48 protein-coding genes (1 of these 48 running past the window's edge) are annotated in these 57,671 nt (G+C 40.1%); 10 read left to right on the top strand and 38 right to left on the bottom strand.

Annotated elements, in window-relative coordinates:
* From narH to RYO55_RS03045, 3 genes are all read right to left on the bottom strand, one after another.
* Positions 1–265, bottom strand: partial view of a nitrate reductase subunit beta gene (gene narH / locus RYO55_RS03055; protein ID WP_119562401.1) — the 5' portion only. Its footprint begins 1,169 nt before the window's first position; the window shows 265 of its 1,434 coding nt (coding positions 1–265); it begins with the start codon at positions 263–265; the stop codon falls past the left edge of the window.
* Positions 255–3,932 carry a nitrate reductase subunit alpha gene (locus tag RYO55_RS03050; RefSeq protein ID WP_314984122.1) on the bottom strand — a complete coding sequence of 1,226 codons (3,678 nt, stop codon included), beginning with the start codon at positions 3,930–3,932 and terminating at the stop codon, positions 255–257. Before RYO55_RS03050 ends, narH begins: the two co-directional genes overlap by 11 nt.
* Positions 3,933–4,003: 71 nt before the next feature.
* Entirely contained in the window at positions 4,004–4,690 is a 687-nt protein-coding gene (locus RYO55_RS03045; RefSeq protein ID WP_118091059.1) for a Crp/Fnr family transcriptional regulator, read from the bottom strand.
* A gap of 369 nt (positions 4,691–5,059) precedes the next feature.
* Between RYO55_RS03045 and RYO55_RS03040 the strand changes: the two genes are divergently transcribed.
* Complete coding sequence (locus RYO55_RS03040; RefSeq protein ID WP_311574196.1) at positions 5,060–6,397, top strand: MFS transporter; 1,338 nt, start codon at positions 5,060–5,062, stop codon at positions 6,395–6,397.
* A gap of 773 nt (positions 6,398–7,170) precedes the next feature.
* On the opposite strand, the gene hemQ is transcribed toward RYO55_RS03040, so the two are convergent.
* From hemQ to RYO55_RS03010, 6 genes are all read right to left on the bottom strand, one after another.
* Positions 7,171–7,902, bottom strand: coding sequence for a hydrogen peroxide-dependent heme synthase (hemQ, locus tag RYO55_RS03035; protein WP_314984119.1), 732 nt, complete (start codon positions 7,900–7,902; stop codon positions 7,171–7,173).
* A gap of 229 nt (positions 7,903–8,131) precedes the next feature.
* The gene (gene hemG / locus RYO55_RS03030) at positions 8,132–9,748 is read right to left on the bottom strand and encodes a protoporphyrinogen oxidase (protein ID WP_314984118.1); all 1,617 of its coding nucleotides are present in this window, start codon (positions 9,746–9,748) and stop codon (positions 8,132–8,134) included.
* The gene (gene hemH / locus RYO55_RS03025; protein WP_314984116.1) at positions 9,745–10,644 is read right to left on the bottom strand and encodes a ferrochelatase; all 900 of its coding nucleotides are present in this window, start codon (positions 10,642–10,644) and stop codon (positions 9,745–9,747) included. The genes hemG and hemH overlap by 4 nt, the downstream gene beginning before the upstream one ends.
* Positions 10,645–10,648: 4 nt before the next feature.
* Positions 10,649–11,692 (bottom strand): uroporphyrinogen decarboxylase, encoded by a 1,044-nt coding sequence (gene hemE / locus RYO55_RS03020; protein ID WP_314984114.1) that lies wholly within the window; start codon positions 11,690–11,692, stop codon positions 10,649–10,651.
* A gap of 196 nt (positions 11,693–11,888) precedes the next feature.
* The gene (locus RYO55_RS03015) at positions 11,889–14,771 is read right to left on the bottom strand and encodes an AAA family ATPase (protein WP_314984113.1); all 2,883 of its coding nucleotides are present in this window, start codon (positions 14,769–14,771) and stop codon (positions 11,889–11,891) included.
* Entirely contained in the window at positions 14,761–16,032 is a 1,272-nt protein-coding gene (locus RYO55_RS03010) for a DNA repair exonuclease (protein ID WP_314984112.1), read from the bottom strand. Before RYO55_RS03010 ends, RYO55_RS03015 begins: the two co-directional genes overlap by 11 nt.
* Positions 16,033–16,358: 326 nt before the next feature.
* Here RYO55_RS03010 and bioB point away from each other — a divergent pair, with 326 nt between their 5' ends.
* Complete coding sequence (gene bioB / locus RYO55_RS03005) at positions 16,359–17,387, top strand: biotin synthase BioB (RefSeq protein ID WP_287549968.1); 1,029 nt, start codon at positions 16,359–16,361, stop codon at positions 17,385–17,387.
* A 120-nt stretch (positions 17,388–17,507) separates the two neighbouring features.
* On the opposite strand, the gene RYO55_RS03000 is transcribed toward bioB, so the two are convergent.
* Together RYO55_RS03000 and RYO55_RS02995 are read right to left on the bottom strand one after the other, a co-directional pair.
* Complete coding sequence (locus RYO55_RS03000) at positions 17,508–17,870, bottom strand: hypothetical protein (RefSeq protein WP_008603073.1); 363 nt, start codon at positions 17,868–17,870, stop codon at positions 17,508–17,510.
* A 442-nt stretch (positions 17,871–18,312) separates the two neighbouring features.
* Positions 18,313–18,912 carry a TetR/AcrR family transcriptional regulator gene (locus tag RYO55_RS02995; protein WP_314984110.1) on the bottom strand — a complete coding sequence of 200 codons (600 nt, stop codon included), beginning with the start codon at positions 18,910–18,912 and terminating at the stop codon, positions 18,313–18,315.
* Positions 18,913–19,073: 161 nt separating this feature from the next.
* Here RYO55_RS02995 and RYO55_RS02990 point away from each other — a divergent pair, with 161 nt between their 5' ends.
* Complete coding sequence (locus RYO55_RS02990; RefSeq protein WP_314984109.1) at positions 19,074–19,859, top strand: MBL fold metallo-hydrolase; 786 nt, start codon at positions 19,074–19,076, stop codon at positions 19,857–19,859.
* Positions 19,860–20,029: 170 nt separating this feature from the next.
* Here the strand turns inward: RYO55_RS02990 and cooS are convergent, their stop codons facing one another.
* From cooS to RYO55_RS02960, 6 genes are all read right to left on the bottom strand, one after another.
* A complete protein-coding gene (gene cooS / locus RYO55_RS02985) occupies positions 20,030–22,213 on the bottom strand; it encodes an anaerobic carbon-monoxide dehydrogenase catalytic subunit (RefSeq protein ID WP_314984107.1) in 2,184 nt (727 codons plus the stop codon).
* A gap of 401 nt (positions 22,214–22,614) precedes the next feature.
* Positions 22,615–23,520 carry a LysR family transcriptional regulator gene (locus RYO55_RS02980; protein ID WP_119562412.1) on the bottom strand — a complete coding sequence of 302 codons (906 nt, stop codon included), beginning with the start codon at positions 23,518–23,520 and terminating at the stop codon, positions 22,615–22,617.
* Positions 23,521–23,749: 229 nt separating this feature from the next.
* Positions 23,750–25,378 (bottom strand): phosphoenolpyruvate carboxykinase (ATP), encoded by a 1,629-nt coding sequence (locus RYO55_RS02975; RefSeq protein ID WP_314984105.1) that lies wholly within the window; start codon positions 25,376–25,378, stop codon positions 23,750–23,752.
* Between the two features lie 389 nt (positions 25,379–25,767).
* Entirely contained in the window at positions 25,768–27,384 is a 1,617-nt protein-coding gene (locus tag RYO55_RS02970; RefSeq protein ID WP_308521511.1) for a PAS domain-containing protein, read from the bottom strand.
* A gap of 229 nt (positions 27,385–27,613) precedes the next feature.
* Entirely contained in the window at positions 27,614–27,961 is a 348-nt protein-coding gene (locus RYO55_RS02965) for a TonB family protein (RefSeq protein WP_314984103.1), read from the bottom strand.
* A gap of 10 nt (positions 27,962–27,971) precedes the next feature.
* Positions 27,972–28,349 (bottom strand): energy transducer TonB, encoded by a 378-nt coding sequence (locus tag RYO55_RS02960; RefSeq protein WP_314984101.1) that lies wholly within the window; start codon positions 28,347–28,349, stop codon positions 27,972–27,974.
* A gap of 490 nt (positions 28,350–28,839) precedes the next feature.
* On the opposite strand from RYO55_RS02960, the gene RYO55_RS02955 reads away from it, so the two are divergent.
* From RYO55_RS02955 to RYO55_RS02940, 4 genes are all read left to right on the top strand, one after another.
* Positions 28,840–29,781, top strand: coding sequence for a metal ABC transporter solute-binding protein, Zn/Mn family (locus RYO55_RS02955; protein WP_227037639.1), 942 nt, complete (start codon positions 28,840–28,842; stop codon positions 29,779–29,781).
* A 146-nt stretch (positions 29,782–29,927) separates the two neighbouring features.
* Positions 29,928–30,659, top strand: a complete 732-nt coding sequence (locus RYO55_RS02950) for a metal ABC transporter ATP-binding protein (RefSeq protein WP_004697906.1) — start codon at positions 29,928–29,930, stop codon at positions 30,657–30,659.
* A complete protein-coding gene (locus tag RYO55_RS02945; RefSeq protein WP_314984098.1) occupies positions 30,656–31,621 on the top strand; it encodes a metal ABC transporter permease in 966 nt (321 codons plus the stop codon). The genes RYO55_RS02950 and RYO55_RS02945 overlap by 4 nt, the downstream gene beginning before the upstream one ends.
* Positions 31,618–32,718 (top strand): metal ABC transporter permease, encoded by a 1,101-nt coding sequence (locus tag RYO55_RS02940; protein ID WP_314984097.1) that lies wholly within the window; start codon positions 31,618–31,620, stop codon positions 32,716–32,718. The genes RYO55_RS02945 and RYO55_RS02940 overlap by 4 nt, the downstream gene beginning before the upstream one ends.
* Positions 32,719–32,801: 83 nt before the next feature.
* Here the strand turns inward: RYO55_RS02940 and RYO55_RS02935 are convergent, their stop codons facing one another.
* The 11 genes from RYO55_RS02935 to RYO55_RS02885 form a co-directional block, all read right to left on the bottom strand.
* Positions 32,802–32,996: an ABC transporter ATP-binding protein gene (locus tag RYO55_RS02935; RefSeq protein WP_314984095.1), complete on the bottom strand. Its 195-nt coding sequence runs from the start codon at positions 32,994–32,996 to the stop codon at positions 32,802–32,804.
* A 15-nt stretch (positions 32,997–33,011) separates the two neighbouring features.
* Positions 33,012–33,500, bottom strand: a complete 489-nt coding sequence (locus RYO55_RS02930) for a GNAT family N-acetyltransferase (protein ID WP_314984094.1) — start codon at positions 33,498–33,500, stop codon at positions 33,012–33,014.
* A gap of 95 nt (positions 33,501–33,595) precedes the next feature.
* Complete coding sequence (locus RYO55_RS02925; protein ID WP_314984093.1) at positions 33,596–34,015, bottom strand: GNAT family N-acetyltransferase; 420 nt, start codon at positions 34,013–34,015, stop codon at positions 33,596–33,598.
* 18 nt (positions 34,016–34,033) lie between these two features.
* Entirely contained in the window at positions 34,034–34,336 is a 303-nt protein-coding gene (locus tag RYO55_RS02920; protein WP_314984091.1) for a hypothetical protein, read from the bottom strand.
* A gap of 2 nt (positions 34,337–34,338) precedes the next feature.
* On the bottom strand, positions 34,339–34,662 hold the full coding sequence (locus RYO55_RS02915; protein ID WP_314984090.1) for a hypothetical protein: 324 nt from the start codon (positions 34,660–34,662) through the stop codon (positions 34,339–34,341).
* Between the two features lie 8 nt (positions 34,663–34,670).
* Positions 34,671–35,081: a hypothetical protein gene (locus tag RYO55_RS02910; RefSeq protein ID WP_314984089.1), complete on the bottom strand. Its 411-nt coding sequence runs from the start codon at positions 35,079–35,081 to the stop codon at positions 34,671–34,673.
* Between the two features lie 272 nt (positions 35,082–35,353).
* Positions 35,354–37,264 carry an AAA family ATPase gene (locus RYO55_RS02905; protein ID WP_314984087.1) on the bottom strand — a complete coding sequence of 637 codons (1,911 nt, stop codon included), beginning with the start codon at positions 37,262–37,264 and terminating at the stop codon, positions 35,354–35,356.
* A 167-nt stretch (positions 37,265–37,431) separates the two neighbouring features.
* Positions 37,432–38,967: a glutamine-hydrolyzing GMP synthase gene (gene guaA / locus RYO55_RS02900; RefSeq protein WP_314984086.1), complete on the bottom strand. Its 1,536-nt coding sequence runs from the start codon at positions 38,965–38,967 to the stop codon at positions 37,432–37,434.
* 261 nt (positions 38,968–39,228) lie between these two features.
* On the bottom strand, positions 39,229–39,426 hold the full coding sequence (locus RYO55_RS02895) for a DUF362 domain-containing protein (RefSeq protein WP_060919324.1): 198 nt from the start codon (positions 39,424–39,426) through the stop codon (positions 39,229–39,231).
* A gap of 102 nt (positions 39,427–39,528) precedes the next feature.
* Positions 39,529–40,680 (bottom strand): HAD hydrolase family protein, encoded by a 1,152-nt coding sequence (locus RYO55_RS02890; RefSeq protein ID WP_314984084.1) that lies wholly within the window; start codon positions 40,678–40,680, stop codon positions 39,529–39,531.
* A 151-nt stretch (positions 40,681–40,831) separates the two neighbouring features.
* Positions 40,832–42,019, bottom strand: coding sequence for an amidohydrolase (locus RYO55_RS02885; protein ID WP_314984083.1), 1,188 nt, complete (start codon positions 42,017–42,019; stop codon positions 40,832–40,834).
* Positions 42,020–42,290: 271 nt separating this feature from the next.
* Here RYO55_RS02885 and RYO55_RS02880 point away from each other — a divergent pair, with 271 nt between their 5' ends.
* The gene (locus RYO55_RS02880; protein WP_314984081.1) at positions 42,291–43,073 is read left to right on the top strand and encodes a basic amino acid ABC transporter substrate-binding protein; all 783 of its coding nucleotides are present in this window, start codon (positions 42,291–42,293) and stop codon (positions 43,071–43,073) included.
* A 332-nt stretch (positions 43,074–43,405) separates the two neighbouring features.
* On the top strand, positions 43,406–45,778 hold the full coding sequence (locus RYO55_RS02875; RefSeq protein ID WP_314984080.1) for a tetratricopeptide repeat protein: 2,373 nt from the start codon (positions 43,406–43,408) through the stop codon (positions 45,776–45,778).
* 200 nt (positions 45,779–45,978) lie between these two features.
* Here RYO55_RS02875 and ileS read toward each other — a convergent pair whose 3' ends face one another.
* From ileS to RYO55_RS02850, 5 genes are all read right to left on the bottom strand, one after another.
* Positions 45,979–48,813 carry an isoleucine--tRNA ligase gene (gene ileS, locus RYO55_RS02870; RefSeq protein ID WP_314984079.1) on the bottom strand — a complete coding sequence of 945 codons (2,835 nt, stop codon included), beginning with the start codon at positions 48,811–48,813 and terminating at the stop codon, positions 45,979–45,981.
* Positions 48,814–49,275: 462 nt separating this feature from the next.
* Entirely contained in the window at positions 49,276–49,482 is a 207-nt protein-coding gene (locus RYO55_RS02865) for a hypothetical protein (RefSeq protein WP_314984078.1), read from the bottom strand.
* Between the two features lie 3 nt (positions 49,483–49,485).
* Positions 49,486–50,121, bottom strand: a complete 636-nt coding sequence (locus RYO55_RS02860) for a DUF805 domain-containing protein (protein ID WP_012863765.1) — start codon at positions 50,119–50,121, stop codon at positions 49,486–49,488.
* 218 nt (positions 50,122–50,339) lie between these two features.
* The gene (locus tag RYO55_RS02855) at positions 50,340–50,909 is read right to left on the bottom strand and encodes a DUF805 domain-containing protein (RefSeq protein WP_314984077.1); all 570 of its coding nucleotides are present in this window, start codon (positions 50,907–50,909) and stop codon (positions 50,340–50,342) included.
* A gap of 3 nt (positions 50,910–50,912) precedes the next feature.
* Positions 50,913–51,800, bottom strand: a complete 888-nt coding sequence (locus tag RYO55_RS02850; protein ID WP_314984075.1) for a DUF805 domain-containing protein — start codon at positions 51,798–51,800, stop codon at positions 50,913–50,915.
* A gap of 173 nt (positions 51,801–51,973) precedes the next feature.
* Between RYO55_RS02850 and RYO55_RS02845 the strand changes: the two genes are divergently transcribed.
* The gene (locus RYO55_RS02845) at positions 51,974–52,270 is read left to right on the top strand and encodes a hypothetical protein (protein WP_308521897.1); all 297 of its coding nucleotides are present in this window, start codon (positions 51,974–51,976) and stop codon (positions 52,268–52,270) included.
* Positions 52,271–52,480: 210 nt separating this feature from the next.
* On the opposite strand, the gene trpA is transcribed toward RYO55_RS02845, so the two are convergent.
* The 5 genes from trpA to RYO55_RS02820 all read right to left on the bottom strand — a co-directional run.
* Entirely contained in the window at positions 52,481–53,272 is a 792-nt protein-coding gene (trpA, locus tag RYO55_RS02840) for a tryptophan synthase subunit alpha (RefSeq protein WP_314984074.1), read from the bottom strand.
* On the bottom strand, positions 53,265–54,458 hold the full coding sequence (gene trpB / locus RYO55_RS02835) for a tryptophan synthase subunit beta (RefSeq protein WP_314984073.1): 1,194 nt from the start codon (positions 54,456–54,458) through the stop codon (positions 53,265–53,267). The genes trpA and trpB overlap by 8 nt, the downstream gene beginning before the upstream one ends.
* 42 nt (positions 54,459–54,500) lie before the next feature.
* Positions 54,501–55,967 carry a bifunctional indole-3-glycerol-phosphate synthase TrpC/phosphoribosylanthranilate isomerase TrpF gene (trpCF, locus tag RYO55_RS02830; RefSeq protein ID WP_314984072.1) on the bottom strand — a complete coding sequence of 489 codons (1,467 nt, stop codon included), beginning with the start codon at positions 55,965–55,967 and terminating at the stop codon, positions 54,501–54,503.
* 3 nt (positions 55,968–55,970) lie between these two features.
* Positions 55,971–56,981, bottom strand: coding sequence for an anthranilate phosphoribosyltransferase (gene trpD / locus RYO55_RS02825; protein ID WP_314984071.1), 1,011 nt, complete (start codon positions 56,979–56,981; stop codon positions 55,971–55,973).
* A 526-nt stretch (positions 56,982–57,507) separates the two neighbouring features.
* Positions 57,508–57,671: glutamine amidotransferase-related protein (locus RYO55_RS02820; protein ID WP_314984153.1), on the bottom strand; the 164-nt coding region annotated here is incomplete at its 5' end.

Below are 57,671 nucleotides of genomic sequence, written 5' to 3'. Positions count from 1 at the left end.
ACAACTTCATCAATCGAGAGCCTTTAGAGCCTGTGGAAAGCGCCAAATTACCGCTTTTATCGAGAGTCCAGCCTCCCTTCCATTTCTCTTGGTTTTCCCAATTACGTGGGTAACCTACGCCAGGGCGGGTTTCCACGTTATTAAAGTACATATATTCCGCGCCTTCGCGGTTCGTCCATGTATTTTTACAAGTAATAGAGCATGTATGACAGCCTAAACACTTGTCCAAATTTAGGACCATGGATACTTGAGCTTTAATCTTCAAGCCAATCCACCTCCTTCAATTTACGAGCCACAATTGTCATATCACGTTGGTTACCAGTTGGGCCATAGTAGTTAAAGCCATAGCTCAATTGACCATAACCGCCGATCATGTGTGTCGGCTTCATGTGAATATGTGTTGGCGCATTGTGTGTACCACCGCGACGATCTTTCTTAACTTGCGTACCAGGAACGTTGATGTGACGGTCTTGGGAGTGATGCATATAAGAAATGCCACGAGGAATACGTGGAGATACAACTGCACGAGCTGCAACTACACCATTTTTATTGAAAGCTTCTACCCAGTCATTATCTTTAACACCAATTTCTGCTGCATCATCTTCGTTAAGCCAAATTGTTTGGCCTCCGCGGAATAATGTTAACATTTGTTGGCTATCAAAATACATACTATGTGTAGACCACTTATTATGTGGTGTTAAGTATTTCAATGTAATTTCTGGGATACCTTCTTGTTTATAATCACCTTGTACTGGTTTATATGATAATACAGGTTTATACAATGCCATAGCTTCGCCATAGTCGCGCATCATTTCATGATCACAATAGAACGATTGACGACCTGTTACAGTACGGAATGGTACCTTATCTTCTGTAGATGTTGTAAATGGAGAATAACGACGGTTTTTATCGTTCTTACCAGTACTTGTTACAGAGCTAATGATAAAGCGTGGTTGACGAACCATGTCATCGAAGGTAATTTTTTCTTGTTCACGACCTTTTGCATTCTTTTCAAGCCCAGAAAGACCTGTTTTATCTTCCATAGCTTTCCAAGAACGAACGGCTAATTTACCATTTGTACAAGAGGATAATGTTAATACAACATTACAAGCTTCCTTACATTCGTAGATGCTTGGACGACCATGAGAAATAAAGTCTGGATTATCAATCGTACCATTTTGAGCATACAATGTTTGATATTCATCAGATACATCCCAAGCCAAACCGTGCGCACCCATTTTATTTTCAATATTAGGTCCCAATGCAATGTATTTTTCAAAGATTTGACTATAATCCCGTTTTACATGAACAAGGTTCGGCATTGTTTTACCAGGAATTGGTTCACATTCGCCTTTACTCCAATCAAGAACTTTACCTTCTGGTTGCGCTACTTCGCCTGGACTATCATGGCCAAGTGGGGTAGCTACAATATCTTCATATTCTGTAAAGCCAGATTCTTTTGCTACGCGAGATACTGTTTCTGCAAGGGTGCGGAATGTATCCCAGTCGGATTTAGTTTCCCATGCGCAATCAACAGCTGCTTGGAATACATGTACATATGGATGCATGTCCGTAGAAGACAAGTCTTCTTTTTCATACCATGTAGCTGCGGGGAACACGATATCAGAATATAAACCTGTAGACGCCATACGGAAGTCGATATCAATTAAGAGATCAAGCTTACCCGCACCATCTGCTTCACGCCATTTAATTTCTTCTGGGCGTGTAGGAGCATCATCATCTTCCAATACGGCATTTTTTGTGCCTAATAAATGTTTCAAGAAGTATTCGTGGCCTTTAGAAGAAGAACCGATAAGGTTCGCACGCCATACAAACAAGTTACGTGGATGGTTTTCTTTAGCTGCTGGATCCTCTACACAGAATTGTAAATCTTTATTTTTCAAGGCTTGTGCCACATATTGGTTGATTTCCGCTTCTGTACTAGCACCGGCTGCACGAGCATCATTTATCAATTCTTGGCTACCTTTATTGAAAGTAGGATAGGATGGCAACCAACCTAAACGAGCTGCTAAGACGTTGTAATCCCCAGGATGACGATAGCGAGGTTTAGCCAATTTAGATACGCGGTCTGCCAAGTCGATGCAGTCAGAACGATATTGTTCTGTAGCAAAGTAGAACCAAGATGTACCATTTTGCAAACGAGGAGCCTTACTCCAGTCATTGGCAGTCATGATACCACCCCAACCTTCAACAGGACGAAGCTTTTCTTGACCTACGTAGTGGGCCCAACCACCGCCGTTAACGCCTTCTGTACCACAGAACATGATAAGGTTCAAAATAGTACGGTAAATAACATCGGCATGGTACCAGTGGTTGATACCACCGCCCATGATAATCATGGAACGACCTTTCGTTTTTTCCGCATTATCTGCAAATTCACGTGCTGTAGCAATAGCAATGTCCGCTTTTACGCCAGTGATTTTTTCTTGCCATGTAGGTGTATAAGGTGTGTCGTCAGTGTAAGCTGTCGCTACCTCACCACCGATACCGCGGTCAATACCGTAGTTAGCAAGAATGAGATCGTATACAGTAGTCACTTTCACAGGACCATCAACAGTTTGTACTGTAATAGTTGGAATAGCGCGTTCAATAATACCTTCGTGTTCTTCATCACCAAAGTACGGTAACTTAACAACAGTCACGTCTTCACGTTGATCAAATACGGACAAGCGAGGATCAATTTTAGCTCCTGTATCACGATTTTCAAGTCGTAAATTCCATTTTTGTGGGTTCGTGTGACGTTCACCCATTGTACCATTAGGTACAACGATTTCATTTGTTAATTCATCAATCAATACCATTTGGAAGTCAGCGCCTTCCTCTTGGCGACCTAAGTCCTTAGCATTCAAGAAACGGCCTGGTTGTACTGTGCCGTTGATATCTTCAACGCGTACAAGGAATGGCATATCTGTGAACTCTTTTGCATACTCTTTGAAGTATGGAGTTTCTTTGTCGATGTAATATTCTTTTAGGATAACGTGACCCATTGCCATTGCAAGAGCCGCATCGGTACCAGCTTTTACATTGAGCCATGCATCGGAAGAAGTTGTAGATTCCGCATAGTCAGGAGACACGGATACTACTTTAGTACCTTTATAACGAACCTCTGTCAAAAAGTGAGCATCTGGCGTACGGGTCAACGGTACGTTAGAACCCCACGTCATGATGTAACCAGCATTATACCAGTCACCAGATTCAGGTGTATCAGTTTGTTCACCCCAAACTTGAGGGCTGGAAGGTGGCAAATCGGCATACCAGTCATAGAAGGACAATGGTGTGCCACCCATCAAGTTAAGGAAACGAGCCCCTGCTGCATAGGACAACATGGACATCGCAGGAATTACAGAGAAGCCTGCGTTGCGGTCAGGGCCATATGTTTTTGCTGTATATAGTAAGGATGCTGCAGTAATTTCTGTTGCTTCATCCCATGTGGAGCGCACAAAGCCACCCATACCACGGGCTGACTTATATTTTTTCGCTTTTTCAGGATCTTCTACGATAGATTTCCAAGCTTCGATTGGATTCTTAGCATTCTTCTTCGCTTCTCTCCAAAGCTCAGCCAATTCGCCACGTACATAAGGATATTTTACGCGCAAAGGGCTATAAAGATACCAAGAGAATGTTGCACCACGAGGGCACCCACGTGGTTCATAATCTGGCATATCATCTGGTGTTTCAGGGTAGTCAATTGCTTGATTTTCCCAGGCTACAACACCGTTTTTAACATAAATATTCCAGCTACAAGAACCAGTACAGTTTACGCCATGCGTTGTGCGGACAACTTTATCGTAAGACCAACGGTCACGATAATAATTTTCCCATTCACGACCTCCATCTTCTATGATTTGATGGCCGTTTGGAGATACTTCCTTCTTGCGAAGAAACTTAAACTTTTGAGACAACAAGCTCATCTCGTGTCCTCCTTCAAAACTACAAAAAAATCCCTTGTGCTAGATGTGCTAACACAAGGGAGAAAATCCTGTTATTCGATATTACTAATATTAGGGTCAATACCATCAACCTCTAAATCAAGTAATCCGATTAAAGCGTCAAAATCACAGATTACTAGATGGTGTTTGTCATAGGCTACATAGCCTAACTTACGTAACTCACTTAACATGCGATTTAAACTTTCTCTTGATGTGGCAGCAAACTCAGCCAATTCTTGATTTGTTAGGGCAATATCAATAAAGATACCATCCTCGCGCTTTACACCATAACTATTGGCTAAGCGCAACAAGGTAGAATAGAATGCTCCCTTCTTGCCGTAAAGTAGCAAGTCCCGGTATTTTGCCTGTTGACGACGCATATGTAAAGTGTAGATTTTCATCATTGCAATAGCCAATGAATGGTCTTTTGCAATAGCCCCTTCCAACACATCATAGCGTATACAATAAACAGAGCAATCCTCCCGAGCAATGGCGTTGAACACATATGTTCTAGTGTTCTCCTCATACAACGGAACCTCACCAATTACATTATTCGGCCCTACTAAACGCAACGCAAAAATGTGTCCGCTAGCTTCGAACTTCTTAATGCTCATTCTACCTTTTACTACTACGTAAAAGTATTCTGCCTTGTCCCCCTCACGGAAGAGAAAATCACCTTTTTTAAGATGTAGTTCCTCACCCGGCAAAGCAAGCAATTGGTTAATTAAATTTTGATCCATACCATTATCACTCCACAGTACTTTTATAACAAAATCCATTAGTTATACTAATCTATTTATAGTAAAAGCACGTATACTATATACTTTTTCGTATATATATGATTATTATAACTTATTAATTTCAGAATATGTGTGTTTTACATCACATTCACAAAAAAAATTACACTATATAATATATCTGTGATGTAAGACATTGAAAAATATTAATGCTACAATAATTATAACGCAATTTTGTAAGTAAATCGAATGCTTTCTATGGAAATTCTTTAGATTTTACTATTAATATATACTATATATATATATAGTATATATAATCTTATATATTTTCTTGTCTACGTGTATAGTTGTTACAGTAAGGAGAAGTTCAAAATGAACGAACTAAAAATGCCTCAAGTAGGTGCAAGCCGCAGCGAAATCGTGGCTAATTGGCAACCGGAGAATCCGGAATTTTGGGAAAAGTTTGGCAAAAAAATTGCTAAACAAAACCTCGTTATATCCACTATTGCCTTAACACTTTCATTCTGTGTTTGGTACTTATGGGCAACCATTGCGGCTCAGCTAAATAGCGCTGGATTTAACTTTACTACTGATCAATTATTTACATTGGCTGCCTTACCAGGCCTAGTAGGTGCCACATTGCGATTTGTATACACATACATGCCAGCACTGTTAGGCGGTAAAAACTGGACATTTATTTCCACAATTATCTTATTAGTTCCTGTTGTGTGGCTCGGCTTTGCTGTACAAGATACAACAACTTCTTATGCGACATTTATGATTTTAACAGCCCTTATCGGTTTAGCAGGTGCCAACTTCTCATCCTCTATGGCATACATTGGTAACTTCTTCCCTAAATCTGAAAAAGGCACAGCTCTTGGTATCAACGGTGGCGTTGGTAATCTTGGTATTTCTGTAATCTACTTCCTAGCTCCATTTGCTATGGGATCTGCGGCTTTAGGTAGTGTATTTGGTGTAACGCCAACAATTATTAAGGGCAACGCAGTATATCTAGCTAATGCAGCTTTCATGTGGGTTGTACCTCTTGTTGTTATCCTTGCATTGATGACTCGCTTCATGGATAACCTACCTCTAGAAAAACCAAATCCTAAAAACCTCGTACAAATCTTTGGTAACAAGCACACATGGGCACTAACATTGCTCTATACATGTTCTTTCGGTGCATTCTCTGGTTACGCAGCAGCACTTGGTCTATTAGTAGGCAAAGAATTCCCTGAAATTCCATTTGCTTCTATCGCATTTGTAGGTCCACTCGTAGCAGGTGCCCTTCGTCCTGTGGGTGGTTGGTTAGCAGATAAAATCAATAGTGGTACAAAAGTTACCTTTATCAGTCTTATCGGCTTATGTGCATCCACCGCATTAATTGCAGTTGGTGTAGATATGCACAACTTCCCATTCTTCTTTGCAATGTCCGTATTAACATTTGTATGCTGTGGTTTTGCTACCGGTGCAACATTCCGTATGATTCCACACGTATTTGGCAATCCATTGCTCTCCTCTTTAATTACAGGTTTCGTAGCCGCTGTAGCTGCATATGGTGCCTTCATTACACCTAAAATCTTCGGCTTTGTATATTCCATGTTCGGCAATATTCACCCAGCCTTTGCTGTATTACTTGCGTTCAACCTTGTAACAGTAGCGGTGTGCTACTGGTTCTATGTGCGTAAAAGCGCAAACATGAACGTATAAGATGTAACAAAAACTATAATTTACAACCAAATAAGGTAATAAAAGACTCCCTCAACAATCCTCCATGCGAATTAGTTCTGCGGCCATAGGCCTTGAACACGCAAGTCGGATTTTATGAGGGAGTTCTTTTATTAAAAACTAGATGTGTATTAGCATTTTAGCAAAATGTAAATTATAGTTTCTATTATCTAAGTGGGAAGGAAGAACCTCGTAAGTCGGATCGATGCGGGGTTCTCTTTTATAAAAATATAGTCATGAATAAGATAATCAAATATAGTGAATTATATTTTACACAGTACAGTGCGTATACAAAATTTTCTGTTCAAAATTATACCCTTCATTTTAAGGGAAGAAAAATGGACTGCTAAGCAGTCCATTCATTTTAATTTGACGATATATATCTTTATCTCTATAATATAAATAGATAGTCAGACGAGTAGGAACGTCAGGCGCATCTCAAAAACAAAACATATAGGAAATGGCCTTTCTGTTTAGCTAATTACGCATGGTAACGGAGGGCTATTTGCTTTTTGTGAGGCAAATAAGCGCTATAAGTGCACCAAAGGAAACGACTAATGTCAATATTCCAATGATAACTGTAATAAGTTCAAAGTCACTCATTAGCTCACCCCCTTCTATAACGAAGAGAGACTCAACCTCGCTGACTACCTCAAGAACATTATAATCTGAACAAACATACGATACAATAAGCAGTTATTTATCTATATATATGAATTAAATAATAAAAGAGCCTGCTAAAGCAGGCTCTTTTATTATCCAAAGATTTCTTCTAGTAGTGCGTCGTCGATGATGGTACCAACGTAGAAGTCGCTGAAAATGCCGTATTTTGCACTGGCTTCTTCGAAGCGCATATCGTATACAATTTTTTTGAATTGGATGTCGTCGTTACTAAAGATAGTAATACCCCATTCCCAGTCGTCTAGGCCACAGCCACCAGTAGTGAATTCAGATAATACATCCAAGTATGTTTTACCAAGTTCACCGTGAGCTTTCATCAAAGCACCGCGCTCTTGCGGTGGTAGCATGAACCAGTTATCTGCACCTTCACGTTTTTTAGTCATGTTGTAGAAGCAGATGTATTTATCGCGAGGTACATGAGGGTAAAGTTTTTGGTTAACTTCTTCTGTATCAAGTTTAGCCTTAACATAGGTGCTTACTTCTGTTACAGAAGTATAAGAATAAGTTTGCACCAACACGCTCGCAATAGCTAGACGACGGAATTTACGTTCTACTTGAGCCAAGTATTCAAGGGATGGACCGAGAATCCATAGGATTAAATCCCCTTTTGCTCCATTACAATCATAGAATGCATAGCTACCTTCTTTAGCTTGATGTTTAGCTTCAAGGTCGACTAAGAATGCTTTTAATTCATTGCGCGCTGCTGCTTTTTCATCCTCTGTGAAGCAGTTCCATGCGCTGAAATCCATGGCAAATACCATGTGTTGGCTATGCCAACCTTCTACTGTAGGGATTGCTTTTCCCATTATGATCACTCCTATCTATGGTGATTATATCAAAATAATAATGTATATCTATAATTACGGAAATCAAAAGACTCCACTTACTATTATAGCATATAGAGTCTTTTCAATTTAGTTTCTATTGAGATTTTTTATTAGTATATTCTTTAGTTAAGACTAAATTACTGCTTTTAGGCTGAGATAATCCTATGTCGCTTAATACTATACTAGCTCTTTTAAGCAAGTCACTATTTTACTTGTCATTCACAAGTTTTTCTACGAGTTCTTTTGCTTGTTTTACACCGTCAGGGATCCCGATTCCATCAAAAGGTGTACCGATGAGATGTAGATTTGGATACTGCTCGGCTACATGTTCACGTACGACTTTAATACCTACACGATGGCCTACATTATATTGAGGCATACAGTGAATGAGGCGATTGATGCGCACCCACTCTGGCTTGGCAGAAAAATTCATAATATGCTGAATTTCTTTGACTGCCAATTCTGAAAGTTCCTCTTCACTGAGTCTTTCCACTACATCATTACCTGGCTTACCAATAAAGACGCGCAAAACCACCTTATCATCAGGGGTAGTTTGAGGCCATTTTTGATTAAGAATGGTACACGCTGTAAGAGGTGTATCCGTATTACGGGTAATAAGCAGACCCGATCCTTTTAAATCACCATCAAAGGTACTTTTATCAAAGGCCATAATAGCAATGGCGCAACTAGACTGCTCCATGGATCGCAAGAAATCAAAACCCGCATCATCCTTGAACCATTGAGTATATGTTGCCGGCGGTGTAGTGATAATCACATGGTCTGCCGTAGATTGACAGCCACAAGAATCATTACACGACTTCACTACATCAATTGCATATACACCATCAATATATCGAATATCAGAAACTAGTGCACCTGTATGCAAATGTACATTACTAGGCATAGCCTCAACGATAGCGGTAATCACGCTTTCAAGGCCGCCTGTCAATTGACGGAACATACCAGATTGAGCAGCAGTACCCTTTCGACTTTCCATATCCGCTTGCGCCTTAACAGACTGATGATTAGAACTAGTCTTTGTCACATGGCTAGAGCCGTTTACACTATTACTAGCAGCACTATCTTGACTAGTCTTAGCTTCGTGACTTTCAAATTGACGGTCCGTCATGGTTCCTTTACCAGCTCGAGGCACATCACCTTCAGTAACAGCCCCTTTGGCGGCCTTAGAGACACCTGCTTTGGAGTGACTCATCTTAGCAGCCATCATACCTTTTACCATGTTCCCATACTTTTGTTCTACTTGAATAAAATGAGGGAATGTCGACAATAGACTAATTTTATAAATATCGCCACCATAGATACCCGCTAATAGGGGCTCGATGAGTTTATCCATCATTTCTTGTCCTAAGTGGTATTTGAAAAAATGACCAATGGATACATCCCCATTTTTATCGAGTTGGTATGGTTTCTTAAAATAATCTAGGCCAGCACGCAATTTACCAGGCCATGAAATGAGTGTTGCTTTCACAAAGGGCATCATTTCCGTAGGAATGCCCATGATGGAACCGCCTGGAATTGGGTGGATAGAGCCCTTATCATATACAAAGGCTTGACCTGTTTCATTAGACACAAGGGTATCCCCTAGCCCAAGATCATACACGAGATCTGTCATTTCTGTTTTACGACCCAAATAGGAGTCAGGACCGAGTTCCACTACGAAGTCATCCACACGTTGCGTTTGTATTTTCCCACCAAATCGTGGTGCTTGTTCGTAAAGAGTAATGGTCCATTCCGGCTTTGCATGACCTAGATAATAAGCCGCTGTTAGCCCTGTCAAGCCACCGCCCACAATTGTTACGTTCACGAATGAATCCTTTCTATTATTGCACTCGCCATTGCTTGTAAAAATGTTTCATTACAATTTGGCATGGGTGTACGCATATATGTTGCGCCCTTTGCTTCAACGAGTTCTTTACACTCCACATCATTATCGTACAGTACCTCAACGTGATTGCTTACAAATCCAAATGGTACAAAAGCAATGCAAGTAGCACCAGTTTGTAAAGCTTCATTGATTGCATCCTCTACAATAGGGCCCAACCATTGGCCATGAGGAGCCGCACTTTGCCATGCCACAGTCCAGTTCGGTAATTTACAATGTTCAGCAATCTCTTTAGCACTTTCCTCTAAAGCTAACGCATACGAATCTCCGCCATGATTATTGATAAGAGGTATACTGTGCGCACTAAAAATAACGAATACATCTTTAGCATTATGCACACACTTTGAAAGTGCTTTTACCCAGTATTCATTGAAAGTTGGTTGGTCCCACCAGGAACGAATAAAGTCGAATGTCACATTATCATAATTTGAAATAGCTGCTTGTACTTGTTTTTCATAAGCCCCTGTACCGAGAGCGGTAAAGAATGGAGCTGTTACAATAGCGATAATATGCTCCACTCCATGCTGGACTAAAGAGTCAACCGCATTTGCAATGGATGGTTTCATATGTAAAAAACCAATAGCGGAAGGCATAATTGGCAACAGAGTAAGCAAGGTTTTATATTGGCACTCTGCCATAGTTTGGAGTTCAACATTTTCCCATTGACCGATTGTATCATAACGCTTAGTGAGATTTGTAAGCTCTGCTTCCGTTGGTACACGGCCACGACGAATACTCGTCATATAGGGTACTAAATCATCCTTACTTGAAGGGCTACCATAAGACAGGAATAATAATCCTTTTTTTTCTACGTTCACTAGTTTACCCCTCTTGAGCCCAAAGTTCACGACTACGTTCATGTACATAGTCAGTAAGCCAATGAAGTTTTTGAGGATCTGCCTCTGGGAATACGCCATGACCTAAATTGAAGATATGACGACCATAGCGAACTCCTTCGAGCAAGATGCGATCTACTTCGCGGGCCAATGTTTTTTCGTCTCCGAACAAATACGCCGGGTCTAAGTTACCTTGTACCGTTTGTGTTACGCCACGCTCGTTTGCCATAACAATGGAACTACGCCAATCAAGGGCAATGACATCTAAAGGCAAGTGAGACCAAATAGACACCAAATGATCCGTACCAACGCCATTCATGGCCATTGGCAAATGAGGGTATTTAGCTTTCACAGTCTTTATGATCCGCTCCATATGAGGGTAAATTCCTTGTTTATACTGGTCTACATTAACAGCACCTACCCAAGAGTCAAAGATTTGAAGTGCATTAGCACCCGCTTCGGCTTGCATAGACAAGTACGCAATGGACATGTCCGCCAGTTTAGTCATCAGTGCATTCCACACATGAGGAGCACCTATAAGCATGCCGCGAGTCTTATTGTAATTCTTCGTTGGGCCCCCTTCGATAAGGTAGGATGCAATCGTAAACGGTGCACCACAAAAACCAATGAGTGGTACGTCGAGCATGCCAGATGTTAAGAGTGTAATCGTTTTACCGATGTACTCTACCTTGGTAGAATCAAAGGATTCTAGAGCATCTACATCAGCCATAGAACGGATAGGTGTGCTAAACACAGGTCCTACACCGGCCTTGAGTTCTACATTCACATTCATGGCCACCATGGGGCTCATAATATCTTTGTAGAGAATCGCCGCATCGACGCCGTATTCCTTAACAGGTAATTCTGTAACACGAGCACATAGCTCAGGCTCTTTTGTAATTTCAAATAATGTATATTTTTCTTTGATTTTGCGATATTCCGCTTGGCTACGGCCAGCTTGACGCATATACCACACAGGCGTTACACCCGGGTTCTTCCCTTGGATCATGTCCAAATAAGCTGTGTTCAAGTACTCAACCCCTTTCATTCTAAATGTATACTAACACACTATGGTAACCAAAACAGTTACTTTAGTTACAATCACTTACATTATTTATTCTTTAATAATCCCTAATAATCCCTGTAAAAGCATATGCCTCCACAGGGATTATTATTTCATTACCACTTTAATTCGACTGAGTCTTTAATTCAAGTCTGAAATTCATTTAGCTACGACTCAATCTATGACAATCGATGCCCATAATAGATTGAGCCATATCATATACGGAGCGTTGACAAGTAAAGAGCCAAATCTGTTGATTTTTCCCAAGCTCAGCCAATAATTCTAAAGCACTACGCTGACGATTTTCATCAAAGCGCACAAGAATATCATCCAAGATAATCGGCAATGATTCTACTTGATAAGAGAATACCTTAGCTAGGGCGAGTCGTAATGACAAGTACACTTGATCAGCTAGACCACTGGACCAAAATTTAAGTTCTAGTCGTTCTCCATTATTGTTGATAAGTGCTACCCCTTTATTAATGCCTAGAATATCAAGCGTATACCTCTCACCAGTTAGTTTTTCAACATAAGAGGAGGCAAGCTCTAACATATGAGGTTGTTTTTCTTGTTCATACGATTGTTGAGCCTTATCCATACAATGGCTTATCAATACTTGTGTGGCCCAATCTTCGAGAGCAGACTCTAATTCACTTTGTAAAGCCTCTCGTTCTTGCAACATTTGGTGTTGCTCCTGGTCAGATCCAAGTGTACGCATTGCTTCAACGATTTGACCACGGCGCTCGTACAAGGTAGCCAATTTATCTTCAATAGAGGCTATTTCACGCTCAGAGTGAGCCAATTCATCTAACCAGTTATCTTTGTTTCCTTCTCGCAAACGACGATAGAACAGGTCTTTATTCTCCGCATCAGGAGCAAGTAAATCCAGCTGTACCTGACTTTGCTTGTAAATAGTTTGCCACTGTTTATATTGGTCCTCATCGATAAGATGTTGACGATACTCGTTGGAACTTTCCATACCAGCTTTATGGAGCAGTTCTTGTTGACGAAGAAGTAGCTCTTTTTCCTTACGATGCCAATTATCGTATTCATTGCGGAAGCTTTTACGTTGTGCTTCCTTTTGTTCCCATACAATTTTGTTTTGTTGAAAGTTCTTATATTGATTATAAATACGTTTTAATTCCGTAGGAGATACTGGTGACTCTATTCCAAGGTTATACCACAAAGCCATCGCTTGGTCTTCAATAATGCGTAGACCTTCTTTATGCTCCGCTAAACGTTTTTCATAACCTTCAATAGTACGTAACTGTTCATGATATTGATCATACTCTTGCTTAAGGCCGAAGAAATCATCTTCGTTGAGGCTCTTAGCCGCCCCTTGCGGTAACCAGTTTTGCCATGCTGCGAGGGCTTCATCATAAATACCTTGTAAGGTATGCCCTTCCTGAATCCAACGCTCAAGATGTGCCTCTCCTTCTAAGGATGGTACAGGGCTCACTGTAGGTGTAGCAGCCTTGATCAAAGCCTCTAGCTGATGTTCTACATCAGATTTACGGGAAGATAAAATTTGTAACTCATAGTTTAATTTAGACACATCAGAGTTACCATTATGAAGCCTCCAGGTAGCATACCAGAATAGCCCCATAGATAGAATCAAGAAAATAAAACCACCTATAGTATATAATGCAGATTCAAGAACCAACAGGCCTGCTAATACTACCAATACAGCTATAACAGCACCTATACCACTAATGCGTTGTAGCCATTTTGGCAGAATTGTGGGCTGTGCGTCTGAACCATAACTATTCCGTCTAGCCTCTACTTGATCTATATCCATTAAGATACGATCTAATTCACGTTCTAAATATTCTTTTTTAGCTAATTCTTCTTCACTAAAGTTAGGTAAAGTTGCACCATTAAGGTTCGCCGTCGGCACCTCATCGGTAGCCTCTGCAGGCTTGCGGTCTTGCCAATGTAAAAGTTGTTCTTTTGCGGTGCGCAAACGACTTGCCAAACGTTCTCCATCAAACCAATTAATGTCTTCTGCCATTGGCTCATCGTGACGCCACGCAGAATGTAAGGTGCGTGAAAACTCTAATTGTTCTCTAACCTTACGGATGTACGCATCGCCTTCTTCGCACTCACGGCGTAATTGCTCCCATTTAGCACCTTGTTGAATAAGGTCTTCAATATCTTGGCCGTAAGTTCCAAATGGGCTATCAGGACTAAAGTTGGCGGGCATCAATGCCGCTTCCTTTTCCTGCCATAATTGCATATTGTCACGAGCCCGTTTTATTTCTTCATCAAGACGTAGGAACTCATCACGACTCAAGGCGAGCTCACTATTATACTGCTGCATGTGCATACGCGCCTCTTCACTGCGACGATATGTATCCCACGCACGCAATACTACATCGATACCATCCCGATATTCCTTCCATTCTTTCAACTGATTTTGCAATTCCATTTCGGTTTGCTCCGTACTGTGAAAGACGGTTTGTAATTCCACATATTGCGCTTCATGCTCCGCCAACTGACTCAACTTTTGACGGTTTTCTTTAAGCTCATCCATCAATACATTGATGCGACGTTTACCATTCGAGGATGCTACAAGTAGGTCTGTAGCCCCTTTTTCAACATCCTTAACAGCTCCACCTAAGTGTTCTCCCCCTTCGGCGCCAAAGAATCGAGAACGAACCTCTACCTCTTGTAATACATCAAGGCCTTGTAGATCGTCTAATGTTAACGCAAATATGCGGTTATATGTTTTTTTATCGATGCCATGCCACCAATGTTGAGCCGGCTCTTCATGGATGGCAGGATGACCAGGGCTGTAAAAGTCTAACTGCTTACCCTTACGACCGATATAGTAACTTTCACCATTACGGTCCACATCAAGGGCCCCCGTCATAGGGCCATAAGCCTTATGATTACCGCCAAATAACAAGGTGCGCATCCCTTCGAGCAAGGATGTTTTACCACTTTCATTAGGGCCATACATGAGTTGAACCCCATTGTCACCCGTGGTGAAAGACCAGTCGCGATACGGGCCAAATTCATCAAATCGTATGCGTTTAATGTTCATCATTAGCCCCCATCAATACAGTAACACCTTCAATTTCACAACGTTTCAAAGCTCGTGCCAATAATTCATCACTCAATAAATCGGCATATGCGCCTAAGCGCTTAAATTCAGGACGATCAGCCATGATTTGACGCGCAATCTGTATCGCATCTCCCTCTACCATATCGTCATAAGCACGCAAGTAATCACCTACTACATCTGTTAATAAACGTCGTTCAACTAGATTAATACTAGGTCGTGTATTAGAAATAATACGGTAAGGCATAACGAATATAGATTTGCCTTTCTCTTCATTTTGAGACTCTTGCAACCATAGTTTTCGAATCCCCTCTTGCGTACATAGGCGATGTAGAGGTCCCGTTCCGGACAAAACGAGGGATAGCAAGATGTTTTTCTTATGTTGCTTTCGCAAGTTTTCTTTTTTACGCCGCAAAATCTCTAAGAAATCTGTTTCATTTTGCATGCCAGCAATATCGATTTTGATTTCCTCAAATCGAACAGCACAGGTGTCGATAAATCGCAAATCACAATGACCATTATGTGATACAGATACAAGATAACATCCTTTAGGTCCATGTTCTTTACGATGCAATCCTTGCGAATTACCCGCATAAACTACGAGAGGTTCCTCGCTAAGAACTTGAGATTTATGAATATGACCCAATGCCCAATAATCCATGGCAGCCTCTGTTAAATCAGTTAAGTTACAAGGTCCTGTTACATTATGATTTTCAGAGCCTACACTAGAACCTACAGTACCATGCATGACAGCAAGGGAAAACTCATCCCGTTCAAAAGCTCTGTATTGACGAGCATAGTTGTCGCTTTCATTACCATGACCACAACTAATGCCATATACGCCACCAATTTCTATATTGTTAACGATGAGCGGAAAACGTTGCACTTGCTCGCTAGAAAATACATGTACATTATCTGGCATCTGCAGTTGTGCTTTCCAGCTTTCAGCAGGATCATGATTACCTTGTACCATATAGACATCAATACGATGCTCAGCCAAGCGATACATGGCGCGCACAAAACGGACTTGAGCCTCTAAATTATGGTCTTCGCTATTATAAATATCTCCAGCTATTACGACAGCATGCACATGTTCTGTAATAGCAGTATCAATAATTTTATCTAAGGCTACATAGGTTGCTTCACTTACGGCGCGATCAACAGCATTGCTAATACCTGTAGCATATTGAAAGGGTGCCCCTAAATGCAGATCACCACAGTGTATAAATCGAAACGGCTGCATCTATATCCACTCCTCCATTAATATTTTTATTATAGTTATATATAGTAATTACAATAATTTATTATACTACAAAACCTTAAAGATAAGTTAAAAATAACTATCATTTAGCATCAAAAAGATATAGTTAAACTAAACTTCTCTTAACTATTAATAAATATAAATTATAAGATAAGCTCATATTCTTTCATCATAAGATATGAACCATAACATGTTATTATTTTGTTAACCAATCCATGTATTAAGTTGACAATTTATACGTGAACGTTTACAATCAAATTGTCAATATATTATGTTTTTATTAAGTTAACAATTTACCGGAGGCTATTATGGCTTTGCCTATAGATCAACAACCATCCCAAGTGGGTACATACGAAAAAATTCTTACCATTGCAAACCGCATCATGAACGGCGGCGAAATTACAAAAGAAGAAGCAATCGAGCTGATTCATACTTCAGATGATGATACCATGATTCTACTCGCTATGGCTGATAAAATTCGCCAACATTTCAATGATAATTCTGTGGATGTATGTGCCATTGTTAATGCTCGGTCCGGCAAATGTCCTGAAAACTGTAAATTCTGTGCTCAATCCGCACACCACAACACAGGCGTTCAGGAGTATCCTTTCATGGATGAAGAAAGCATTCTCCAAGCAGCACGTAAAGCTAAAGAGGCTGGTGCAATTCGTTTTTCCATCGTAACAAGCGGTCGTAATACTAATAACCCTGATGAATTTGATCAAATCATCCATGTATTAAGCCGTATCAAAAATGAAATTGGTCTTGAAATCTGCTGTTCCCTTGGGTTGTTAACTTACGAACAAGCACTCAAATTAAAAGAAGTTGGCGTTACTCGATACCACTCCAATATCGAAACAGCACCTAGTCACTTCCCAGATATTTGTACTACACATTCCTACGAAGACAAAATGTTTACCATAGATAATGCACAAAAAGCAGGCATCCGTGTTTGCTCTGGCGGCATTCTTGGTCTTAACGAAACATTAGAACAACGCGTTGAAATGGCGTTCGAACTCAAACGTTTACATATTGACTCCGTGCCATTAAACATTTTGAATCCTGTTAAAGGGACTCCATTTGAAAGCAACGAAGCTTTACGTCCATTGGATATCTTACGTACCTTCGCTGTATTCCGTTTCATCTTGCCAAACGCATTGATACGGACTGCAGGTGGCCGCGAAGTAAATCTACGAGACTTACAAGCTTATGCTCTAAAAGGTGGCCTAAACGGTATCATGGTTGGTGGCTACTTAACTACTGGCGGTCGTTCACCTCAAGACGATCTCCAAATGATTCAAGACTTGGAGTTGACTCGCAATACAGCTCAAGTCTAAAAACCTCATATATACCATTCTCTACATCTAGAGGATGTAGTATATAAAATATTCCCTAATGCTTTATAAATATTTTACACATAAAAAGAACCATCTAGTTTGCTGTACTAGATGGTTCTTTTATTTCCATAATAAAATATAAATGGCTTGACCATTTGTGTTCCCTGCAATAGGCTCAGGATTCTCATTAAATTCTACATTCTCATACGGCGTCCCGTCTGACATGTACGCATCTACCTTCAATGTTTCCATGGTTCGATTATATCTACTGATATAAACTTTATATCGCAATTCGTCGCCACCCAGTTCATTAACTCGCAGCCACAAAAGCGCGTCGTAATCACTCTTCTGTACACTGTCATTGTCAATAAATAATTGGTTTCCTGATGCATCTGGTCCAACATAGTACCAGTCCGTTGCGTTAGTAGTCCCCCCTATACTGAGTAGCCACAAAAGTGTTAATATGGTGAATATTTTACTCATATGACTGCCCCTCTCATGCTATCCGAGCTGTATATTTTATAAAAGCTTAATGTGGATAAACCTTTATAAAATATACAACTTCTCCTTTATATAATACCAAAATTGTCCCATATTTATCAACAATAATTAAAATTAATTACCATGTTTTTTACAAATATAAGAATTTTAAAGAAATTTATTAAATTTCTTCATTTTTAACTCATTTACCATTCCTATAATAATAATGTCAAATGATAGATAGAGGTAACAATTCCCTGGTTGCCGTACGTGTATTTATCTCCCGACAAGTAATACTAACCCCAAACCTACTACTTGTTTAAATACATGATTCATTTGATATTAATACTAACACTCCCCTTACATGAAAAAGGACTCCAAATGGAGTCCTTTTTTCGTTGTATAAAAACTTCATAGAATACTAAAACATAAGCGGGTATGAATACTATTTACTTTGTAAACCACGATAAACGAGTTCAAAAATAATTTTCTGAGCTTCTAACCACTTATCGCTCTGAGACCACTTGTATTCTTTATTAATAGCGTATAGTCCATGTACTAAAAATACAAAAACGGATACACCCACATCAAATGAAACCCCAAGTGCTTCTGCCATAACGAGCCCTTGCCGATCTTTTTCACGCCGTATAATGCGTTGTAATACATATTCTGCAATTTGCTCATCCAGAAATAAAGGTAAATACTTTTTATGTCGTATAATACGCTGACATAACGGCAGTCTATCAAAAATAGAATCATATGCTTCTCTCAATGACACAGAATTAGAAGCAGCTGATAAGGTTTTAGCTATAGTTTGTAAATTATTATTATCTACCATTCCTGGGTTTGAATAAGCGATTGCATCATCCACTAAATCATCAACAATTTCCATGATATTACTATAGTGTAAATAAAAAGTAGAACGAGTTATACCTGACGTTTTACACAACAATGTTACTGTTACAGACTCAAAAGAATGGTTCTCTAAACAACTAAGCAACCCTTCTTTTAACAACCTACGTGTCATTTCTTTTCGAGTTATCATAAAACCTCCAATATAGACACTTTTATACAATGTGTCTATTAATAAACAGAGTGTTAATTATTGTTGAGACTAGTATAACAAAACAAGGTACACTAATTCTAGAGATTACAAATAGTAATCTATTCAACTAAACCAACAATATTTCAATTAAGGAGATAACTATGACACAATATACTCACATTCGAAATGCAACGGGAAAACTAACAATAAATAACACAACATTTCTTATTGATCCATTCTTAGCACCAAAAGATACTTATCCCGGCTTTGAAGGAACATTTAACTATCAGCAGAGAATGCCTATGGTTGATTTGCCTGTATCAATAGACAATCTATTAAGCGATATAACTGCAGCAGTAGTTACACATACACATCTCGATCATTGGGATGATACGGCAATTAAATCTATTCCAAAATCACTTCCTATTTTTGTACAAAATACAGCGGACAAAGAACTTATTACGTCACAAGGCTTTAATGATGTACGCATTATTTTTGAAAGTCTAGAGTTTAATGGTATCACATTGAGAAAAACAGGTGGCTCACACGGCACTGTAGAAATGTATGCAAATCCGATTCTCGCACCATTAGCAGGCGATGCGATGGGCGTTATTTTTGAAGCAGCAGGCGAACCAACTGTGTACCTTGTAGGCGATACAGTTTGGACAAGTGATGTAGAGAAGGCCCTCCTTCGCTTCGACCCTAACGTTATTATTATGAACACTGGATATGCTCAAATTTTAGGCTTTGAAGATAGCATTATTATGGGTACAAAAGATATTGGCCGCATGGTGGTACGCAAACCAGAGGCTAAAATCATTGCGGTTCACATGGATACAGTTAATCATACTGCAACAAGTCGTAAGGATGTGCGCAAATTTATCAAAGGCACCAACATTGAAAGCCATGTAGCAGTTCCTGAAGACGGAGAAACCATCGCACTTTAATAGCCCTAAAATAATCAGCACACTAGGCTACATCTAATACAACACTACCCAAAAATCTATCTACAAACAATAAAAAACGCCCTCTAAAGTCTAATAGTCATAATAACTACAAGATCTATAGAGGGTGTTTTTATACTTAACTACAAATTATAATCTATCAAAAAGATAAACTATTTTACTTCAGCCCAACCTAAAGCAGCACGCTTTTCATCGATATCTGCCAAGATTTTCTCAGCTACTTTAGCAGGATCCGTATTTACATACATAACAGAGCCTAAGATATCCTTAGTATCTTCTTTAAGCCATTTTGTAACGGCATCAGAGCCTTGTGTAGGTGGCTCAACACAGTGGTAAGAGTTAATCCCCATCAAGCGGAAGCCAAGGGAGGCATCAATACCCTTTTCGTTAGACCATTCAGGGCTAGACATAGCAAATGGCAATTGTGGTAAATTAAGGCCGAGCTCTGCAGCAATACCACCGAAGATGCCGGAGGAACGTGCATTATCTACACATTCGCCCACATGCCATACTGGTGGTTGATCATCACCCAGGAACTCTTGCAATGCAGGGCTACATTTTTTGTTAGCATCTGTATTGCAATAGCCAAGTTTCATCAATGGGAAGGATGCACAACCGTTTGTTAGGATGATACAGCCATTTTTAATAAGTGTATCAACGATATCTACAGTTGCTTTTTCATAGATAACGCGAGGGTTGGAACAACCTACTACGTTAACGATACCGCGAACTTTACCAGATTTTAATGCCTCTGCCAATGGTTTGAAGGAACCATAATGTTTAACAGTAGATTCTGGAGAGAAACCAACTTCTGCAGTAATTTCATATGGCGGAATGAATACAGGCATACCCTTGCGTAATTCATGAGCTTCAAGAGCGCGATCCAAGATTTTGCGAGCCAATTCTTTTGTTTCAGCCAAGTTAGTGTGATGGTGGTCGTAGCCGATATGTTCTGCACCTGGTAAACGAGCTGCATCAGATGTAGTGATAACTTTTGTGTTGAAGCAACGTGCTACGTCCATAATAGCAGGGTAAACGTCTTGAACGTCAGCTACCCAGCAATCGAGTGCGCCAGTACCAAGTACAAGTTCCGCACCGATAGCATTACACAATGGAATAACGTTTTCGTAGCGGTACATGCTGGACAAGCCAGAGCAACAAATACCATAGAATTGGATGCCTTTGGCACCGATAGCTTTCGCTTTTTCTAAATACTCTTCAGAGGCACCAATTGTACAAATTTGAGATACTAATGTTGGCAAGTGACCATGAACAGCGATGTTAACATACCCTTTTTTCAAGGCACCAATGTTAACTTTGGAAGTACGACGACCACCTTGCCCGAACAATGCGTCTGTTGCGATATCCGCTGCCACTACGCCAGTGAATGTGAAAGCAAGGCCACAACGTAAGAATTGCTTCATGTTGCTTTCCCAATCGCCATCTGTACCTACGCATGTACGATGATATGCATCGAAGGCTTCATTGTATGCAGAAATAGGTAAGATATCCAAGTTTTTCCAAACTTCGCGGCGTTCAGCAGGAGCCATCGCAGTAATTGTTTTATATTCACCAGGTAATGCACGGCTCAAATCTTCTAATAGAACATCTGCCAAGTCATTTGCCACTTCTTTTAAGGAACGACCTTCTTCAGGGATATTGAAAGCTTTACATACAGTACGGATTTTTTCTTCCCCCAAAATTGGAATATCCAATTGGTCATTAGCAGTCGCTTTCAAAGAAATCAAGATTTCACGAGCATGCGCACCATGTTGAGTCAAACCACCTGCAGCAGCACGTGTCATATTACGAGCTACGATAAGATCAGCATCGGCACCACAGACACCACGAGGACTCTTAGGTGTAATTTTACATGGACCCATGAAGCAGATACGGCAACATACACCGGCAATACCGAATGTACATTGTGGTTGTTGTTTATCAAAACGGTCAAATACTGTATCGCAACCGATTTGCTCCATGCGAAGAATCATTTCACGTACCGCAGGATCTGGTGTTTGTTCAATAACATCTTGTTTTGTAGGCCATGTTTTACGATACTCAGCAACGGCTTTCATATAGTCATTTACGCCATGTTCATGAGGTACCCCTGGTTCATGAGTGTGTGGCACCCATTTATCCGTCGGAAGAGCCTTTGCATGACTATGGTCATGACCATGGTCATGATTGTGGTCATGTTGATGATCGTGGTCGTGACCATGATGATCATGACCGCCACAGTGGCAATGATGTTCATGATTATGATTGTGACCATGATCATGTTGTTCACCATGATTATGGTCATGGGTATTTTTGTTTTCCACATCTTTACTCATTTGAAACCTCCTAGGGACCTACATAGGCCAACCAATAATAACAAAAACATATTCTACTTTTAATTATATTTAAATCCACTACAATGATGGGTTTTAAATCCTATCTCCTAAATATGTTTTAAACTACTATAAGTATATTTTCTGAAAGGACATTTGTCAATTAAAATTTGAGAAATTTTTGACGCATCTATATCTAAGAATATGATAATTACAATATTCATTAAATTCGATTCTTTCAGTTTCTTTTCATAAATAAAAAGAGATTAATTCCTAAATTTTACAGGAATTAGTCTCTATAATTTATTGATTGATTTACGTATTAATTTATGTATTAATTATTAATTCATTAATATGCTCTAACCCCTCAGGATATGCCATCTAAATATCTTTATATCTATACATTACAAAAATTGCTGCATAATATGTGCTACTTCAGATAAATGGAAACGTTTTGCCCTATCAGACCTCGCCACAAGAACTAATTGACGGAAACAAAGTTTCGATGCAAGAGGATAGAATTTAACCTTATCGTCATCCCCCTTGCTATTAAGAGTATTCGGTAAGAATGTAATACCATAATCATCTTCTACCAAGGACCGGCATGAATCTAAAGTTTCAGCGCCAATTACGGCTTTTGGCACAAAGGATTCTGCTTGACATAGACGGTTTACCAACGTCCGCAATTTGAGTCCCTCTCTTAGCAAAATAAACGGAAACGCTCCAAAAGGTGCAATTTCTCGAATTCCATCATTAGTCATGAGAGAATCTGCAATATCTATGGCCTTCTTGTTTTCCACACTAATGGCCAATAAAATCTGCTCATCTAAAACGGGATAACTTTCAAGGTCCTGAGAATAAATCGGCGTTGGAAATAATCCTACATCTACTAAGCCATCACAAATTTGCTGTTCCAAAAAGTGAGATTCTCCCTCTACAACATGGAACTCCCAAGAAGGTTCAATTTGCTGAAAGCTTTTCAATGTTTTCCCAAGCATATGATGTCCATAGAATTGAGACAAGCCGATACGCACATGATAGGCTACATCTGTGCCTTGATTAATGATAGATTGCGTTAAAGCCTCCACCTTTAAAACTAACGGCATGCCCTCTTTTGCAACTTGTAACGCCGCAGCAGTTGGCACGACTTTTGTGCGATCACGAACAAACAACGTAACTCCTAGCTCTGCTTCAATACGACGAATCCCTTGACTCAACGCCGGCTGAGAAATATATAATTTTTTAGATGCCTTTGAAAATGATGCCATCTCAACGATGGTACTAATATATTTAATGTCTTTTATGTCCATATACAAGTCCTTATAACTATGTCCGTATACAAGTCTTATAATAAAACATTATTTCTATTATAGCTACTCATTACTAAAATATATGTTACATATACATGAGGAAAAATAAAAATACCAAGAAATTTAGTGTCTTACAAAGCTAAATTTCTTGGTATGTCTTATAAGGAAACGAACTACACATAGGATGCGATAGAACCGCATTCTATTACAGCCCTTTTTAATTTTTAGATCACATTAAGGACTTAAGTACATCCAATACTTCTTGAGGTAATTCGTTTTTATGACCTTTAAGTTTTTCCACATAGTCATAACGGAATTCGAAAGCTTGGTGTAATTGGTGATGGTATTCACGTACTTCGAATGGAGGTTCAAAACCTGGTACCTCTACATAGGAAAGATTTTCGTATTCACAGAATGGTTTGAATTCCAATGTACCTTCCACCAAACGTTCTAACAAATCAAGAGTAACTTCTTTAGGAATTTTATTTTCCAAGAAAAAGCCTGTGTTCATGATGTAGCATTCAACGCCACATTCGCAGAACAGTTTTTTATAGCTTTCATAGTCACGAACCAATGGATATGTACGGAATGGATTTGCGTAAGGTTCGATAACAAGTGCATTTGGATCGACATGAGCATCGAGTTTTTCTGCCGTAGAGCGGCGAGTTGCAAGTGTTGCCCCCATGGTAGAAGCCAATACAGGATCATTAATTTTGAGGATTGGTGGCAATGTTTTATCTTTCATAAGCCATACTATGGCATTAACAGGTTCACCAACGTAGTTTACGCGATTATCTGTCCAGAATTGAGATTTGATAGCACGACCATTGCTATTACGCACGTCTTCGGCCAATACAACCTTGCGACCATTCTCATCCATCGTTACACCTACGTTTTGTAGAGTCAACAAAAATTCGTTTGCAGGATGTTCCACAGGGTAATCTTGCATTTTGTCAAAGTAAGTAGGTTCAAGGGCAATAGAACTCAAATCTTCAGTATTGATGATATACGCATCATCATGCAAGATAGAGATATCATAGCGACCATCGTGTTTTTCATGAGTCAATGTAGATTTACCGGAGCCGGACAAGCCGAATACACCGATAGTATAGGATTTGCCATTATCAAGGTTGTAACGTTTCATACCGCCATGGCAAGCAACATAACCGAGGCGATTTGCCAAGGACCATGCCAATGTAAGGGTACCTTTTTTGTGCTCCCCGAAATAGCGCATGCCAAGAATCATAGCACAGTTATGAGCAGGATCAAAAATAGCAAGACCACCTGGATGACCTGGTACAACATAATCTGGATCAGAGTAAATGTAGATATCACCTTCAGGGATTTCTAAACTATCATTATAAAATTCTTTTACCGCTGCATCAAAGAACTTAAAGTTCATGATCCAAGAATACAAAATAGATGCGTGATCTTTTGGAATCATCAAATGAGCACGAGCAGTGAATTTTTTATCTAAACCAACAATAGTTTGAGCAGCAATCCACTCTTTATTGCGACTATCGTATACAGCATCACGTGCAATATTAGCGAGTTCAACTTCATCTATGCCTTCATCACCAATAATGCGACGAGCTTTTGCATAGCGGCCTGTAGTTTTGCCATCGTTAGTAACAAGTACCTTCGCATCTGCAGGCAAACCTTGTTCACATGGTTTATGTACAGGCATATCGAGGACGATAACACCAGGCTCTTCAGTGGCAAATTGATACGCTTGTGCTACAGATGTAATAGGAGTCACATTGTTCCCATAAAATGCAGTTTCAATTGTACTGCGCATCATAGAAAATAATGGGTTTGTTTTGATTTCACTTTGCTTCCAAACGCGTCTTGTAGACATAGTATCTAGATCCTCACCTTTAAATATATTAGTAATTTCTCTTATAAAAGTAATGTTGTACATGAAAACACTGCTAAGGCAAATACTTTCATTATTTTCTATTTTACCCTTTTCAATCAAATTTGTATACATAAAACAGATGATTTATAGGAAATTAATGTATGTTTATTTTGAATTAGTGCAACACATTTGTAATATAATAAATTAATACCTAGCGGCATGAAACTATTAGTATTCAATAGAACAGCTTAAAAACTAGACAGAGTTACAAAGTAACTAGTTATATTTACAAAGCAACTAGTCAAATTTACAAATCAACTAGTCAAATAGCAAAACGAAAAAGAGGCAAGGTCCTAAGCACTTGCCTCTTTCACGTTTAAAAAATGCAATTATTTCTTATCTTTATTGATAAATGCATCGATTTTACTAATTAGATCATCTACCTCAAAATCGCCACGTTCTGCCATCATCTTAATTGTTGCCACCTTGGCCATTACTTTTACCATAGGTGTTTTTAATTTCTCAAATTTAGGATTCAAAGAAATCAAATGATCTACAATATCTGGACGATGTTTAATTAAATTAGACAATGTTGTTTTTGCATCGATGTGGAATCGACCATCTGCATCAGTTGTTAATGGTTCTTCTTCTACCTCTTCTGCTGCCTCTTGAGCCAAGGATTTTTCTTTACCACCATCGCCTACAAAATCAGTTTTATCCCAAGTCAACAATGTACGAGAACCCTCAAGTTCACGGATATGAGTACAGTCTTGCATCATTTCCAATACGCCGCGGAATTTACCATTTTCATCGCGCACCGCTGTGTAGATAACATAGATGAACAAGCCTGGCTTATTAATCCAGAATTCCGCTTGGCTTTGTTCGCCAGAACGGAACTTCTCTACGATTTCCTCTACTATATGAACAGATTTTGCGGGGTGACAATTCTTCACCTCACGGCCGATAACGTTCGCACTGCGAGGGAAAATACGATGTGCCGTATCGCTGTAGAACTTAACTAGTTCATTTTCATCTACATAGGATAAATCTACTGGTAAATGACGGAACAACAAATTAATTTGCTCTAATGTCAATTTACCTGTAGCTACATCGAGAACTGCGTCCTTACCAACGGGCGCGCCACCAACAGGGCCTACATATTTAGATAGCAAGCCAGCTAAATCATTTAAGAATTCGTTAGATACAGCACCACCTTGAGCTGAATTATTGCCATTCAATTGCGCCGCAGAATCATTGATACCTGGCACGACATATAAGCCTGGCGCATTGATGATAGCATAACCAATTTCATGGTCATTTTTACTCATCCGAACAAACTCTTCGTCACTCAACAATTTATAAGACGTTGGCAATAAGACTTCTAGTTCTTTAGAATTCAAATCCCGTAATTTTGCCAAAGTTTCTGGCACAGATGCTAGGAATTCTTCGTATTTATCTTCCCGAAGCAATGCGTAGGATGCAGAGATAGCATCGCGCACAGCATCATCAAAGGTCCACATAATGCGCGTTGGGCGGTCAAATCCGTGGTCCTCAAGCATTGGATACAGTTGATTTTGCTTACGAGATAGATGAGTTCTCCACTCTGCTAAGGAATCAAAAACGCCAAGCCACGGATTTTTGATAAACTTCTCTTGTTTTAACAATTCGTCTGCTTCAAGGGCTACCTTTTCAACAGCATTGATTTCTTCCAAGTACGCCCACAACGGATGGTTCTCAGGGTACTCATTTTCGGCACGCACCAAAACGCCATCAAATAGATCTAAGAGATCATCCATTTTCTCTAGGATTTCTTCGTCCTTGTAAACACCTTTCAAACTTTGCTCTGCGTAGGCAAACTCATCAGGTGTACAAGTACCTAATTTCTCTTTTAAGATGCGATTGCCCTCTTCTAAGGACAATTTACCATCTAAATAATCTTCTTTAATGGACACAATAATTCTGTAACGTTCATTGTTAATATCTAGCTTTTGTTTTAATGGATTCATATGCTTATACCTCCACGGGCTAATCTATAATTATATTTTTATTATACCATTTTGAAAGTAATTTTCAGTTGCTACAGATACAATTTTGATTTATTTTTTAAATTTACAAATCCAATGTTATGAAAATGGATAACCTTACTTTATTTTTTAGAATATTTTGGCATACAAAAACTGCACCTAAAAAATTGTGTCCAATTTTTGGAGTGCAGTTCTGTATGAGTGCCTTTGATTAGTTTTTAAAATCAATATATTGAGTTTTAGAAGATGCTACAGGGTTACCATTGGAATCTGTGGCAGGACTAAATCTCCATTTAGAAATAGTATCAACAATGGCTGCATCAAGAGCACTAGAGCCGCTAGATGAAACAACTTCAACATCCCCTACAGAACCATCTTCCCTAATGGTAAAACGTATATCTGCACCATGAGCAGCTTCACCATAGGCAGCGAGCAATGCTCGGTCAATAGGTGGTGTAGCTATAGCTACTGGTGGATCATATGGAGCTGCCAACACAGAAGCTACCATACTAATTACAAACAATGAGCTTAAGATAATACAACGCAACACTTTATTCATCATTTTCTCCTTATTTAGCTTTCACAGCTTGCTTAGGCAGAGTAATTGTCATCCCAATAATGGATTCGTGTGCCTTTTGATCTGTGCCAATAGCAGGGGTAAACTTCCACTGCAAAATTGCTTTTTTTACTGCTTCATCAACAGGAGCATATCCACAAGAGCGCTCTACGAAAACATTTTTAACATTACCTTTTTTATCAATCAAGAAGCGTACGCGCATATCAGGCGCTACCGTAGCGGTTTGAGGAATCTCAGGCAACTCAGGTTTTACAATAGTAACCTCCCTTGGAGATTCTAAAAACTTCGCCGCATCAGCTGTATAATCACCTAACATGCCGAAAGATGCAACAAGTACAGCTGCAGCAGCGTATCGGAATAATTTATTCATAAGAAGCCTCCTTATTAACCTTTTACCTATGCATAATATCATACTAAATAAAGATGAATATTAAAAGAATAAATTCTTATTGATAAAATTTCTCATTTATGATATATTAAACTCAAGATAACTGTTCGGACTCACATATCAAGTTGATATGACAAAAAACTACACAAAGGAGGTTCATCATGAGACGTAGAAAGCGTATTCAAATGAAGGTCATGATGGTACTTGGTATCGTTGCCCTCGTTGGGCCTAACCATCTACAAGCACTTATTCCCTAAATTATTTTGACCTTAGCAGAAGACCGTATAACTGCCACTAGCCGCTACGTTAGTAGCGGCTATTTTTCCGTTTAAATCAGGGTCGTATACTACCTTTTCAAAGCATTTTATCTGTTAATTATTTATATCAGTTTTTCTACATATCATTACATCATTTTTGTATTAACAAGATAACTAAAGATTTTAAACTCACTACCCACAAAAGGAGGCTTATTATGAAATTTAATCGAATTTTATTAGTCGTCGTATCATTAGCACTTATAGTATTTGCCCTTGCAGGCTGCGGAAAAGACACAGCCCAAGATAGTCAGAAAAAACTTAATGTCGTAGCTACTACAACGATGTTAACGGATTTAGTAAAAGAAATCGGCGGTGACCATGTAACCGTACAAGGTCTCATGGGACCTGGTGTAGACCCTCACCTATATCAAGCGAGTGCAGGCGATGTAACAGCTATGTCTAAGGCGGATGTTGTAGTATACAACGGCATTCACTTGGAAGGTAAAATGGGCTCCATTTTCGACAATCTAACAAAGCAAAATAAAGCGACCATCCGCGTATCTGATGCCATTGATCCAGCTACATTGCTCGACTTTGACGAAGAAGATGGTGTAAAAACAAAAGACCCTCATATTTGGTTTGACGTTGCTAACTGGAAACTGGCAGCAAAAGCAGTATACGAAGGTCTTGCTAAAGCCGATCCGGCTCATAAAGAAGATTACAAAAAACGCTATGACGCATATCTTACTAAATTAGATGAAACTGATGCGTACGTTAAAGCTCAAGCAGAGTCTATTCCGAAAGAATCTCGCGTACTCGTAACAGCTCACGATGCGTTCCAATACTTCGCTCGCGCGTACGGCTTTGAAGTAAAAGGTTTACAAGGTGTAAGTACTGCCACAGAAGCAGGTACACAAGATGTGAATAATCTAGTTCAATTCATTGTTGACCACAAAATCAAAGCTATCTTCGTAGAATCTTCTGTACCGCATAAAACTATCGAGGCTGTTCAAGAAGCAGCTAAAGCTAAAGGCTGGAACGTTTCCATTGGTGGTGAATTATACTCCGACTCCCTCGGTTCTGAAGGCACTGAAGGTGGCACATATATCGGTATGGTAAAAGCTAATATCGATACGATTACTAAGGCACTTAAATAATCATTTATTAGAGTTTCTTAATTAAATACAACAAAGTAAATTTACTTATACTAACTTAGATCAACTTAAATTTACTTTGTTATTGTAAGTACATGTGCTACTAGCAATTCACAGCTAGTAGCACTCATTAATACAAGGAGGTTTCCATGGAATGGGCCGTTGAAGTTGAAGATATGACCGTAGCATATACGACAAAACCCGTATTATGGGACGTAGATATGAAGGTACCCATCGGTTCCTTAGCGGCCATTGTCGGCCCTAATGGTGCCGGTAAGTCCACATTATTAAAGGCCATGCTTGGCCTACTAACAGTTATCTCAGGAAGTGTAAAATTTTATATCGATCACCACTTAGCGATGGACAAAAACGATTACAAGAAAATCGCCTACGTCCCTCAAAGTGGTAGCGTAGACTGGGACTTCCCTACCACCGTACTAGATGTAGTACTCATGGGTCGTTATGGTCATCTAGGTTGGTTTAAGCGTCCTAGCAAAAAGGATAAGGAACTCGCCCTCTCCATGATAGAAAAAATGGGCATGAGCGACTATGTGGATCGACAAATTCGCCAGCTTTCAGGGGGACAACAACAGCGCGTCTTCCTCGCAAGAGCCCTCGTCCAAGAGGCAGATATTTACCTCATGGACGAACCCTTCAAGGGCGTCGATAAAACCACAGAGCATGCTATTATTTCTCTTTTACAAGAAATGAAAGCTCGCGGCAAAACGGTTATCGTCGTCCACCACGATTTAAATACGGTGCCCCAATATTTCGATTGGGTAACGATGGTGAACAAACAAACTGTCGCCTATGGTCCTGTAGCAGATACGTTTACGGACGAAGCTATTGAGCGCACCTACGGCAAAGGGAGGATTGTATGACCATATTCCAATCCTATACGACGCAGATGGTACTGCTCGGCACGGCGTTATTAGGCCTCGCTAGTGGTATCGCTGGTAGCTTTGCGGTACTTCGCAAGGAAAGCCTCATCGGTGACGGTCTATCACATGCGGCATTACCCGGTGTGGTCATTGCCTTCTTGCTGACAGGCATTAAAGATATTGAGGTTCTCATCGCCGGTGCCGCACTTTCATCGATAACTGCGGCTTGGCTCATTACCATTACCGTAGAAAATAGCAAAATCAAATTTGATGGCGCTTTAGCCACCATACTCTCCGCCTTTTTTGGGCTCGGTATGGTATTGCTCACCTATGTACAAAGCTTAAACAATGCTGGTCAGGCGGGGCTTTCAAAATTCATATTTGGACAGGCAGCCACCATATTGGCGCGTGACGTGTACATCACATCTGCAGCGGCGCTCATCATCATCGTGCTAACCGCATTATTCTGGAAGGAGTTAAAGCTCATCTCCTTCGATGTGGAATACGCCAAAACACTACAAATTCCCGTCACTTTCACCCTTATTTTATATCGTTCACTATTGATCATGACCATCATCATCGGCATTCAATCGGTAGGCGCTATTTTGATTAGCTCCCTCCTCATTGCACCCGCCGTAGGGGCAAGACAGTGGACGAACAAACTGGGCACCATGTGTATATTAGCAGGATGTTTCGGCATGATATCCGCCATCGGCGGTACTATCTGGAGTACAGCGGTCCCCAAATTACCGACAGGTCCAGCTATCATCGTCATTTTATCGATTCTCGTATTATTGAGTCTCATCTTTGCTCCTAACAGAGGTATGCTCTGGCAGTTCCGTAAAAATAGACAGTCAAAGCATGCATTATTGTTAGAAACCACAAGGGATCCCAAATCTAAGGCACAGCAAAGTATTTACGTAGCAGAGGACGCACAACCTCGCATAGGAGGTGCCCCATGACAGTTCATACAGAGATATTGCTCATTGCCATTGCGGTGTCCATCGCATGTGCCATCCCTGGGGTCTTCCTCGTATTGCGTCGCATGTCTATGATGGCCGATGCCATTACGCACACCGTATTCCTCGGCATCGTGCTCGCTTTCTTTATGACGGAAGATTTAAACTCTCCATTTCTACTCGTCGGGGCTACCTTAGTTGGTGTAGGCACCGTATGGCTTACAGAAATGATACATAACACGGGGCTTGTCAACGAAGATGCGTCTATCGGCATCATCTTCCCGCTTCTATTCTCTATCGCCATCATTCTAGTCAGCCTATACAGTGGTAACGCTCATCTCGATGTAGATACCGCATTACTCGGCGAAATAGCCTTTGCCCCCTTTGATCGATGGATTGTGAACGGCACAGACTTGGGGCCTATATCGCTATGGATTTCCCTAGGCGTGGCGCTCATCAATTTAATTTTAGTCATGCTATTCTACAAGGAATTGCAACTCTCCACCTTTGACCCGCTACTAGCGGGGCTCTTCGGCTTTATGCCAGCCCTCATCCACTATGTACTCATGACCATGGTATCCCTCACCGTTGTGGCCTCGTTCCAAGCGGTAGGTGCCATTCTCGTCATCGGTCTCATGATAGGACCTGCAGCCATCGCTTATTTATGGACGGACTCTGTGAAAGCCATGCTTACTAGTAGTATCATCATCGGTATTATCTGTGCTGTCATCGGTACAGAAGTCGCTTTCACCATGGACGTATCCATCGCGGGTTCCATTGCAACTACCATCGGTATCGCACTGATTATCGCTGTTATCGCAACACCGAAGACTGGCTATATCGCCACATACCGCCGTCAACGTCATTTGCGTCGCCATTATCGGGAAACGATGATGCTATGTCATATTTATACGCATATGGATACGCCTATCGCGCACGTTGAAAACGGCATCGGTACCATTCATGAACATTTGAACTGGAGACCTGACTATACACACCAAGCCGCATCACAATTGAAGAAACAAGGTCTATTATATGTGACAAATGGACACTACGTGCTTACTGATAAGGGTATAGCACAGGTAAAAGAAATTATTTAATGTTTCCCACAAAAAAGAAGCTGAAATCAATGCTTGATCTGCAAAGATTTCAGCTTCTTTTATTTTAACCTAATAGCCTTTTATCATTTTATTGCTTCTAATGGAATAACATGAGGTAACCCATTATCATCGATATAAATTTTTGTCTTAACACGGTATACATCTTCCATCATGGCTTCTGTAAAGATGTCTTTCGGTGCACCCTGATCGTATACTCTACCCTCTTTGAGCACGATGATTTCATCTGCGAACATAGCCGCCAAATCAAGATGATGCAATGTTACGAGTTTCCTCTACAATTCAAGGCGCATTTGGTACCATTTAGCACCGCCATGATCCGACGTTGATTCCCCTTCATTTACAAAACCAAACTTGGCGTAATAGTGAATCTTTTCTTCCTTACAGGTTAGAATTACGCCCTTTCGGTTTTCCTCTCTGGCCAACTCTATGAAAGCCTCTATCAACTGACCACCTACTCCTCGATTTCGGTATTCTGGCAATGTATTCAAGCCAAATATCATCTGCCATGCGCCGTTAGGGTTATGCAACGAAGCATCGCCGAACATCTCATCCGTTAAAATTTCATCATCCGTTACAAAACCATCGATAAAACCAATCGGTATATCGCCGTCAAAGGCAATTAAAAACTGACCTGCATAATGGTCTAAGCGCTCCTTAAAAGCCTCACGAGGTGCAGCCTCTGCAGGAGGGAAACAAGTTGCTTCTATATGTGTCACTAAATCTAAATCAGCGGTTGTCGCTTTTCGTATTAATATATCCATATCTTTCTCCATCATATCTACATGTCGGTTTTAGTATATACCGTTTATAAAACAAAGGCTACACATTCAATGAGTGATGTGTAGCCTTTTCTGTTCTACTTTTTCGTATATTTAGGTACATTACGATATTGCATTGGCAATGAATCGTCTTTAATCATAAAGCCATGCTTTTCATAGAATGGAGCATTCTTACTTTCACCAATCATAACATTAATGTACAAGTAAGACTTGTAAGCCTGTTTCACCATTTCTAGTAAATGCCCTGCAATACCTTGGCCCCGATAATCAGGATGAACCAACACATAATTGATAAAGCACACAAGTTCACTATCGTCCATGACGCGAATAAGACCTATTAAGCGATCTCCATCCCAAGCAGAAATCACGCGTGACGAATTCATCAAAGCCTTGTATAATCGATCAGGATATTTTCCCACCACCCAGCGAACAGATAAAAACAGTTCTGCTACCTGCTGAGGGGTAAAAATTTTTTCTTCGGTATAGGTAATCGCCATAAGAGCTTCTCCAAATGATTACTTTAACTTTCGCATCTCACGAATAAACGCCTCAGCCTCTTGCAGGTTCTTAGGGAACTCAAAATAAATACATTGCTCATGTCCACAATAAGGATTACGGAAGTCATAGCCGCTCAATAACAAATACTCGATGATTTTCCATTCTTTGTCATTAGATTTTTTAGGAGCCTTGAACTTCTCGTTCACAAAGTACATTTTACCTTTACAGGTAGGGCAGGTTTTATTTCTGTTAAACAACTCGTAGTTTGTGCCCTCCGACAAGGAGATCCGACAATTTACACATACATTTTTATAGCCCATAACTATTTACTCCCATATGGTTTATGTTGAAAGATTTCTTTTACAATCCCTTCACCAACAATATTTCCGCCTTCCATTATAAAGAACTCAGTACCTGCTTGTAGAGCTGAATAATCTATGGTTTCATATACTGGTAAAGCGTTAGCTTGAATAGGTTTATCAAAGATGACATCTTCACCATCAATAAAATTGATACCAAGATATTCCTCAGTACCTTTTATAACGATATGCGGATAGTACATTCCATAATTTAAATTCGGTGGAGTTCTTCTCTTCTTACTGAAGAAAGTAACTGTACAGCCAATAGTAAAATCTAAATCGCTCATTTTAGACCTCATTCAATTACATATACCATATCACCTTTAAAGTATATGTTCATTATACAGTGTACTGGATTCCCTTCGGTCCATAACCAGCCCTGGAATACAGCGTGTCCCCAATTATAGGTCTCCGTAATGACCTCAAATTCACTATCACTATAATCCTGTTGATACTGAGGTAACTCAATTCTTTTACCTGTGAAAGTATCTAGTATCGTATTATTAAACACTAGAATTTCAAAAAAATCTATATCGCACGTCTCAAACACAACTTGAGCCTTATGAGTCTGTTCAGTACCGTTTTCGTAAGAAAAAATGTACTCAAAGGTAAGGATCAAATTATCGTCTACGTATTCTATTTTCTGTACCCTTGCATCGTGGAGAGAATATTTGGAATGGTTGCCAAAGGATTTTGTTGTTTTCATAGGACCTCATTATATAATTAACAATACTATAATTTAAAAATCAATTAATTTGAGCCTATTTTATTAATTCTTTTCATCTAATATTGTATCATGTGTATCATAATAATAAATAATTATTTATCGACCAACGATTAAATATTAGAATACAAATAAAAAGCACATGATAAAACACTTTTACGCGTTTAAAATCATGTGCTTCATTTTATCAAAGCCTAATAGCTTTGACTTATTATAAAATTAAAGATAAAATTTTAGAAAAATATATATCTAGACTAAAATAGTTTATTTATCAACTTAAATAACTTTTCAAAATTATTCAAAGATTCATTTGAAAATGAAATACTTTGTATATTTTTAGCTAGATAATTTGCAGGCCTATAATGATTAAAACTTTCGCCATTGTTTAAAGCCCTTAATTGTTCTAAGATTGAACCGTCAGTTAAAGTAGTACTATCAATCTCCACATCAAATGTTTTATTATATAAATCAACATAATCAGACTTTAAAAATAAATCTTCAATATCAGCATGGTCTGACTGTATAACATCATGATAAAATAAAATATTATTCTCCTTAATAATTTGTTTCGCCACCATATTATTTAATCGACTTTGGGCGGATTGATCAGTAAAAGTATCTAGTAGGCATACCAACTCCAATTTATTTCCTCGTAGCAAGGAAATAAAAGTTGCCACTTTATCAGCCCCCCCTACAGGAACAATCATAACTTCAGGGTTTAGCCCTTCACGTCCATGCGCTTCTAATATTGTTGAAATTATTGATAAATATGTTAAATCTGAAATTCCCTCTACAAGTAAATTTTTCTTTGATACAAATAAATTCTGCGCTAAATCATATCCTAAAGCGGCTTGTAATGGAAATAGTGTGTTCGGATCCTTCTCTTGAACAGAATCTGATATTGTAGTTCCATCTTTTTTCTCGAACACAGTTCTAACCTTATTTAATTTATCAGTTTCAATCATAAATGGTGAATGCGTAGTATAAATAATCTGATAATCATTTGATAAATCAAATATGAATTTTAACAAATCATTCTGAGCCTTAGCATGTAAATTTAATCCTGGTTCATCAAGCAATAATATATATGTCGTATCTCTCTTCTCTTGAATTTTCATAAACCATACTAAGAAAGAAAAGAACCAATTAAAACCTTTACTTCTATTTTCTAAAGGTAATGAAACACCGGTTCTTTGATTTTGAACTCTAATCTCTAATATTCGATCAACAATTCTAGTATTATTATAACAATCAATTTCTTCTTTTTTATCTATTTTAAATAGTATTTTTAGATTCTTATTAGTTTTCCAATACTTAAATAATTCAGCAGAAATAATCGCTTCTGTAGCCTCTAATTCAGCAATAAATTCCTCAAAATTATCAGATTTTGTTAATGTCTCTATATCTATATCAGCTAACTCTAAAAGAGCTTTAGCAGTTTTTTTTGCAGAATCAGTAAAATTCTCTTCTAACTTTGTTAACGATACTCTTGATGGCAATGAATAATAATCATCATAATACATAAACTTAGGTAAATTAGGTATTAAATATTTACAAACAACAAACTCATCAATAGGTGATTTTTCCCATGAATTAGTATCTTTGAAAAAAACTTTAAGAGAATCTAGCTTTTTTATATCGTCCTCACTATATCCCATTTCATTTTTATTCTCTAATACCTTCTTAAATTGAGATTTATTCGAAACATTTTGAAGACTGCTTGATAAGTCTTGATTTTCAAACTCTAATGAAACAATCTTCTCTTTCATAAACTCTAGAGTATTAATCCAAGATAACTTCCATGTCCAATGATTGTCATAATAATATGTTACTGAAAATTTATTATCTAATGGTTTAATTCCAAGTTCCTCATAAATTTCATGTAAAACATTATTATCTACCTGATACTCTAATTTAACAGCCTCAGGTATTTCACCAGTTTTATCAACCGATTTTTTCTGCTTTCTTGGAAAATCATGAATCATATTAAAAGTAAATTTTTCATCATTTTCAAAATACTGCGTTTTAGCTAATGCTTCTAAAATAGAGGTTTTTCCTGATTCATTCATCCCCACTAAAACAGTAACATCATCCTCAACATCAAAAGATTGCTCAGTTTCTATACATTTATATCTTATAATATTTGCTTTTATTAATTTTATCATTTTATTCTCCCGATTAAACATGAAAAATTTTCAATATTTAAAAATTGTAAAACTAACCCCAAACTCAAATACTATTAATAAATTTAATGTATTTATTTATACTTATACACTTATCCCCACCCTTTTATATAATCTTCTCCAATAAACTAAATTACAATACAAAAAAATTATTCCCACTCAATTGTTGCCGGTGGTTTAGATGTAATATCATACACAATACGGTTAATGTGTTGTACTTCGTTTACGATACGACGGGAGATTGTGTCCAATACGTCGTAAGGGATGCGTGCCCAGTCAGCAGTCATGAAGTCTGTTGTTGTTACGCCACGTAATGCCAATGTGTAATCGTATGTACGGAAGTCGCCCATAACGCCTACAGTACGTGTAGATGTTAATACTGCAAAGTATTGGTTGATGCTACGATCAAGACCAGCTTTTGCAATTTCGTCACGGAAGATGTAGTCCGCATCACGCAAGATATCGAGTTTCTCTTTAGTGATTTCGCCCATTACGCGAATAGCAAGACCAGGACCTGGGAATGGTTGACGCCATACGAGGTAGTCAGCCAAACCTAATTCAGAACCAAGTTCACGTACTTCATCTTTGAAGAGGTTACGCAATGGTTCGATGAGGCCTTTAAAGTCTACCACTGCAGGCAAGCCGCCTACGTTGTGGTGAGATTTGATAACTTCAGCTTCGCCAGTACCGGACTCGATAACGTCAGGGTAAATAGTACCTTGCGCTAAGAAGTCAACGGAACCGATTTTGCGACCTTCGTCTTCGAATACGCGAATGAATTCTTCGCCGATAGCTTTACGTTTTGCTTCAGGATCTTCAAGGCCAGCTAATTTATCTAAGAAACGTTTTTCAGCATCTACGCGGATGAAATGCATACCGGAATCTTTGAAAGCTGCTTCAACTTCATCGCCTTCGTTTTTACGCATTAAACCATGGTCAACGAATATACAAGTCAATTGGTCACCTACAGCTTTAGAAATAAGAGCTGCCGCAACAGAGCTATCCACACCGCCAGACAATGCCAACAATACTTTGCCGTCGCCTACTGTGTTACGGATGTCTTCAATAGCAGTTTTAGCATAGTTTGCCATTGTCCATGTGCCTGTGAAACCACATACTTCGTACAAGAAGTTGTGAAGCATTTCTTTACCATGTTCCGTATGCAACACTTCTGCATGGTATTGCATAGCATATAGTTTGCGTTCTGTATTTTGCATGGATGCAACAGGGCAATCCTTAGTATGTGCTACAATTTCAAAGCCTTCAGGAACCTTTGCTACATAGTCAACGTGAGACATCCAAACAACTTGGTCTTCTTCCAAGCCTTTGAACAATGGAGATGTAGTGTCCACTTTAGTAGGTGTTTTACCAAATTCACGGTTGTCCGCAGATTTAACTTCGCCACCCAATGTATGCGCCATAAATTGCATACCATAGCACATGCCAAGAATAGGAATACCAAGTTCAAAAATCTCTTTTTCAATTTTTGGAGAGTTTTCTTCATACACGCTGTTAGGACCGCCTGTGAAGATGATACCTTGCGGTTTTAATTCCTTAATTTTTTCCAGCGCTTTGTTGTATGGATATACTTCGCAGTATACGTGGTTTTCACGAACACGGCGCGCGATCAATTGGTTATATTGACCACCAAAGTCAACAACAATTACAAATTCCTTGTTTTCCATGCCTTCCTCCATATGCATCTATTTGTGAAAGTATATTCACTATTTGTTATGCCCATACATATCTGTACTGGGGGTGCGTTTTTCCGAGCTAAACGCTAATTTTTCATTACAGTTTATTATACCATAGGAAGTATAACGGCTCCATATATTCCGTATATAGATTATAAATAAGAATTTAATGTTCGGATTCCTAGCTACCACTCTTTAGGAGCCTTCCGTATGTGAGTTAATTTGCTGACAATACTAAAAGATTTCTAGCTATCACTTTTTAGGAACCTCTCGTTTATACATTTTCACAGCCCCTACAGGGCATATGGAATAACAATCACCACAGCCAATACAGCCTTTCCCAATGATAAATCGAGTTTTCCCTTCGGTGATGCATTGAACAGGACAGTCCTCAGCACAAGCACCACATTTAACACAAGTGTCATCAATATTAAACTTTAGATTTCCCATTATGCATCACCTCCCTATCAGAAAAAACAAAATTAAGTATATCCACGTAATGATTAAATACTATATCTGCCATGTAACATTAGGTTATTATAAACACTAAAGTCAAGATTTTCTATTGAGCGCAATATTATATGCAATAGCCGAGTAAATAGCTTTTGCCACGCCTTGGTGGTTATTATCTGTCGTTTCGTATCGTGCCGCTTCTTTAATGTTCGGCTTGCTATTGCCCATGGCTACGCCTGCACCCGCAAAGCGTAACATAGATAGATCATTTTCGCTATCCCCTAGTGTCATCACCTCATCAGGACTTAAGCCCCAGTGTTTTGCCAAGGCTTCTACAGCAGTACCTTTTGTAGTATGAGGCAATACAAACTCTAGATTGCCTTCACTAGAGAGCAATACATCATAGAATCGTTCACGGCCAGTACCGTCGTGGGATAAACCTTGGTATTCATCTCGTAAGTCTTGCAAGATGCGCTGACGCATCGGCTCGTCACCGTAGAAGATTTGAATCTTCTCAGGTCCTTCATCTAAGGCTTCCATATGAGCTAACAAATCACATACCATTGTTCGCGTAGCCAAGATAAATGGACGAATATTAGGTCTAAAGAAGAAATTGGATTGCTCAATTTCACATTCAGACATCTTTACCTTTGCTGCTTCATTGCCTTCCACCAATGCATAGTGGTCGTACGTTGCACCTGGTAGACGAGTGTCCCCTATATCAGAAATCTGATTTTTTTTATTAGGCAGATGATTATCCATTATGCCATGCAACGTCTTTTTATTACTGCCACTTCGTTCACAAGCGCACGCCCCTAAGCGTTCAGGGGTAATGCATCTAGATGGCGGATACATGCCAAAGATTTTGTCTTTCACATAGGCCTCTACATATACGCCATAGGTTAATAGTTTGCGCAACAAATGTAGAGCTTGTTCCTTATCAAAATTTACGTGAAATAGACTACGGTTTTCGTCCTTGTCCATCACATAGGCGCCATTGGTGCACATGAAATAGCGCAAGCAAGGCAGTTTTTCGATGACATCATTCATCTCATTCCAAGCACGGCCAGATGCAATGGCTACCCGAATCCCGCTTTCACGAGCTGCACGAATCGCCTCAATGGCATCCTCAGGAATCGCCTTTGCATCGTTTACCAAGGTACCATCTACATCGGATGCGATAAATCGAATTGGTTTATCACCTACAAGACCAATATAATTTTTTATAGTTAATGTTTCCTTTGAGGACATACAACCTCCCTCATAGTATCTAAAATAGATTTATCAATATCTTGAATTTCAAATGAGTATCCTCATAGTATTTATAATACACTTACACACATCTTGAATTTTAGATGCGTATCTTCATAGTATTCTATGGTTATTCTCATAGTATCTAAGATTATTCCCCTAGAGATTCTGTAAATTCAGCTACGATTTCTTCTAAGGTTGTTGGGTTTTCTACGAGTCGTAATAAAGCGCCACCAATGATATTTGCTCCGTCGATGATGGTTTGTTCAATGGTAGGCTCTAACATGGCACCGGCAAATTCTTTAGAATGGCACACCTTCGGCTCGCCAGCAAGGCGCAATTTAGGATGGAGTGCTGCACATTGATAGCTTACATTGCCAATATCTGAACTACCTCCGAGGGCTGCCGGACCAGATTCAAAATCGAGGCCCATGTCGGCCATTACCTCTTCGATAAGCTTTGTGCCACGGTGGTTTTGGTTCATATCATCATACGGGTTGCCATAAAACGCTACATCCACAGTTGTACCTGTACAAAGGGCCGCCCCTTCAAAGATGTTTTTAATCTGCTCAGATAAGCCATTTAAGTAATCCCGCTCTGTGTGACGCACGGTAACCTCTAATTCACCGAAGGCAGGAATTACATTGGATGCGGTACCTCCAGCAATGATCCACGTGCCGATGCGCGTTTCAGGGCGCACTTGTTGGCGCATCATATCCATAGCATGAATGGCGAGTTGCACACCATTCACCGCATTGACACCATTCCAAGGCTCACCTGCCGCATGAGCTGGTTTACCGTGGAATTTAGCACGGAAGCAATCGAGTGCCAAGAATTGTGAGTTAGGACGCGTTTCCTCGCCGTCGAGGTGAACCATAATGGCAAAATCGTATTCTTTAAACACCCCTGCATTGCACATATCCACCTTACACCCCATCGCTTCTTCGTCTGGTGTGCCGATAATATCGATATCCATGTTGAAAGCTACGCCCTCTTGTTGCATCTTATGCAGTGTCAATGCGGCAAGTACACTCATGGCACCACTAGCAGAATGACCACACGCATGGCCTACCTCTGGCAGTGCATCGTATTCACAAAGTATGGCCAATCGGCCTTTTGGATTCTCTACTTTTACGGCAGACGCCTTGAAGGCAGTCGGTAAATTACAGAACTCATAGGTTACGTCCATGCCGTGTTTTTCGAGGACTGCACCAATGGTCTTAACAGACTCGAACTCTTGACTAGAAATCTCAGGATTTTTAGCTAATGTATAATTCACCGCAAAAGCATCTGAGGCGAAGCTTTTACAAAGATCAGAAAATGTATGCGTAAGGGACATAGCGCCTCCAATAATATAAATAAATTTATATAAATAAATAAATGGATATGAACGGCTTTACCTAATCCAATTAAGATAAATTAATACAGTTCAAAACTAACATAAACAACAGAGATATGATATATCTAAAATCAGTCCAAATGAAAGTCATTTTTAAATATGAAACTCATGTACTCTTAATTATACAATGTTATTGCCTATTGGTGTAAAATTCCGTACAATATAAACAGAAATGTATAAACCATGTATATGGATGTTTGAGGAGGATACTATGTTTAAGTTCAAAAAATTGACAGCCATCGCCCTCGTAGCGGTAGCAGCATTAGGTTTATTGGCTGGTTGTGGCAACGACAAACCTAAAATGACACAACAAGAAGGTGTATTGCGTGTAGGTTCTGAAACTACATTCCCACCATTCGAATTCACTGAAGGCGACAAATATGTTGGTTTCGATGTTGATTTGTCTGAAGCCATTTCCAAAAAAATCGGTCTAAAAATGGAATTCAAATCCATGGGCTTCGATGCTTTGATTCCAGCTGTTCAATCTGGCGATATTGACATGATTGCTGCAGGTATCAATGCTACTCCTGAACGCGAAAAAGTATTGGACTTCTCCGATGTGTACTTCGACCAAGGCGGTTTCATTACAGTTGTTCGTAAAGACAACACTACCATCCACAACATGGACGAACTAGCAGGCAAAACGGTAGGTGTTCAAATCGGCACAATCCCTGTTGAAATGGCTCAAAAAATTCCTAACACAACAGTAAAACAAATCGATTCCAACGCTAATATCTTTATGGAATTGAAAGCTGGCACAATCGATGGTGCTATCATCGATAACGCAGTGGCTATGTACTACCTAAAACAAGGTGCTGATCAAGATCTTAAACTCGTAGGCGAACCTACTAAATCCCCAGGCACAGTGCTTGGCGTAAAAAAAGGCAACAAAGCTTTACAAGAAGCTGTTAATAAAGCTCTTAAAGAACTTAAAGAAGACGGCACTTACCAAAAAATCTACAACAAATGGTTTGGCGATTACAACAAAAAATAATATATGTTCCTACGAACTAGGATACATAATAACCCCTCTGAAAGATTTCAGACATCACATAAAATGTGTGACAACAGATCTTCTTCAGAGGGGATTTTTTACGCTTAAATGCAACACATACCGAAACTTCCGTATTACATTGTATTAAATACAGGCATATTAAAAATAAGCTAGTATATTGTGAGAACAGTTAAACGATATTAATATGATATTAATATGATATCAATATGATATCAATAGAAGACATACAGTTATACTAGCATTGCCTCTTTTACGGTACCTAACGTTCGTTATATAATAAATATGTATTCTATCGTATAAAAGGAGGCCTAATGGCACAGTACTTTACGGAACGCCTGCAAAAGGTCTTCCACATGATTTTTACATCCTATAATCAAAAAATGGCTCAAGAAGGCTTACGTCAGTTAGAGCTCATCGTCAACAATCAGCAAGGTACAGTACAAACTGATCATCGCGCTTTGCGAAACGATATGACCACCCTTCTTGAAAGTGATATAGATACTAAAGAAGATGCTCTCAAAATAGCCAACGATCCAGAGACCCGAGAGCTAGGTGATGCATATGCCCTCTTAGCACGTGTCTATGCAGGGCCTCGCTTTACCTGGGAAGAGTCTAACTTCCCAGAGGACAATATGCGCACGTATCAGTGCTTACACGATAGCATTCGCCGTTGTAGCCCTATCGGTACATTACAAGCCTTGCGTATCAAAGGCTCTATTACGCCTACCGTTGAAAATAATATGCAAATCTCTTTCGATGATGCATTTCGTATTGTTCATGACTATGCAGACCGAGGGGATGCGTATTGCCAATATGTTATAGGGAACGTCTTTTTCTGGCGCGACGATAATCGCATCAATTCCGCTGAAGCTATGCTAACACCTCCTCCCATGAGTTGGTCTAAACGCATTTTAAAAAGCCTTACAACCGGCTCTGTACAGGATCGCATCGCCGCCTTACAAGGCACCGTACCAGACGATAAATTACAAGAAAAAGCATCCAGCCTTGCTAAAGAGTGGTTTAATAAGGCTCTCGACAATGGCCTTGCCATGTTCCAAGGGAACCTGCGCAATATCTATATCGACGAAGCCGACTTTGCCAATGCGCGCCGTGTCGCCAAAACTGCGGCCGAGCTTGGCAACCCTGCCATGATGCTATATACAGGCCTCGACTGCCATGAAAACGGTAAATTCGAGGATGCTTTCACGTGGTTCACTAAAGGTGCCGCCTTAGGTCAATCTGAAAGCATCGCAGAATTAGCGGATTATTACTATCATTTCTATGATGCCAAAAATCTACGTTGTACGATCCCCTACGATCCGGTAAAGGCTATTGGTCTCTACCGCCGCGCGGCAACAAAAGAGTTTAGTGATGCGGGGTACACCGCCTTGCAGGCGGCCTTTGGCTATATCTTTCACATAGGCCACCTGCCTCTTGACTGGGGGCTCATTGCAGACTTAACGCATATGGCGGCTACAAAAGATCGTTTTATGTTCGCCTTGCCCTATATCGGTTATATGCGAATCCACGGTTTAGGGGTGACGAAAAACATCCGCTTCGGTGTACAATCGTTACTGCGTGTCTTAGATGAAGAACAACGAGCCTTTGACGAGGAAAATCGCGTTCTTTTCTACGATATTACGCGCGCTTTAACACGTGTTGCCTTGGGCTATGCCTACGAAAAAGGCTATGTAACAGGCAAACCAGATTTAGATCAAGCCGTCTCCTATTACGAGCAATCCCATCAATATATCTTGTCTCACAAAGCCAATTTAGATCCAGAGCTAAAAGATATTCCCATCGATGACGAAGCAGAAGAACGATTAGCGGCCTTTGAAGAGGTTGATGGTCACTGGCAGTATAAAGAAGGCATTGCTGAATCTACTTCTACGGCACGCCCTGCTCCTGCCACCTGGCCTCAAGATGCGGCACGTTTATCTGTGATTATGGACGACTTCCTATGGGATACGACGTTGTATGACTGGCAAACCATTGAAACAGCCTTAGACTCACAAGAAGAAATGAAGCTCAGCTTTTACAATCGTTTTCTATCCGTTCCAGATGTATTGCGCAATATCTTCAAGCTCGATGTAACGCGGATGCTACGAAATCATTATCAAGTAAGACTGCACGGTTATGATCCAACAGAAGGACAGGAAATCGTTTATAAGGCCGTATTCAACAAAGAAAATACCTTAGGCCTATTAAAAGAGCTTTACCATAATCGTCAGTTGCCTAGCCTCGAAGAGAATTGGTCCATCGAAAAGAATGAAGAAAAGCCGACTTGGCACTACGTGCTCGATGTTGATCAACAGCCATTCTTGTTAGAGGAATACGACGATGCGAACGCTATGATTCAGACTGCCTTGCAAGGGTTGAAAGAGAAAAAATACGAACAAATTAATATTCGCACCCATGACTTTGTGGGCCCATCCTATTTTATTTTTAAAGGCAATCAGTCGACCCCATTTAGAGTGCAGCTCTATCTAAAAGAATCTGCCCATCACACCATCGATGAAGATGGAAACCAACAAGACACGCCTGGCAACACCTATTTATTCGAACAATATGTGGGAAACGAGGTGTCCTTAAACTATTGGATTCAAAAAACAATAAATACCTTGGAAATTCCTGAGCTAGATAATTGGAAACAATTAACAGTGCCAAAGGATTTACAAACATAAAAAGACCATCCCCAGTGAGCTGCCTCCCCAAAATTGGACACAATTTTGGGAAGTGAAGTTCAACAGGATGGTCTTTTTTTGATAATTCCTATAATCTTGATAATAGAATTATTTTAATTATGGATTTTTACTACAGCGTTTTTATTATAGTAGTCTTATTACAACACTTTTATTATAGTAGTCTTATGACAGCACTTTTATTATAGTGTTTTTACAACGCTGGCACAGCGATCACAAAGTGTAGGATGTTCACTATCTTGGCCTACTGTATCGCGATGGATCCAGCAGCGTTCACATTTTTCGAGACCAGAGGCAACAACAACTGTTGCAACGCCAGTTTCTTCGTCTTTTACAGCCTCTGCTGGTGCAGCACCGTTTACGATGTGAGCTTCGGATACGATAACGAGTTTAGCCAAGCCTTCTTCACCAAGAGCATTCAATGCATCAAATGCAGCGCCTTCAGCGTATACCGTAACGGATGCATCCAATGGGTGACCAATTGTTTTGTCTTGACGCGCAAGTTCCAAAGCTTTTTGTACGGATGTACGCAAGTCTAACAATTGGTTCCATTTGTCAGCCAATTCTTGATTGAAGTGTTCTGGATGACCTTGTGGCCAATCTTGAAGCATAACGGATTCGCGCATACTCTCTTCTTTAGGCATGTATTTCCAAACTTCTTCTGCTGTGAAGGAAAGCACTGGAGATACCATAGCTACCAATGTTTTCAAGATTTCATACATCGCTGTTTGAGCAGAACGACGAGCTACGTTGTTTTTGCTTTCAGCATACATAGTATCTTTCATTACATCAAGATAGATGGAGCTCAAGTCTACGGTGCAGAAGTTATGAATTGCATGGTATAACATGTGGAATTCATAATTTTCGTACGCATCAGTAACCTTTTGACGCACTTCTTCTAAGCGCAACAATGCCCATTTATCGAATTCAGACATATCTGCGTAAGCCACTTTATCAGTATTTGGATTGAAGTCATCCAAGTTACCGAGTAAGAAACGGAATGTATTACGGATCTTACGGTATACTTCGGATAATTGTTTTACGATGTCTTTAGACAAACGTACGTCTGCTTGGTAATCTGCGGAGGATACCCACAAACGCATAACGTCAGCGCCATATACGTCGATGATATCGCTAGGTGCTACTGTATTACCTACAGATTTGGACATTTTGCGACCTTCGCCGTCCACAACGAAGCCGTGAGTCAATACGGAGTTGTAAGGTGCTTTACCTGTTGTGGCTACTGCAGTCAACAAGGAAGAGTTGAACCAGCCGCGATGTTGATCGGAACCTTCAAGGTACATAGCGCATGGTACGTCAAGATCGTTAACTTCAAGTACGCCAGCCCAAGAGGAACCCGAGTCGAACCATACGTCCATGATGTCAGTTTCTTTTTTGAACTCATCATGACCGCAATGAGGACATTTGAAACCTTCTGGTAACAGTTCTTTTGCACTGTGAGCCCACCAAGCATCGGAGCCTTCTACGGCTACTTTTTCTTGTAATGCTTTGATAGTATCATCGTTGATGATGTGCTCGCCGCAGCTTTCACAATAGTAAATAGGAATTGGCACGCCCCAAATACGTTGACGGGAAATTACCCAGTCACCACGATCGCGAACCATGTTGAAGATACGGTCATGACCCCATTTAGGAATCCATTGCACTTGATTGTCGATTGCATCAAGAGCTTGTTGACGGTACCCATCTACAGAGGAGAACCATTGTTCTGTAGCACGGTAGATTACAGGATTTTTACAACGCCAGCAGTGAGCGTATTGGTGACGCAAGCTAGATTTGTGAAGCAATGCATTATTGTGCGCCAAGATTTTGATTACAGGCACCTCTGCATCGTGGATTTCTACACCAGCCAATGGGAATTCGGTATCGCCATAACGGTTGTCGTCCACTTGTTTTGTGTAGTTACCAGTTTCATTAACAAGAGATACGATAGGAAGTTCAGTTTTGCCTTCCTTGTTATAACGCATAACGATGTTAAAGTCATCTTCACCGTGTGCAGGCGCTGTATGTACACAACCAGTACCGGCTTCAAGTGTTACATGGTCACCAAGCAATACTGTGGAATTACGTTCTACAAATGGATGTTTGAAATCAGCCAATTCTAAATCTGCACCAGAGAAACGGTTTACGATTTCGTAGTCTTCGATACCGATATCTTTCATCGCCGCATCAACTAGCTCAGTAGCCATCAAGTAATATTCTTCGCCTACTTTTACCCAGCCATATTCAAGCTCAGGGTTAACGGAGATTGCTACGTTGGCAGGCATTGTCCAAGGAGTAGTTGTCCAGATAACAGCGTATGCTTGTTTTGGATCTACACCAGCTGGCAATGTCACCTTTTTCTCGGATACATAAGGAAATTTTACGTAAATGGAGAAGGATTTTTTCTCAGCGTATTCGATTTCTGCCTCTGCCAATGCAGTTTCACAGTGCGTACACCAGTATACAGTTTTAAGACCTTTATAGATGTGGCCGCGTTTTGCCATTTCGCCGAAGATACCAAGTTGTTTTACTTCGAACTCAGGGCGCAATGTCAAATACGGACGATCCCATTCGCCTAATACACCAAAACGAATGAAGTCTTGCTTTTGAGTTTCTACGCATTCTAATGCATATTCCTTACATTTGTTACGCAAGTCCAATGGCGCCATTTCATGACGGTTAAGGCCAGTGTTTTTAATAACCGCATGCTCGATTGGCAAACCATGTGTATCCCAACCAGGGATATAACGAGTATAGTGACCAGTCATAGTCTTGTATTTCATAATGATATCCTTCAACGTTTTGTTGAGGGCATGGCCGATGTGCAATTTACCGTTCGCATATGGAGGACCATCATGCAAAATGAATGGCTTTGCGTCTTTACGCAATTCCAAACGTTTTTGATAAATCTTGTTATCTTCCCAGAATTTTAAGATCTCTGGTTCGCGCTTAGGCAAATTGCCGCGCATTGGGAATTCTGTTTCAGGCAAATGTAACGTCTTACCGTAATCCATGATGTGCTCCTTTTACATAAAAAAATCGCCCGTCCCCGAAGGGACGGACGTCATATCCGTGGTACCACCCTACTGACTCTCGTTACTAGTGAAAGCTAACGCCACTGCAACTGCGATTGTCACACCATGCTAGCACATGATTGTAACACATATGACGCAACTCATCACGTAAACTGTGAAAGCCACTTAGACATATAACGGTGTTCACCGGCGGCGTTGCCGCTTGCTCCAAAGTGATCCGCACATCTCTAGATTTCCAAACCTTTCAGCCTATGAGTTTGGTCTCTACAAAATCCGCCTGAGACATGCCGTCTTTTTCAACGCAATATTCATATAATAGATAATTATAGGACTCACGAGGGGGAATTGTCAAATACTTCATTTCTAAGTTTAATAAAAATTTTTTTCTCATTAAGCAAAAGAAAAAGCCTACTTATGTAGGCTTTATTGTAAATACAATTATTAGATTGCACTCATGAGAATTAATTCAAGAATAATAATTGCAATGCACACGTACATGAATTTACGATCCATGTCGTCAGTTGGAGTTTCTTTAAGGCCAGTGCGAGCAGCTTCTTCAGCAGTGACAACTTCATAGCTCATTGGAGATCCGTATTGGTTATCACCTTCATCACCCTTTTGAGCAAGTAGATAAATAGGATACATCATAGCCTACATCGCACTAGTCATAAGTAGTTTATCTACCAAGAACCAAAGCACAAAGATAGCGCAGAATAGTCCTGCAGTTAGCCCCATAGATGGCGTAGTATCAATAAGACCTAATTCACGGGCCATTTGTTTTGTTACAACCACTTGACCTGTAGGGGGACCAAAGCGATTTGATAGGCTTTCACCAGGTAGAGCCATAAGGATCAACAGGATAATGGTCCCTACCACCGGGATAAATCCAATAAATACGAGTCCGCCTGATCGGCCTTGATCGTGTAAGCGTCGTACTGAAACGGCCACGCCAGGAATAACCATAATCACGGACAAAAGAACAAGAATGACCAAGCCAAAACCTACGCCTACTACACTAGACAGTGGGCTAATATAGCTCAAAAAAGCACAAGTAAATAGAATGGCCACAAACAACAATTGATAGACTAAAAAGAAATGCCAATATTCACTACGACTTGCACGACCATCAAAGTCAGCATATTTATAAACCAAACATTGTTTAAAGTTTTCAATCAAGCCTAGATTATATTTATCTAACGAGATTTGTGGCCTACTAACATGCCCACATTCTGGGCAGTAACAATCTGTTTTTAACACTTCATGTCCACAATAGGGACAAGATTTCATAATAAACTCCTTCTAGTTACAAACAGGAATCAGCAAAGATTACGAAGTCCTGCTGTACTTAACACATATAACAACTTAGATATTTTTTATTTATTAATATCTATATTTTTGAATTCATCTGAAATTCATTTTACTACAAAGTGTTATATTGTCTATAAAGGAGATGTTAAACTTTTATAAAATAAAATAATGAGATTGTTAATAAATGCAGATCTTTATTACATATATCCATTCCCATTAATACCATACCATAATATCTCTCTAATGATATCAGCAATAATAATAGATTGGATAATAAAGATAGCAATCCCCATCGCCCAATCTTGGCGACGGGATGGAGTTTCTTCTAGACCAGTAGCTTTGCTAACCTCAGGAGTAATAGGTGTATATCCGGTTCTTTCACCATATGAATTCTCTCTTTGATCGCCACGACGCAATTCGTAAATGAGAAATATAAAGAATCCTATAACAGGAATAAATGAGATTAGCTGCGTCCAACCACTCCGGCCAATATCATGCATACGCCGCGCTGTGATAGCTATATTGGGAACTATAAAGAAAAGGGATACCCCTACAGCAACATTATCGATAAGCGCTTCATAATTAGGGAAGCCCAAGGTACTACAAAGTAAAGCTAAAATGCCAAGTAATCCTTGTATCAATGTAACGCCTGCCACGAATCGCCAATATTCACTCCGGCTAACACGACCGTTAAAATTAGCATAGTTCCTAATACCTAATTTGAAGGCATCAGTATAGTTCAAATCATATATATTTATGGTTGACATAACCTAATCCTCCTCTGCGGCTTCAATAGCAACAATGCCCCAGCCTTTGCCTTCATTATGCAAACGAACTAATAGAGGCTCTGATTTATCTTTAAAAGTAACGGTAAAGCCCATATAGTTTACAACAATATCATCATCTTGGTCTTGAGAAACATAGTCAAGCTGTATCGCTTTCACCTTAGGAACCTCTTCCTTAGTCATGGCTTGTTCCCATAGTTCAAAGCTACCATATCGTTCCATAGCACGAGCGCTCAAATAACGATATGCACCATGATAATCCTTTTTATTGAGAGCTTCATAATAATTACTTACCACAGTACGCCCCTCTGTTGTAGCCGTTTCACTTTGTAAAAGACGATTTGCTTGTTTCGTTAACGAACTAGGTTCTAAATTGCCATAAGCAGTCTCCTCTACTATAAAATTATGATTAATCATTGTACTACCTGCACTAATGGCTAGGCAGCTTAATACTAATATAGCCACGATAAAAAGGCCTGATACGGAACGTTTTTCCTCTAATCCATTAGATACAGGCGATGTGCGCTTACAGAATAGATACAATAATGCAAGCCAGCCTAAAATAGGAACCAATAGTAAAATCATCAACGTTGGATCATTATTAGAGTCTCGTAACCGTCTTGCCATTAGCATAATCTTCGGCAAGCATAACAGGATGGACAATACAAATAATACGCCGCCACCAATAGAGACAGCATAAAGAAATCCGTACGGTATGTAGGTTGCAAGACCTGTAATACATATAATTAAGCCATATACAAAGGATATGGCACTTATGGTGAGCCAAAAATCGGCTGTATTGGTACGTCCCTTACTGTTCGCATAGTTTTCCACTAGCTCACGATAGAGGATTTCGTATACTCTCTGTTTCATAAAGCTCCTACTATAATCTTAGATAATATTAGATAATAAACATATATAGATATTCCTATTATACTATGATTTATCAACTTAGTTGATTCATTTTTTGTTCATGAAATCTACCTATACTACAGATATATTTCTTACAACTAAAATTCGTGCAATTAATTATGCAGGAGATAATTATGAAAGCTAAATTAATTAAAGCAGTAGCCTTGGCCAGTTTAGGTGCCTTCTTAACAGTTGGTATTGGTACCAATGTAGCCCAAGCCAAAGATTATCACTTCAAAATCGGTGAAAACCATCGCATGGTAAAAAATGATGATGGCACAGTAGATAGCAGCGATCATCCATGGTACAAAGTAAATGATAAAAAGAAAAAGCACAGAAAGCATAGAATATCTGAACGTGAAAAGCATGATAAAAATGCAACAGCAAAACGCAGCGAACGACACCAACGTTCTGAATCCTCTAATGACTAAGCCTCGTTCCTGTGCCAAAACCACCAAAAGAGAACACATTTAAAAAAGTGCATGCTCATCATAACCAACATGTACATGAACAACATTAAATACCAAATGAACTGCACCCCAAAAATTGAATTCAATTTTTGGGGTGCAGTTTTTCTATGTCAAAATATTCTAAAAAATCTAAATGACTTACTAAAACCGGTATTTAAATGAAATCATTTATTATACACTAGCCTTTAGAACAGCTTGTTTCATGGATTTTACGTAATCAAACAACGCTTGATCCGCATGTTCACCGTGTTCTGCCACGATTTTAACGATGGCAGAGCCTACGATAGCACCATCGGATACGCGCGCCATAGCTTCCGCTTGTTCTGGCTTAGAGATACCAAAACCAACAGCTATCGGGATATCCGTATATTTGCGAATCATTTCAACAATGGATTTAATATCCGTCTTAATTTCACTGCGCATGCCTGTAACGCCAAGTGAGGATACACAGTATACAAAGCCTTCTGCGTCTTTGGCGATCATTTCGATGCGGTTTTCAGATGTTGGCGCAATTAAGGATACAACTTCAACACCATGCTTATGAGCCACACTACCGAGCTCGCCTTTTTCTTCAAATGGCATGTCTGGTACGATAACACCAGAGATTCCCACCTCTTCACAGAGGGTAAAGAATTTTTCACGACCAAATACATAAATAGGATTCAAATAGGTCATGAATACGAGCGGTATAGTCACCGCATCATCACCTGTACGCAGACGACGCACCATATCGAAGATATCATTGATTTTTACGCCTGTAGATAATGCGCGTGTACTTGCTTCTTGGATAACTGGGCCTTCCGCTGTGGGATCGGAGAAAGGAATACCGATTTCCACCATGTCTGCACCGGCTTTCACCATAATGCGAATATAACGTTCTGTATTTTCAATACCGTGGTCACCAGCACTAATGAACGGGATGAATGCCTTGCCCTTTGTGAAAGCGTCTTTAATTTTACTCATGAAGATCCACCCCTCTATATTTCGCCATAGCCGCCACGTCTTTGTCACCGCGACCAGATAAACAAATAATAATGATGTCGTCCTTGCTCATAGTAGGAGCAATTTTACGTGCATGTGCCACCGCATGAGCACTTTCAATCGCAGGAATAATACCTTCCAAGCGAGATAAATATTCAAAGGCATCTACTGCTTCGTCATCTGTAACAGGCACATATTCAGCACGACCGCTATCGTGCAAGTACGCATGTTCAGGACCGATGCCAGGGTAATCGAGGCCTGCAGAGATAGAATATACTGGAGCAATTTGACCGTCTTCATCTTGGCAGAAGTAAGATTTCATACCGTGGAAGATACCAACAGACCCCTTCGCGATTGTTGCTGCATGTTCCTCTGTATCGATGCCGCGACCTGCTGCTTCACAACCGATGAGACGAACCCCTTCATCTGGAATAAAGTGATAGAACATGCCCATCGCATTGGAGCCACCGCCTACGCAAGCCATAACAGCTGTTGGCAATTTGCCTTCTGCTTCGAGGATTTGTTCACGCGCTTCACGACTGATAATAGATTGGAAATCACGAACGATCATAGGGAATGGATGGGCACCCATAACGGAGCCCAATACATAGTGCGTATCGGACATGCGGTTTGTCCATTCGCGCAACGCTTCGGAAACCGCATCTTTCAATGTACTAGTCCCTGTTGTTACTGGATGCACCTTAGCGCCTAGCAATTCCATACGATATACGTTAAGCGCCTGACGTTCACAGTCCTCTGCACCCATGTATACTTCGCATTCCATGCCCATCAATGCAGCGATAGTAGCCGTTGCCACGCCGTGTTGACCTGCGCCGGTTTCAGCAATAACGCGTGTTTTACCCATCCGTTTTGCCAATAACATTTGGCCGATTACGTTATTCAACTTGTGAGAACCAGTATGGTTTAAGTCCTCACGTTTTAAATAAATTTTGGCTCCCCCAAGGTCCTTTGTCATACGGTCCGCATAATATAACAGGGATGGACGACCTGTATATTTTTTATGTAAATCCTCAAGTTCATGTACGAAATCAGGATCATCTTTGTACTTATTGTACGCCTCTTCCAATTCGATAACCGCATTCATCAATATTTCTGGCATAAATTGACCCCCAAAGGAGCCAAAATAGCCATGTCTTTGTTCACTCATATAACTTACCTTTCTATATACCATTCCTGCTAGCACGCCATACTATGGCATTGCTATTGTTCTCACAATGTTAGTGAAAGCTTTTATCTTCTCATCGTCCTTCACGCCTTCTGTTTCAATGCCGCTACTGATATCGATGCCGTACGGTCGAACCGTACGAATGGCACGCGCTACATTGGTGCTATTGATACCACCAGCGAGCATAAATGGTCGTTCAAACTCATCTAACGAGGCCCAGTCGAAGACTTCGCCCGTACCGCCCCGTTCATCTTTGTGGTACGTATCAAATAATAGCATATCGGCACTACTATCGATCCACACCTCTGCATCTGCAGCACTGCGGATTTGAACAGCCTTCCAAACCTCTACATTAGTACGTTCTTTTAAGGATTGGATAAAAGCTTCATCTTCATCACCGTGCAATTGCACCGCATCAAGATTTACTTCTGTGGCAATCGTAACGAGATTATCTAGCGTTTCATTGACAAAAATGCCTACCGTTTTAATAAATTCTTGTACTACATCATTACTGCATTGTACTTCGTCTCGACTATATCGATTTCCATATTGCTTATGTAGTTCTTTGACCAATGATTTAGCTTGGTCTACAGTAACTTGTCGTTTGCTTGGTGCAAATACAAGACCCATGTAGTCAGGATTTGCTTCTATTACAGCAGGAATTGTTTCTATCTTGGATATACCGCACATTTTAACCTTTGGTGTGTAGTAGGTTGAACCATAGAGATATGCTAGTTTCTCAATCTTGTTAGGAGAACGCATGAAGGTTTCTCCCATCAACGCTACTCCGATATTGTTATCCCGCAATACTTGGATATCCTCTGGCGTTTCAAGACCGCTTTCAGATACGAAGATTACATCGTCTTGCACAAGATTACGCAAGCGCACGCTATTTTGTACATCTACAGTAAAGTCCTTGAGGTTCCGATTGTTAACGCCAATAATGCGGGCACCGCAATCGATAGCCATTTGTACCTCATGTTCGTCATGGGCCTCTACCAAAGAGGACAAACCAAGAGAATCAGCTAACTCACGGAACTTTGTTAACGTAGGCACATCTAAACATGCACAGATCAAGAGAATCGCACTAGCGCCCCACACCTTCGCTTGGTAGATTTGGTACTCATCGATGATGAAGTCCTTGCGAAGCACGGGGATTTTTACGGTGCTTGCAATTTCTTGCAAATATTTTTTATCACCCTTAAAGAAATCTGGCTCCGTCAAAACAGAGATAGCCGCAGCACCAGCCACTTCATATTCTTTGGCGATCTCTAAATACGGGAAGTGCTCTGCTATGATGCCTTTTGATGGAGATGCCTTCTTGACTTCGCAAATGAAGTTGAAGTCTTGTTGACGAAGGGCCGCTTCAAAAGGAAATCCTGTATCAGATGGTAATGCTAAAGCCGCTGCTTTCACAGACTCTGGAGATTCCACCTGTTTTTCTTGGGCTACCCGAATTTTGGTCGCCTCTATAATCTTATCTAAAATCAATGGTTACACCTCTTGTGTTGCTTTCACAAACTGTTCCATTGTAGCAAGAGCCTTGCCAGAGTCGATCATATGTTTCGCCTCTTCGATGCCCTCTGCCAATGTAATGCCGTCTTTCGCAAGGTAAATCGCCATGCCCGCGTTAAGAACAACAGCCGTGCGTTTACCGCCTTGCTCACCACCGAGAACGCGACGTGTAATCTCAGCATTTACCGTAGCATCTCCACCTTCAAGCTCTTTTTTGTCCGCATATTCAAAACCATATTCCTTTGGATCGAATTCGTAGCTTGTGAACGTCCCATTATTAATTTCACATACGTACGTTTTATTAGTAGCCGTAATCTCATCAAGGCCGTCGAAGCCATGTACCACGGCACCGCGTTTAACACCAAGATTAGCCAATACGCGAGCCAACGGTTCTACCAGAGATTTATCGTACACACCCATCAACTCCACAGTAGCACCTGCTGGATTTGCCAAAGGGCCAAGGATGTTAAACACCGTACGAACGCCCAACGCCTTACGTACAGGACCAGCATACTTCATAGCTTGGTGATATACAGGAGCAAACATAAAGCACATATTGGCTTTGTTAAGAACCGCTTCGTTTTGCTCGCCGTTAAGCTCTAATTTAGCACCCAACGCTTCAATTAAATCGGCAGCACCACATTTACTAGATACACTGCGGTTACCATGTTTCGCTACAGGAATACCTGCTGCAGAAATGATGAAACCAGATGTGGTAGAAATATTGAAAGTATTCGCTTCGTCACCACCAGTACCTACGATTTCTACAACTGCACCTTCATGAGGTACAGAACCAGCCTTCTCGCGCATAACCTCAGCAAAAGCCGTAACCTCATCTACAGTAGGACCTTTTGCTGCAAGAGCACACAAGAAACCAGCCATAGGAACCTCGGGTACATCGCCGCTCATAATCTTGTTCATTGTATCTTTAGCAAGGTCGTAGGATAAGTCCTGACCATGCGTTACTGCATATAATGCGTCTTTAATCATTTATAACTCCTTTTGAGGATATCTATTAAATTGATACCATATCTACCTAGTCGGTAACGATTGGGTCATGCCCTCAGCCTCCAAGTGGCCCCCCCCCCCGCTATGCGGGGCGCCAAGTCCGCTTCGCACATAACCCAATCGCACCTACCCAGCTAAAAAATTATACCAATTTAATAGATATCCCTCATACAAACTATTATCAAATGATCCTGCGCATGATATGGAGTAACGCACAGATCATTTCTTTATAAGAGGTGGGAAGATAGAACGGCGTAGCCGTTCTTTTCCCTTGTGATGATTCACATATTTCTTTAGAAAATATGGCTACTGTTCGATATATGTATTGTAGAGGGGCTATTAAGTAGGTAATGCCAAGGTTGAGTTGGCAGGAAATAAGGTCTTAAGGAACGACTTGGCGGCCCCACGTAGTAGGGTGGTGGCCACTTGGAGTTCCGAGAGACCTTATTTCTGCCCTATCGTTCTAGAGCCTTAGAATAGCCCCTCGATACATAAATTAGGCTGTAGGTTATTTTTCTAAGAAATTGCGAATCATTTGTTCCCCGTTTGGTGTCATGATGGATTCCGGATGGAATTGCACTCCATAAATCGGGTAGTCTTTGTGTTCTACGCTCATTACTTCGCCGTCGTCTGTAATGGATGTAACGATGAGTTCGCTTGGCATGGTTTCGT

It is taken from the genome of uncultured Veillonella sp. (assembly GCF_963551295.1).
Lineage (GTDB): Bacteria > Bacillota > Negativicutes > Veillonellales > Veillonellaceae > Veillonella.
The sequence above is the reverse complement of the archived record's forward strand: the minus strand, read 5'-3'. Positions and strand labels throughout refer to the sequence as shown.

Bases quoted from the DNA above. Each gene is read 5' to 3' on its own strand.
- RYO55_RS02905 (WP_314984087.1), bottom strand. From the start codon at position 37,264: ATGATAAAATTAATAAAAGCAAATATTATAAGATATAAATGTATAGAA.
- RYO55_RS03045 (WP_118091059.1), bottom strand. From the start codon at position 4,690: ATGGATCAAAATTTAATTAACCAATTGCTTGCTTTGCCGGGTGAGGAA.
- RYO55_RS03010 (WP_314984112.1), bottom strand. From the start codon at position 16,032: ATGCAGCCGTTTCGATTTATACACTGTGGTGATCTGCATTTAGGGGCA.
- RYO55_RS02995 (WP_314984110.1), bottom strand. From the start codon at position 18,912: ATGATAACTCGAAAAGAAATGACACGTAGGTTGTTAAAAGAAGGGTTG.
- cooS (WP_314984107.1), bottom strand. From the start codon at position 22,213: ATGAGTAAAGATGTGGAAAACAAAAATACCCATGACCATAATCATGGT.
- trpB (WP_314984073.1), bottom strand. From the start codon at position 54,458: ATGAGTGAACAAAGACATGGCTATTTTGGCTCCTTTGGGGGTCAATTT.
- bioB (WP_287549968.1), top strand. From the start codon at position 16,359: ATGGCTTTGCCTATAGATCAACAACCATCCCAAGTGGGTACATACGAA.
- RYO55_RS02880 (WP_314984081.1), top strand. From the start codon at position 42,291: ATGTTTAAGTTCAAAAAATTGACAGCCATCGCCCTCGTAGCGGTAGCA.
- RYO55_RS02845 (WP_308521897.1), top strand. From the start codon at position 51,974: ATGAAAGCTAAATTAATTAAAGCAGTAGCCTTGGCCAGTTTAGGTGCC.
- RYO55_RS02895 (WP_060919324.1), bottom strand. From the start codon at position 39,426: ATGGGAAATCTAAAGTTTAATATTGATGACACTTGTGTTAAATGTGGT.
- guaA (WP_314984086.1), bottom strand. From the start codon at position 38,967: ATGGAAAACAAGGAATTTGTAATTGTTGTTGACTTTGGTGGTCAATAT.
- RYO55_RS02975 (WP_314984105.1), bottom strand. From the start codon at position 25,378: ATGTCTACAAGACGCGTTTGGAAGCAAAGTGAAATCAAAACAAACCCA.
- ileS (WP_314984079.1), bottom strand. From the start codon at position 48,813: ATGGATTACGGTAAGACGTTACATTTGCCTGAAACAGAATTCCCAATG.
- RYO55_RS03050 (WP_314984122.1), bottom strand. From the start codon at position 3,932: ATGAGCTTGTTGTCTCAAAAGTTTAAGTTTCTTCGCAAGAAGGAAGTA.
- RYO55_RS03000 (WP_008603073.1), bottom strand. From the start codon at position 17,870: ATGAGTAAAATATTCACCATATTAACACTTTTGTGGCTACTCAGTATA.
- RYO55_RS02875 (WP_314984080.1), top strand. From the start codon at position 43,406: ATGGCACAGTACTTTACGGAACGCCTGCAAAAGGTCTTCCACATGATT.
- RYO55_RS02890 (WP_314984084.1), bottom strand. From the start codon at position 40,680: ATGTCCTCAAAGGAAACATTAACTATAAAAAATTATATTGGTCTTGTA.
- RYO55_RS02970 (WP_308521511.1), bottom strand. From the start codon at position 27,384: ATGAATCCATTAAAACAAAAGCTAGATATTAACAATGAACGTTACAGA.
- RYO55_RS02950 (WP_004697906.1), top strand. From the start codon at position 29,928: ATGGAATGGGCCGTTGAAGTTGAAGATATGACCGTAGCATATACGACA.
- hemQ (WP_314984119.1), bottom strand. From the start codon at position 7,902: ATGGGAAAAGCAATCCCTACAGTAGAAGGTTGGCATAGCCAACACATG.
- RYO55_RS02910 (WP_314984089.1), bottom strand. From the start codon at position 35,081: ATGAAAACAACAAAATCCTTTGGCAACCATTCCAAATATTCTCTCCAC.
- RYO55_RS02965 (WP_314984103.1), bottom strand. From the start codon at position 27,961: ATGAATAAAGTGTTGCGTTGTATTATCTTAAGCTCATTGTTTGTAATT.
- RYO55_RS02925 (WP_314984093.1), bottom strand. From the start codon at position 34,015: ATGGCGATTACCTATACCGAAGAAAAAATTTTTACCCCTCAGCAGGTA.
- RYO55_RS02885 (WP_314984083.1), bottom strand. From the start codon at position 42,019: ATGTCCCTTACGCATACATTTTCTGATCTTTGTAAAAGCTTCGCCTCA.
- trpA (WP_314984074.1), bottom strand. From the start codon at position 53,272: ATGAGTAAAATTAAAGACGCTTTCACAAAGGGCAAGGCATTCATCCCG.
- RYO55_RS03040 (WP_311574196.1), top strand. From the start codon at position 5,060: ATGAACGAACTAAAAATGCCTCAAGTAGGTGCAAGCCGCAGCGAAATC.
- RYO55_RS02940 (WP_314984097.1), top strand. From the start codon at position 31,618: ATGACAGTTCATACAGAGATATTGCTCATTGCCATTGCGGTGTCCATC.
- RYO55_RS02850 (WP_314984075.1), bottom strand. From the start codon at position 51,800: ATGAAACAGAGAGTATACGAAATCCTCTATCGTGAGCTAGTGGAAAAC.
- RYO55_RS03015 (WP_314984113.1), bottom strand. From the start codon at position 14,771: ATGAACATTAAACGCATACGATTTGATGAATTTGGCCCGTATCGCGAC.
- RYO55_RS02945 (WP_314984098.1), top strand. From the start codon at position 30,656: ATGACCATATTCCAATCCTATACGACGCAGATGGTACTGCTCGGCACG.
- RYO55_RS02990 (WP_314984109.1), top strand. From the start codon at position 19,074: ATGACACAATATACTCACATTCGAAATGCAACGGGAAAACTAACAATA.
- RYO55_RS02960 (WP_314984101.1), bottom strand. From the start codon at position 28,349: ATGAATAAATTATTCCGATACGCTGCTGCAGCTGTACTTGTTGCATCT.
- RYO55_RS02930 (WP_314984094.1), bottom strand. From the start codon at position 33,500: ATGGATATATTAATACGAAAAGCGACAACCGCTGATTTAGATTTAGTG.
- RYO55_RS02980 (WP_119562412.1), bottom strand. From the start codon at position 23,520: ATGGACATAAAAGACATTAAATATATTAGTACCATCGTTGAGATGGCA.
- RYO55_RS02955 (WP_227037639.1), top strand. From the start codon at position 28,840: ATGAAATTTAATCGAATTTTATTAGTCGTCGTATCATTAGCACTTATA.
- RYO55_RS02855 (WP_314984077.1), bottom strand. From the start codon at position 50,909: ATGTCAACCATAAATATATATGATTTGAACTATACTGATGCCTTCAAA.
- RYO55_RS02865 (WP_314984078.1), bottom strand. From the start codon at position 49,482: ATGATGTATCCTATTTATCTACTTGCTCAAAAGGGTGATGAAGGTGAT.
- RYO55_RS02860 (WP_012863765.1), bottom strand. From the start codon at position 50,121: ATGAAATCTTGTCCCTATTGTGGACATGAAGTGTTAAAAACAGATTGT.
- RYO55_RS02920 (WP_314984091.1), bottom strand. From the start codon at position 34,336: ATGGGCTATAAAAATGTATGTGTAAATTGTCGGATCTCCTTGTCGGAG.
- RYO55_RS02915 (WP_314984090.1), bottom strand. From the start codon at position 34,662: ATGAGCGATTTAGATTTTACTATTGGCTGTACAGTTACTTTCTTCAGT.
- trpD (WP_314984071.1), bottom strand. From the start codon at position 56,981: ATGATTAAAGACGCATTATATGCAGTAACGCATGGTCAGGACTTATCC.